This is a genomic window from Nostoc sp. T09 (assembly GCF_002154695.1).
Lineage (GTDB): Bacteria > Cyanobacteriota > Cyanobacteriia > Cyanobacteriales > Nostocaceae > Aulosira.
Genome location: NZ_MTAV01000047.1, coordinates 1 through 57,671, shown reverse-complemented (window position 1 = coordinate 57,671; position 57,671 = coordinate 1). Strand labels below are relative to the sequence as shown.

At 41.5% G+C, this 57,671-nt stretch carries 42 protein-coding genes, 3 tRNA genes and 1 pseudogene (1 of these 46 running past the window's edge); 26 read left to right on the top strand and 20 right to left on the bottom strand.

Annotated features, from left to right (window positions below; genetic code table 11):
* From BV372_RS36220 to BV372_RS12070, 5 genes are all read left to right on the top strand, one after another.
* A tRNA-OTHER gene (locus BV372_RS36220) sits at positions 1–89 on the top strand; it begins 36 nt to the left of the window's first position.
* A 29-nt stretch (positions 90–118) separates the two neighbouring features.
* A tRNA-Cys gene (locus BV372_RS36215) sits at positions 119–243 on the top strand.
* 24 nt (positions 244–267) lie between these two features.
* Positions 268–409, top strand: a tRNA-OTHER gene (locus BV372_RS36210).
* Between the two features lie 257 nt (positions 410–666).
* Positions 667–2,271 carry a TROVE domain-containing protein gene (locus BV372_RS12075; protein WP_086686749.1) on the top strand — a complete coding sequence of 535 codons (1,605 nt, stop codon included), beginning with the start codon at positions 667–669 and terminating at the stop codon, positions 2,269–2,271.
* A 156-nt stretch (positions 2,272–2,427) separates the two neighbouring features.
* Positions 2,428–2,880 carry a response regulator gene (locus BV372_RS12070; RefSeq protein WP_086686748.1) on the top strand — a complete coding sequence of 151 codons (453 nt, stop codon included), beginning with the start codon at positions 2,428–2,430 and terminating at the stop codon, positions 2,878–2,880.
* A gap of 76 nt (positions 2,881–2,956) precedes the next feature.
* On the opposite strand, the gene BV372_RS12065 is transcribed toward BV372_RS12070, so the two are convergent.
* On the bottom strand, positions 2,957–5,080 hold the full coding sequence (locus BV372_RS12065) for a PAS domain-containing hybrid sensor histidine kinase/response regulator (protein WP_086686747.1): 2,124 nt from the start codon (positions 5,078–5,080) through the stop codon (positions 2,957–2,959).
* A 427-nt stretch (positions 5,081–5,507) separates the two neighbouring features.
* Positions 5,508–7,847 (bottom strand): CHASE2 domain-containing serine/threonine-protein kinase, encoded by a 2,340-nt coding sequence (locus tag BV372_RS12060; protein WP_086686746.1) that lies wholly within the window; start codon positions 7,845–7,847, stop codon positions 5,508–5,510.
* 729 nt (positions 7,848–8,576) lie between these two features.
* On the opposite strand from BV372_RS12060, the gene BV372_RS12050 reads away from it, so the two are divergent.
* Complete coding sequence (locus BV372_RS12050; protein WP_086686744.1) at positions 8,577–9,098, top strand: NYN domain-containing protein; 522 nt, start codon at positions 8,577–8,579, stop codon at positions 9,096–9,098.
* Between the two features lie 93 nt (positions 9,099–9,191).
* On the top strand, positions 9,192–10,796 hold the full coding sequence (locus BV372_RS12045; RefSeq protein ID WP_086686743.1) for a 2-isopropylmalate synthase: 1,605 nt from the start codon (positions 9,192–9,194) through the stop codon (positions 10,794–10,796).
* A 115-nt stretch (positions 10,797–10,911) separates the two neighbouring features.
* Here the strand turns inward: BV372_RS12045 and BV372_RS12040 are convergent, their stop codons facing one another.
* Together BV372_RS12040 and BV372_RS12030 are read right to left on the bottom strand one after the other, a co-directional pair.
* Positions 10,912–11,229 carry a GNAT family N-acetyltransferase gene (locus BV372_RS12040; protein ID WP_256973170.1) on the bottom strand — a complete coding sequence of 106 codons (318 nt, stop codon included), beginning with the start codon at positions 11,227–11,229 and terminating at the stop codon, positions 10,912–10,914.
* Between the two features lie 322 nt (positions 11,230–11,551).
* Positions 11,552–11,959, bottom strand: a complete 408-nt coding sequence (locus BV372_RS12030; protein WP_086686742.1) for a hypothetical protein — start codon at positions 11,957–11,959, stop codon at positions 11,552–11,554.
* A gap of 80 nt (positions 11,960–12,039) precedes the next feature.
* Here BV372_RS12030 and BV372_RS12025 point away from each other — a divergent pair, with 80 nt between their 5' ends.
* Entirely contained in the window at positions 12,040–13,485 is a 1,446-nt protein-coding gene (locus tag BV372_RS12025; protein WP_086686741.1) for an ATP-dependent DNA helicase RecQ, read from the top strand.
* A 236-nt stretch (positions 13,486–13,721) separates the two neighbouring features.
* Here BV372_RS12025 and pheS read toward each other — a convergent pair whose 3' ends face one another.
* Positions 13,722–14,714 (bottom strand): phenylalanine--tRNA ligase subunit alpha, encoded by a 993-nt coding sequence (gene pheS, locus BV372_RS12020; RefSeq protein WP_086686740.1) that lies wholly within the window; start codon positions 14,712–14,714, stop codon positions 13,722–13,724.
* Positions 14,715–15,087: 373 nt separating this feature from the next.
* Here pheS and surE point away from each other — a divergent pair, with 373 nt between their 5' ends.
* The 9 genes from surE to BV372_RS11970 all read left to right on the top strand — a co-directional run bounded on the left by surE (position 15,088) and on the right by BV372_RS11970 (position 29,737).
* Entirely contained in the window at positions 15,088–15,885 is a 798-nt protein-coding gene (gene surE, locus BV372_RS12015; RefSeq protein WP_086686739.1) for a 5'/3'-nucleotidase SurE, read from the top strand.
* Between the two features lie 294 nt (positions 15,886–16,179).
* Entirely contained in the window at positions 16,180–17,076 is an 897-nt protein-coding gene (locus tag BV372_RS12010) for an MBL fold metallo-hydrolase (protein WP_179198061.1), read from the top strand.
* 491 nt (positions 17,077–17,567) lie between these two features.
* Positions 17,568–18,713, top strand: coding sequence for a bifunctional riboflavin kinase/FAD synthetase (locus BV372_RS12000; RefSeq protein WP_086686736.1), 1,146 nt, complete (start codon positions 17,568–17,570; stop codon positions 18,711–18,713).
* 93 nt (positions 18,714–18,806) lie between these two features.
* Positions 18,807–19,715 (top strand): MoxR family ATPase, encoded by a 909-nt coding sequence (locus BV372_RS11995; protein WP_086686735.1) that lies wholly within the window; start codon positions 18,807–18,809, stop codon positions 19,713–19,715.
* A 692-nt stretch (positions 19,716–20,407) separates the two neighbouring features.
* Positions 20,408–20,965, top strand: a complete 558-nt coding sequence (locus BV372_RS11990; protein WP_086686734.1) for a diheme cytochrome c — start codon at positions 20,408–20,410, stop codon at positions 20,963–20,965.
* A 775-nt stretch (positions 20,966–21,740) separates the two neighbouring features.
* Complete coding sequence (gene ltrA, locus BV372_RS11985; RefSeq protein WP_306298970.1) at positions 21,741–23,501, top strand: group II intron reverse transcriptase/maturase; 1,761 nt, start codon at positions 21,741–21,743, stop codon at positions 23,499–23,501.
* Positions 23,502–23,772: 271 nt separating this feature from the next.
* A complete protein-coding gene (gene secA / locus BV372_RS11980) occupies positions 23,773–26,565 on the top strand; it encodes a preprotein translocase subunit SecA (protein WP_086686733.1) in 2,793 nt (930 codons plus the stop codon).
* A gap of 764 nt (positions 26,566–27,329) precedes the next feature.
* A complete protein-coding gene (locus BV372_RS11975) occupies positions 27,330–27,830 on the top strand; it encodes a hypothetical protein (RefSeq protein ID WP_086686732.1) in 501 nt (166 codons plus the stop codon).
* A 50-nt stretch (positions 27,831–27,880) separates the two neighbouring features.
* Positions 27,881–29,737, top strand: coding sequence for an NACHT domain-containing NTPase (locus BV372_RS11970; RefSeq protein WP_086686731.1), 1,857 nt, complete (start codon positions 27,881–27,883; stop codon positions 29,735–29,737).
* On the opposite strand, the gene BV372_RS35160 is transcribed toward BV372_RS11970, so the two are convergent.
* The 4 genes from BV372_RS35160 to BV372_RS11955 form a co-directional block, all read right to left on the bottom strand.
* Positions 29,716–29,862 carry a hypothetical protein gene (locus tag BV372_RS35160; RefSeq protein ID WP_218776706.1) on the bottom strand — a complete coding sequence of 49 codons (147 nt, stop codon included), beginning with the start codon at positions 29,860–29,862 and terminating at the stop codon, positions 29,716–29,718. The two genes, BV372_RS11970 and BV372_RS35160, sit on opposite strands and share 22 nt — an antisense overlap.
* A gap of 83 nt (positions 29,863–29,945) precedes the next feature.
* A complete protein-coding gene (locus BV372_RS11965; RefSeq protein WP_086686730.1) occupies positions 29,946–30,659 on the bottom strand; it encodes a carbonic anhydrase in 714 nt (237 codons plus the stop codon).
* 16 nt (positions 30,660–30,675) lie between these two features.
* Positions 30,676–30,987 carry a P-II family nitrogen regulator gene (locus BV372_RS11960; protein WP_086686729.1) on the bottom strand — a complete coding sequence of 104 codons (312 nt, stop codon included), beginning with the start codon at positions 30,985–30,987 and terminating at the stop codon, positions 30,676–30,678.
* A gap of 4 nt (positions 30,988–30,991) precedes the next feature.
* Positions 30,992–31,960 (bottom strand): sodium-dependent bicarbonate transport family permease, encoded by a 969-nt coding sequence (locus BV372_RS11955; protein ID WP_086686728.1) that lies wholly within the window; start codon positions 31,958–31,960, stop codon positions 30,992–30,994.
* Positions 31,961–32,538: 578 nt separating this feature from the next.
* Between BV372_RS11955 and BV372_RS11950 the strand changes: the two genes are divergently transcribed.
* Together BV372_RS11950 and BV372_RS11945 are read left to right on the top strand one after the other, a co-directional pair.
* Complete coding sequence (locus BV372_RS11950; RefSeq protein ID WP_086686727.1) at positions 32,539–32,871, top strand: low molecular weight protein tyrosine phosphatase family protein; 333 nt, start codon at positions 32,539–32,541, stop codon at positions 32,869–32,871.
* Positions 32,872–32,874: 3 nt separating this feature from the next.
* Entirely contained in the window at positions 32,875–33,558 is a 684-nt protein-coding gene (locus tag BV372_RS11945; RefSeq protein ID WP_086686726.1) for a class I SAM-dependent methyltransferase, read from the top strand.
* A gap of 3 nt (positions 33,559–33,561) precedes the next feature.
* On the opposite strand, the gene BV372_RS11940 is transcribed toward BV372_RS11945, so the two are convergent.
* From BV372_RS11940 to BV372_RS11930, 3 genes are all read right to left on the bottom strand, one after another.
* Positions 33,562–33,996 carry a hypothetical protein gene (locus BV372_RS11940; protein ID WP_306298969.1) on the bottom strand — a complete coding sequence of 145 codons (435 nt, stop codon included), beginning with the start codon at positions 33,994–33,996 and terminating at the stop codon, positions 33,562–33,564.
* A 347-nt stretch (positions 33,997–34,343) separates the two neighbouring features.
* A complete protein-coding gene (locus BV372_RS11935; protein ID WP_086686724.1) occupies positions 34,344–36,899 on the bottom strand; it encodes a penicillin acylase family protein in 2,556 nt (851 codons plus the stop codon).
* A gap of 164 nt (positions 36,900–37,063) precedes the next feature.
* Complete coding sequence (locus BV372_RS11930) at positions 37,064–38,293, bottom strand: restriction endonuclease (RefSeq protein ID WP_143845074.1); 1,230 nt, start codon at positions 38,291–38,293, stop codon at positions 37,064–37,066.
* A gap of 1,008 nt (positions 38,294–39,301) precedes the next feature.
* Between BV372_RS11930 and BV372_RS11925 the strand changes: the two genes are divergently transcribed.
* The 3 genes from BV372_RS11925 to psb28 all read left to right on the top strand — a co-directional run bounded on the left by BV372_RS11925 (position 39,302) and on the right by psb28 (position 42,453).
* Positions 39,302–40,039, top strand: coding sequence for an RNA methyltransferase (locus tag BV372_RS11925; RefSeq protein WP_086686722.1), 738 nt, complete (start codon positions 39,302–39,304; stop codon positions 40,037–40,039).
* A gap of 122 nt (positions 40,040–40,161) precedes the next feature.
* Complete coding sequence (locus BV372_RS11920) at positions 40,162–41,838, top strand: serine hydrolase (RefSeq protein WP_086686721.1); 1,677 nt, start codon at positions 40,162–40,164, stop codon at positions 41,836–41,838.
* 246 nt (positions 41,839–42,084) lie between these two features.
* Complete coding sequence (gene psb28 / locus BV372_RS11915) at positions 42,085–42,453, top strand: photosystem II reaction center protein Psb28 (protein ID WP_086686720.1); 369 nt, start codon at positions 42,085–42,087, stop codon at positions 42,451–42,453.
* A 309-nt stretch (positions 42,454–42,762) separates the two neighbouring features.
* On the opposite strand, the gene BV372_RS11910 is transcribed toward psb28, so the two are convergent.
* Entirely contained in the window at positions 42,763–44,145 is a 1,383-nt protein-coding gene (locus BV372_RS11910) for a serine/threonine-protein kinase (RefSeq protein WP_086686719.1), read from the bottom strand.
* A 386-nt stretch (positions 44,146–44,531) separates the two neighbouring features.
* Positions 44,532–45,650, bottom strand: a complete 1,119-nt coding sequence (gene dprA / locus BV372_RS11905; protein ID WP_086686718.1) for a DNA-processing protein DprA — start codon at positions 45,648–45,650, stop codon at positions 44,532–44,534.
* A 161-nt stretch (positions 45,651–45,811) separates the two neighbouring features.
* Between dprA and BV372_RS11900 the strand changes: the two genes are divergently transcribed.
* Entirely contained in the window at positions 45,812–46,948 is a 1,137-nt protein-coding gene (locus BV372_RS11900) for an alpha/beta hydrolase (protein WP_086686717.1), read from the top strand.
* Between the two features lie 13 nt (positions 46,949–46,961).
* Here BV372_RS11900 and BV372_RS11895 read toward each other — a convergent pair whose 3' ends face one another.
* Together BV372_RS11895 and BV372_RS11890 are read right to left on the bottom strand one after the other, a co-directional pair.
* Positions 46,962–47,654 (bottom strand): ElyC/SanA/YdcF family protein, encoded by a 693-nt coding sequence (locus BV372_RS11895; RefSeq protein WP_086686716.1) that lies wholly within the window; start codon positions 47,652–47,654, stop codon positions 46,962–46,964.
* Positions 47,654–48,310 carry a DUF2301 domain-containing membrane protein gene (locus BV372_RS11890; protein ID WP_086686715.1) on the bottom strand — a complete coding sequence of 219 codons (657 nt, stop codon included), beginning with the start codon at positions 48,308–48,310 and terminating at the stop codon, positions 47,654–47,656. The genes BV372_RS11895 and BV372_RS11890 overlap by 1 nt, the downstream gene beginning before the upstream one ends.
* A gap of 382 nt (positions 48,311–48,692) precedes the next feature.
* Between BV372_RS11890 and BV372_RS11885 the strand changes: the two genes are divergently transcribed.
* On the top strand, positions 48,693–49,223 hold the full coding sequence (locus tag BV372_RS11885; protein WP_256973168.1) for an SH3 domain-containing protein: 531 nt from the start codon (positions 48,693–48,695) through the stop codon (positions 49,221–49,223).
* 81 nt (positions 49,224–49,304) lie between these two features.
* Here the strand turns inward: BV372_RS11885 and BV372_RS11880 are convergent, their stop codons facing one another.
* Positions 49,305–50,126 (bottom strand): S-adenosyl-l-methionine hydroxide adenosyltransferase family protein, encoded by an 822-nt coding sequence (locus BV372_RS11880; RefSeq protein WP_086686713.1) that lies wholly within the window; start codon positions 50,124–50,126, stop codon positions 49,305–49,307.
* Positions 50,127–50,250: 124 nt separating this feature from the next.
* Between BV372_RS11880 and BV372_RS36205 the strand changes: the two genes are divergently transcribed.
* Entirely contained in the window at positions 50,251–50,406 is a 156-nt protein-coding gene (locus BV372_RS36205) for a hypothetical protein (protein WP_179198059.1), read from the top strand.
* 139 nt (positions 50,407–50,545) lie between these two features.
* Here BV372_RS36205 and BV372_RS38360 read toward each other — a convergent pair.
* Positions 50,546–51,256 (bottom strand): annotated as a pseudogene (locus tag BV372_RS38360) (Uma2 family endonuclease).
* 187 nt (positions 51,257–51,443) lie between these two features.
* Here BV372_RS38360 and BV372_RS11865 point away from each other — a divergent pair.
* On the top strand, positions 51,444–51,734 hold the full coding sequence (locus tag BV372_RS11865) for a hypothetical protein (protein ID WP_143845072.1): 291 nt from the start codon (positions 51,444–51,446) through the stop codon (positions 51,732–51,734).
* A 25-nt stretch (positions 51,735–51,759) separates the two neighbouring features.
* Here BV372_RS11865 and aspS read toward each other — a convergent pair whose 3' ends face one another.
* A complete protein-coding gene (aspS, locus tag BV372_RS11860; protein ID WP_086686710.1) occupies positions 51,760–53,547 on the bottom strand; it encodes an aspartate--tRNA ligase in 1,788 nt (595 codons plus the stop codon).
* 190 nt (positions 53,548–53,737) lie between these two features.
* Positions 53,738–57,208, bottom strand: a complete 3,471-nt coding sequence (locus BV372_RS11855) for a PAS domain S-box protein (protein ID WP_086686709.1) — start codon at positions 57,206–57,208, stop codon at positions 53,738–53,740.
* Positions 57,209–57,671: the final 463 nt, after the last annotated feature.

Below are 57,671 nucleotides of genomic sequence, written 5' to 3'. Positions count from 1 at the left end.
TGTTCACCCCTTGCCTGCAAAGGCCGACGAATTAGGGTTATCGATTTGGGTTCGAGAGGTCGCGGGTTCAAATCCCGCCCCGCCACCCAAACCTAATTTTGCATTTTGAATTGTTATGTGGTGGGTAGCCAAGTGGTAAGGCGCTTAATATCCTTATTCACCTCTTGCCTGCAAAGGCCGAAGAATTGAGGGTTATCGTTTGCAAGACGAGCATCGCGGGTTCGAGTCCCGCCCCACCACCCAAAATCTAAATTGAAATTTTTATGTGGGTGGGTAGCTCAATCTGGTAGAGCAGTGAACGGGTTAATTACCCATAGTCCTTGCTTCACAACCTTGCCTGAAAAGGCCGACGAGTTGAGGGTTATCGTTAATTCAAAGGTTGCAGGTTCAATTCCTGCCCCACCCGCCAAAATTTTAATTTATTTGAGATTTAATTTCAAAATCTAAAATCCAAAATCTAAAATCCAAAATTCTTTATGTGGCAGGTAGCTCAGTGGTAGAGCGCCTAAAACATCCTTGTTCACCCCTTGTCTGTAAAGGCCCAAGAATGAGGGTTATCGCCTTCCAAGCGGGATGTCGCAGGTACCCTTCGGGAAGCCGCTTCGCGTCTACAAATCCTGCCCTGCCACCTTTCATTTTTGCCCGCAAGGGCCGGGAGATGAAGTCATGAATTACAATTTTTTTACTAAAAAGAAAGCAAATACACCGCAAACTCAGCCTATCCCCGGACGGGAAGCAGAGATGATTAAAGGACGTTCCGGCGGGTATATGTTTGATGCGGGTATTTGGAAAATGCTGCGCCGTTGTCTGTTGATTGGCACAGCAAAAAGCACTTACTACGCGGGAAAGCAAGAATTAACTGAAGATTTTGTAATGGTTGTTAAACAAGCTGTTGCAGAGAATCCGGGGCATGTTGCAGAGGAAATTCTCTATGCTAGCGATGGCCGCGCCATCAATAACAGTGCGCCTATCTTGGCATTAGTGCTGCTGTCGATGGGTGAAACACCAGAAGCCAAAAAGGCGTTTGGTGAAATCTTTGGGCAAGTTATCCGCACAGGTAGCCACTTCTACGAATGGCTGAACTATACCAAATCGCTGCGGGGATTTGGTAAGGTAGTGCGCGAAGCTGGGAAAACTTGGCTTTCGCGGGAAGATGTCAAAGGTTTGGCTTATCAACTGTTGAAATATCAACAGCGTCAAGGCTTCTCTCACCGAGATGCATTGCGGTTGTTCCATGTCAAACCACCTACAGAAACTCACCGTGAATTATTTGAGTGGGTAGTTAAAGGTTGGGAAGATTTGCCAGCAGATATCCCTTCTGAAGCATTGGCGCAGATTTGGTGGTATGAGTGGCTCAAACGGAATCCTAACGAAACCCATACAGCGATCGCTCAAGGTCGCCTAACTCATGAAATGGCTGCACCTGTGGGCAAGATGGATAAACAAGCTTGGCAGTTGCTTTTCCAAGAAATGCCAATAGGTGCAATGCTGCGTAATCTTGGTTCTTTGACAGAACTGGGTGTGTTACGAGCTGATGAAAGTGCCAATATTTTACGAGTAGAAGCAGTTCTCAACAACAAAGAACATCTGCGTAAAGGTCGCATACATCCAATTGATGTTTTGAAAGCCCTCAAAACTTATCAATCTGGTGGCAAATTAGGACGTAGCCAGAAGAATTGGGAACCAGTATCTCGGATTGTAGACATCTTAGAAAAGGCAGTGGAACTGTCTTTTGATGTCGTGCAACCTACAGGCAAAGTATTCATGCACGCTGTGGATGTTTCTGGCTCCATGTCTTGGAGTGCGGTTGATTCAGTAGGCTTAAGTTGCTGTGAAATTGCTACTGCAATGGCGCTGGTAACAGCAAAGGCAGAGAAAAACTACATGATTCGCGGCTTTGCTACCGAATTTAGGGAATTAGGTATCACTGCCAAAGATAGTTTTAGTTCTGCACTTCGCAAAGCTAGTAACCAAAACTTTGGTGGAACAGATGCTTCTGTAGCTTACGACTGGATGATTAAGAACAAGTTCAAAGCAGATGTAGTATGCTTTTGGACTGATAATGAGTCATGGGCTGGGTCTAAGCATCCAAGTCAAGCATTAGCACACTACCGTCAGAAGGTAAATCCCAATGCCAAGGCAGTGTATGTTACCCTTGCACCTTACAACATTACCTTGGTAGATCCTCAAGATCCACTTTCCTGGGATTTGGCCGGGTTCGACCCTGGAACACCGCGCATCATCCAGATGCTGGCTACAGGTGAACTGTAAAAAGGCTGAAACATGAAGGATGAAAATATTTCCCCTGGCTTAAGCCTAATGTTGTGGTAGCTTGTTGTTAGATTCCCACGAGATAGTTATGTAATAGCTGTCTCGTGGGACTTCCTCCGTAATTGATGCAGGCAACTAAGGAGGCACATATTAACCATGACAAGTAACGCTGAAGCTCCACATCTCCAAGAAGATATAAAAAACGTTCAATCTCTAGATAGCTTGCGAGTTCTATTAGTAGATGATAACGAAGATAGCTTGATCCTAATTACGTTTATCCTTGAACATAACGGCTTGCAGGTAAAAACAGCAACATCAGTCTCACAAGCTTTAGAAATAATTAAACAGTTAAAATTTGATATTTTAATTTCTGACATTGCTATGCCAGATGTCGATGGTTATTCGTTCATTCGCAAAATTAGAGAAAGCAGCATTTCTGAACAACGACAGATGCCAGCGATCGCTCTAACTGCTCTTAGTGCTGACGAAAGTCGCAGCATGGCTCTAGCATTGGGTTTTCAAAGTTACGTTAATAAACCTGTAGAACCTACCGTATTATTAGCAGAAATTCAACGTTTAATTAGTATTAATAAAATTGTTTCATCATAAAATATAAAGCGATCGCCTGCTTTATAAATAAATTAGTAAAACTTTAATTCCAAAATTAGCAATATTAGCAATTTTCTCATCGTACCCCAGCCAGTCTAACAATCGCTGCAACTAATTCTTCTGGGTTAACAGGTTTGGCTAAATGCATCTGAAACCCGGCTTGGAGTGCTTGCTGCTGATCGTATTGTCTTGCAAAGGCAGTCAGAGCGATCGCCGGAATTTGTTCTCCTTTTTCTGTACTCCAAGCTCTCACTTGGTGCATTAGAGTATAGCCATCCATATCAGGCATACTGATATCGCTGACTAATACATCTGGCTTTTTCTGTTCTATGGTTTGTAATGCTTCTAATGCCGAAGATACTGCAATTACCTCAGCCCCATCTTGCTCTAATACAAAAGCAATAAAATCTCGCGAATCTGCATCATCATCAACAACTAAAATTTGCATACCTCCCAGGGATAAAGACTTAGGTGTTAAGTCAGAGGAGTAATTGTGTTCATTCAAACTTTCGCTTTTGTCTTGCACAAGCGGTAAGTTGACCGTAAAAGTTGCCCCTAGATCTTCGCCCTGGCTGGCTGCTGTGACTGTACCGCCATGCATTTCAACGATATTATGGACAATTGCCAATCCCAGACCTAAGCCACCAAATTTTCTTGTTGAACTGCTATCTGCTTGGCGGAAGTAATCAAATGCATAAGGCAAAAACTCAGCGCTAATTCCTTTACCTGTATCGCTAATTATGATTTGAGCATAGCCATCCGCCTTGCTCAATCGTACTTCTATCTTTCCCCCATTGGGTGTAAATTTAACAGCGTTAGAAAGGAGGTTCCAAACGACTTGTTGCAAGCGAGTAGAATTACCTAAGACTATCCCGACATTGGCTTCAAATACTGTATTCACCTGTATTGACTTGGTTTGTGCAGCTAAAGCCGTTGTTTCTAGTGCAGACAAGACGATAGATTCTAAGTAAACATTCGTAACATTAAGCGTCAGTTTGCCTTGTAAAATTCTGGAGATATCTAGTAAGTCTTCAATTAGTTGAACCTGTAACTTGGCATTGCGCTCTATTGTTGCTAGCGCTTGAGATATCTTTTCTGGTTCTAATTTGCCACTTTGCAACAACTTTGACCAGCCAAGAATCGCATTCATTGGGGTACGTAGTTCGTGGGAAAGTATGGCAAGAAATTCATCTTTAATTCGATTGGCGGCTTCTGCTTTAGCTCTTGCTGCTTGTTCTAATTCTAGTAAATGGGCACGTTCTTGTTGTAGCTGTTTTTGTTCGTGTATATCAGTACAAGTTCCAAACCACTTCACCACATGACCTTGTTCATCTTTAAGCGGTAAACCTCGCCCTAACTGCCAGCGATAAGAACCATCAGCCGCCCGTTTGAATCGGTATTCTATTTCATATAAAGTGCCATTATTAACAGCATTTAACCACACCTCATGAGCAGTTTGTACGTCATCTGGATGCAATGCTGCGACCCAACCAGAACCCAAGGATTGCTCGAATGTTAGCCCCGTATAAGTACACCACTTGTGGTTGAAATAATTAGCTTCACCGTTAGTATCAGCTGTCCATACAAGTTGAGGAATTGCCTCAGCTAAATAACGGTAACGCTCTTCACTTTGCCGTAAAACTTCTAATATGCGCTGACGCTCAGTGATTTCCTGCTGTAATTGTTCGTTGGTTTTAGTAATTTCATTAGTGCGCAGAGCAACCAAATCTTCCAAGTGATTTTGGTATTTTCTTAGTTCTGCTTCTATCTTCAACCTTTCGGCTATTTGTGTTTGCAGTTGTAGGTTTGCTTGTTCTAATTGAGCCGGGCTAGGAAGTGCTAAGGCTTGTGGAACCAACGGTACAAGTTGTGCGGCTGTAAATACAGATATGGTTGCGGTGCCAGCTTTGATTAATCCTGATAGCCAATAGGTTGGATGCCAAAGCGTCCAAATCTCCATGAAGTGAGTTGTACCACAAGCTACAATAAATCCACTAAAAAGTAGAAATATCCAATGGAAGGGTAGATCCTGCCGCTTGTTAACGAAGAAGAAAAGTGTAGTTGGAATAGAATAATAAGCTAGTCCAATCAGGGCGTCAGATAAGATGTGTAGCCAAACTAAATCAGTTTTCCATAGATAGCAGTGCCCATGCGGGATAAAAGGTCCGGAACTAAAAAAAATATTCCATACATCTGACATACACGTGTTGGCTCCCTACCCCTTGAAACCTCTGTGAGCTATGAACTTTAATGGATAGTATTGATTATTAATACTCTTTCTTGTTGCGATCGCAATCCAAATCATGTCAAGTTTTAAGTCCTTGCATTACTGGAATTTAGCTCTTTATTAGCAATTAAATATGAAAAATAAACCCTACCAGAGACAGGAAGGCAGGGTTATAAGTCCAAAATTGTTAATATTCTTAAATATATTATGGATAAATTCCTAATCTGTGACGGCTTTGCCTAAACGTGCGATCGCCTCCTTTTTCGAGATCTAACCAGTTGAAAAGTACGCCTAGCCTGACCTTCGACACGCTACGCGAACAGTCCTAATGATGAGTATTTAACCAGACACCATATTATTGGTTTACACAGTTTATCAAGACTAAATTATGAGGAGTTTTTTAAGATCGTCCTTCCCAAGGTGTGGTAGGTGCATCTGGATCGTCTGAAGGTGCAGTTTTGATTGATGAGTCGTTTTCGTTTACATAGTTTCTATCTGAATAACTTACCAACTGATCAAACGCCACTAGAGCCTCTATTGCAGATTGATAGCGCTGCTTGTAGTCTTCCAAAACCATTTTACTGAGAATCTTTGCCAAGGGTTGGCTGACCATTACCCGATCTCTCCATTGCAACTCTCCATCAGCATCTCTATCGAACTCATGGGGTGCAATACCAGTCAAAGCTTTGATCCCAATCATACCGACTGCATAGATGTCGCTACTGTATTGGGGGCGTCCAAAACATTGCTCGTTGGGTGCATAACCTTTAGTGCCAATACCAATAGTAAATGGGGTCTGTTCTTGATTTTCCATTTGCGGTGCAGTGGCTTGTTTGACTGCGCCAAAGTCAATCAATACTAGCTTCCAGTCTGAATGTCGCCGGATAATATTGCTCGGTTTGATATCGCGGTGAATCACACTGTTTTGATGCACAAATGCCAATGTTTGCAATAAATCTCGTAAAATCTCGATAACTGTAGTTTCTACAAGGAGTTGACCTGATGGCAATTCCTGACTGAGAGGATGGCCAATTATATATTCTTGAACTAAATAAAATTCTTCGTCTTGTTCAAAATAAGCCAATAACTGAGGAATTTGGGGATGTTTTCCCAATCTTTCCAAGGTTTCTGCTTCGGAGTTAAATAAACGTCTAGCAAGTTGTAATCCCGTCGATTTAGTGTTAGCTGGTTTTAGCTGTTTAACTACACATCGAGGGTTGCCTGGACGTTGGATATCTTCTGCAATATAGGTTTCGCTAAATCCACCAGAACCGAGAACTTTGACAATTTTGTAGCGTCCACCAAGTATTTTCCCGGCGACGGCTAAATCTCGTTGCTGAAGTAGATCTTGCAAGTCATCTTGTTGACTGATAATTTCTTGGACAACCGGAGAAGATTTATATTTCTGAAATATATCTACTAATTGCCGCTTTTTAATGCTTTCTCTGGCTACTTCGGTTCCGAGGTAGGACAATCCACTTAAGGCGATCGCTACCATTGGTATAGTTGTGGGGAAAATTAGCTGCTCATGTACGAATAATACATAGCTTATCCCTCCCCAAATACTGGCTAGGAAAATACTAGATATAAATCTATTTACGCCTCGCTTGCTTCTAGTACAGAGGAACACTGCACCTCCGACTATGGCCAGCACAAATAAACCTCGCATGGGTGGACTGACAATTCCTTGAGCGATCGCTTTATTTTCCATCAAAGTTGCGATCGCATTCGCATGAATTTCTACTCCTGACATGCGTTCAGGATAAAACCCATTGTTGCCAGCCACTACTGGATGATAATCATTGCCTAACTGTGCTGTGGCTCCAATCACCACGATTTTATCTTTGAAAACCTTTCCCTGCTGTAAATAGCTTTTCCAGTTTTGCGGGTCGAGTACGTACCAAAAGGGAATTGGCTCAAATGTCCCGGCTGGTCCCCAAAAATTAATGCGATCGCCTCTTGGTCGAGAATAATTAATTTTAGCTGCCCTTAATACTGCTTCATCAAAGGACGGCACTTTATCTATTAAGACATCTTGTTGATCTAATGACTTATTAAACTCGCTTGCTAATCGATGAATCTTTCCATCTACCTCTAGAGGGAAATTAACTGTACCGATAGATACAGCCCCTACACGAAACATTGGCTGAGGTAGCGTTAGTTGATTCCAAGTTCCTTGATGTGACTCGGAATTTTCATATAGCGCTGCTAAGGTAACTTTACTGCCATATTTTCGCAAGACTGCTTGGAATTGGCGATCGTCTGCAACCCCATAACTACTTGGTGTATCAAAAACTACATCCAATGCAACAGCTTTAACATCAGCCTGCATCAATTTTTCTATGACTTGGGCGTATGCAGCACGTTTAAATGGAAAAGATTTCAGTGGTTCCAGGTAAGCATACTGTTGTGAATTTGTTTTATAGTACTGTTCAGGGACTGATACAGACTGATTATCAATTGCTAAAATCACGATGTCTTCTGGAGGCACAACCAACCCGCGCAGTTGAAAAAAAGTGGAAACCGCCTGACTTTCCATCAATTGCACCATGCCCATCCCAGAAGTACTCAGCAGTGCTGCTCCTATTACTGAAGCACTAGCCAGCAGATGACCAAACCAAGTCATCAGATGGGAATGGTAGGTTGATGTGGTCGAAGTTGCTTTTGTCGGTTTGCCTGACCGACTATTGGCAGCAGAGACATATTTTTTAGTTAGCCTAGATGTAGGTTCTTCTGCCATATCGTGTTATTGATTAATTTAGGTACAACAGTTTTATTTATTCAGACCCTGTTTTAGTGCAACCACATTGAAATAAGACTTAAATGAAAAACTTATACATTTGTAAACTATCCATTATTCCTCTACAAATTTGTATTGTTATGGCGTCTGTGCAGGAGTCTCCCCATTTAAACACTGCCGACCTGATTCTCTGAAACAGGTGCAATCTGTGATTGTTCCACAGACCTAAATTCAGAGATGCTTTGTTTGCGCACTTGGTTGATGTGAAGAGCTACCCAACTCAACAGGTATGCCCCTAGTAGAGCATTTACCAGAAGTTTCTCTTGGACAACTTCTGCCACTGCTGTAACGGCGATTTTTTCCAAAAAGTGTGTGCTGTTGTTGATGGCAAAACCTAGAGATCGGCATTAGCCTACATTCTACCTTGGAACCTCTACCATACCTCTTTAGGAGTAAACTTGACTGTTATACAGTTAAGAATGCTGTTACTAAGTCAATTTTATTGGTAGATTTTGATCACAGGGTAAGTCTTGCAGCGTCTGGAATGAAAAAGTTTCAGCGTCCAGGATCTGCTCTCATGTTTCCACCATTTTTATGAATTAAAAGAGGTTAAGATAAAAGCTATACATGAAGTTATACTTTATAGATATTAGCAAATTGAGCGTTTGATAATTGCTATAATCTATTGTTCAATCTAAAATTCTTTTCTATTATTAGGTGTAATTTTCTATGGGTTCTCCAATGAATCGTCTGTCTATTTTTGTAGACGGAAACAATATGTTCTATGCTCAACAAAAAAATGGCTGGTTTTTCGACCCACGGCGAGTATTAGAATACTTTAAAAACGAACAATCAGAAACAACATTAATTAATGCATTCTGGTACACTGGCTTAAAAGACCCACAGGATCAACGAGGTTTCAGAGATGCTCTAATTAGTTTAGGATATACAGTCCGAACGAAAATTCTCAAAGAATATTATGATGATTCATCCGGGCGGTACTCGCAAAAAGCTAATTTAGATATTGAAATTGTTGTAGATATGTTTAATACAGTAGATCAGTACGATAGAGTAGTTTTATTCAGTGGTGACGGAGATTTTGAAAGAGCAATTGAATTATTACGCTCAAAAAATACACACATTACAGTAGTTTCGACAGAGGGAATGATAGCTAGGGAATTACGTAATGCTACTGATAGATATATAGATTTGAATGATATTAGAGACAGAATAGAAAAAACTGAAGGTTAATATACTTAACAATTATTTACAAATGTAAAAATAAAAAAATTAAAATCCCAGTTATTTATAGCGAAAAGTCCACCCTAAACTAAATAACAAAAAATGAGCACCCAACCAGAACGAATCATAATTTTTGATACTACATTACGAGATGGAGAGCAGTGTCCAGGAGCAACCCTAAATATAGACGAAAAGCTAGTTATCGCCAAGCAGCTGGCGCGTCTGGGCGTAGATGTAATTGAGGCAGGGTTTGCCTTTGCCAGTCCTGGAGATTTTGAAGCAGTCAGCAAAATTGCCCAAATTGTTGGCACAGAAAATGGCCCTGTGATTTGTAGTTTGGCAAGAGCCAGGCAAGATGATATCAAAGCAGCAGCAGCAGCGATCAAACCAGCTGCTAAAGGCAGAATTCATACCTTTATTGCCACATCTAATATTCACCTTGAGTACAAGCTGAAAAAGACAAAATCAGAAGTTTTAGCGATCGCCGAAGAAATGGTTGCTTATGCTAAAACTTTCACTGATGATGTCGAATTTTCTCCCGAAGATGCAGGACGCTCTGATCCAGAATTTTTGTATCAAGTATTAGAGCGAGCGATCGCAGCCGGGGCCACAACAGTTAATATTCCTGATACTGTTGGCTATACAACCCCCAGCGAATTTGGGTCAATAATTAAGGGGATAAAAGAAAATGTCCCAAATATTGACAAAGCAATTATTTCAGTTCACGGACATAATGACTTAGGTTTAGCAGTTGCTAATTTCTTAGAAGCCGTCAAGAATGGTGCCAGACAATTAGAATGCACTATCAATGGTATTGGTGAACGAGCAGGAAATGCAGCCTTAGAAGAATTAGTAATGGCTTTGCACGTCCGGCGACAATATTTCAATCCCTTCTTAGGACGCTCAGCAGATTCAGAACAACCACTCACAAATATCGACACTCGCGAGATTTACAGATCCTCACGCCTGGTTTCCAATTTAACAGGGATGCTAGTGCAGCCAAATAAAGCGATCGTCGGAGCAAATGCCTTTGCTCACGAATCTGGCATTCACCAAGATGGTGTATTAAAAAACAAGCTCACCTATGAAATTATGGATGCCCAATTGATTGGCTTGACAGACAATCAAATAGTTTTGGGCAAACATTCTGGCAGAAATGCCTTCCGCACCCGCTTGAAAGAATTGGGCTTTGAACTATCAGAAACCGAATTAAATAAAGCGTTTATTCGATTCAAAGAAGTTGCTGATAAAAAGAAAGAAATCTCTGATTGGGATTTAGAAGCGATTGTCAATGATGAAATCCAACAAGCACCAGATTTGTTTAGGGTAGAGTTAGTGCAAGTTTCCTGCGGTAGCAATGCCAAACCTACCGCCACAGTTACTCTGCGCACTCCAGAAGGCGAAGAATTAACCGACGCAGCAATTGGTACTGGGCCTGTAGATGCTGTTTACAAAGCAATTAACCGAGTAGTAAACGTACCCAACCAGTTAATTGAGTTCTCTGTACAGTCAGTAACAGCAGGTATTGATGCGATCGGGGAAGTGACTATCCGATTAAGACATGAATCACGAATCTTTTCCGGTCATGCAGCCAACACAGATATCATCGTTGCATCAGCTCAAGCCTACGTTAATGCACTGAATCGGCTGTACGCATCTTTGCAATCAAAAGAGAAGACAGAAAAAGGAACTCCGCAGAAAGTCTAAATACATTTAAGTCTGTAACCCTTGCACATTCTCCGCCTGTGGAGAGTTGCAAGGATTTTTTTTGAGGAATTACACGCATACTGAAGCTTTAAACGTCTTTTAGCAAAAATAAACCTTAATTTTCATAACCATTGAGATGTATACGCATCATCATTTTTTCGGATTCTGTCAAATTTTTCAAACCGTAGCGTCGATACAGTCCATTCGCATCTTTTGTTCCTAACAACCACCTTTGGACATCTTGGAGTTCTGCTGCTTCCAAAATATATTGCACAAACCATTTTCTTAATCGTTGCCCTCGATAAGGCTCCACAATAAATAGATCTTTCAACAAAGTAGAATTAGCACAATCAGTAATTACTCTAGCAAAACCAACTTGCTGATACCATTTCACCTTAATAATGATACAAATACGCGAGTAAGGGTTTAGCATTGCTAAACCCCTACGAAAAATTTATGTGCATCAAGATTTTCGTGAATTGGTATGAGTATTTTCGGAAAGTCCAAAGCACAGAGAAATTTAAATTGCCTTCTTCAATATGGCTAAGGAAATATTTTCTGCCTAACAAGAACTGCGCAGAAAATTATGAATCATGTTGATATCGAGTTTTGATTTATCTGTGCTGATGTAAAATCTATATTTTAATTCTTCGTTCATTGTGGCTCAATATATTTGATACTAAACTCAATTAAATTATCTATAAAGTATGGGCTTTATAGATTTGAATGTACTCTCCTAACAGTTTCATTTCTCCTTAGGGGAAAGCTCTTCCCCATTTTTGTTCAAAATTGCTATCAGTTTCCAGATGACGCAAAGCTCGCCAGAATGATAAGGCTATAAATATAGGTGAGCTATTTATTCTAAAAACTAGTTCATTTGCTAAACTATTAATCTGGCAATCTGTAAGCTTTACAATATCTAACATTGCCTGCTGATCATTATTATAGAAGTGAAAGTCATATTCAATTAGTTCAGTATTCCATCTCACAACTGTGCGATCGCTTCTCTTCAGAAAAATTAGCAGTGCATCTATGAGTTCAATAAATGAATTGTAAGGTGTATAAGAAGCAATGAAGGATAGTTGCTGTTCTTGACTTAAAACTTTAACAAATATCCAATCATGTGCTGGGCATTCAAAACAAAATTGAAATCTTTGCAGCATAAGATGATGAAATTACTGAAACGTTATCTGAATGAGAGAGGCTATATTCAGCAAGGATAGGGGTACATCTACTATTAATTATGAATCAACCAATAACAACATCTTGGAATTTAGTTCTTGCTACCTTTAAAAAAATTTGGGGTTACGACGATTTTCGTTCGCCACAGGGAGAAATTGTCAGTAGTTTATTGTCGCAAAAAGATGCACTGATTATTATGCCAACAGGTGGCGGTAAGTCGATTTGTTTTCAACTTCCCGCACTTTTACAAACAGGATTAACTTTAGTAGTTTCTCCGTTAGTGGCACTGATGGAAAACCAAGTCCAAGAACTACGTCAGTTAAACCTAAGTGCAGCACTATTACATAGCGAACTATCTGCATCCCAACGTCGCTTGACTCTGCAAGCATTGGATAGACAAAAACTCAGATTACTGTATTTATCACCAGAAACTTTACTGAGTACCCCAGTTTGGGAAAGATTGTGCGAGCCGCAATTGCAGATTAACGGCATCATTTTGGATGAAGCTCATTGTTTAGTGCAGTGGGGAGAGACATTTCGACCAGCTTATCGCAGATTAGGGGCAGTGCGCTCGGCATTACTTAAATCAAAACCACCAGGGACAAAAATTAGCGTTGCAGCCTTTACGGCGACTGCTGACCCTTTAGCTCAAAAAATCATTTCTACAGTTTTACAATTACAACAGCCCGATATTTATCGCCTCAATCCCTACCGTCCGAATCTGCATCTCAACGTCTGCATAGCTTGGACTCCAAGGGGTAGAAAGCAAAAATTAGTTAAATTTATTCAAAATAGACCGCAACAAGCTGGATTAGTATATGTACGTACTAGGCGAGATAGTGAGAAGTTAGCAGCATGGTTAGCAGAGATGGGTTATGCCACAGCTAGTTATCATGCAGGATTAGGTGCAGAAGAACGCCGTGCTGTGGAAGCAAGCTGGTTAAGTGGCAAGATGCCATTTGTCGTTTGTACCTGTGCATTTGGTATGGGGATAAATAAACCTGATGTGCGCTGGGTAATTCACTTTCACGCGCCGCTGCTGCTTTCGGAATATGTGCAAGAAATTGGACGCGCCGGCAGAGATGGTAAACCAGCCGAAGCGCTGACTTTGGTAAGTGAACCTACGGGGTGGTTAGATTCAGAGGATAAGCAAAGACAACATTTTTTTGAGGAACAAATGCGATCGCAACAGCAAATAGCACAGGAATTGGCGAAAAAACTGCCGAAACAGGGAGAAGTGAATACAGTCGCACGACAATTTCCCGAAGGCGCAATGGCACTGTCTTTACTCCACAGCAGCGGTCAGTTAAACTGGCTTGACCCTTTCCATTACATCATTAAGCAAGGAGTGGATAAGCAATCTGCAACCCAACTACAAGCTGCCAAGCAAATGAATCAGTATTTGCATACCAAACAGTGCCGCTGGCAGTTTCTGCTCAACGCCTTTGGTTTTGACAAAGAAGCTGCTAACTGGCGTTGTGGACATTGCGATCGCTGTTTGTCATAGATATGCGATCAGCAAATACGCTGACATATTCCACTTTTTTCTTGTTCACACAGCGTCTTCGACAGGAGAAGACTATCATTAGTCATTTCTAAACACTAATCTCTATTTATCCTCTGTGCGTGTTCTCTGTGCCTCTTTGATTCGTCTATTTTTAGTCAATCCTTTTATTTGCATACTGACTTTTTAGGGTCGTCCAGAGCCAAAACTTAACATCACTCTGGACTTTTAACTTTTGCCTAAAATTGCCGTAAAAACCGCAAATCGCTGGCGTACAAGCGACGAATATCATCAATTTGATGTAGAACCATCGCAAAGCGTTCGACACCAAAACCAGCAGCAAACCCAGTATAAACTTCTGGATCATAACCGACAGATTTCAGCACATTTGGATCGACCATACCGCAACCCATTACCTCCAGCCAGCGCCCATTCCACTGCAAATCGACTTCAGCTGAGGGTTCTGTAAAAGGGAAATAACTAGCACGGAAGCGAATTGGCAGATCGCCAAACATGGCTTGTAAAAATACTTTAATCGCACCCTTGAGGTCTGTAAACGTCAGTCCCTCATCAATAGCTAAAAGCTCTATTTGATGAAAAACCGCTGAATGAGTAGCATCTACGTTATCTCGACGATAAACTCGACCTGGCGCAACCACCCGGATAGGTGGTTCCTCAGTTTCCATGTAACGAATTTGCACTGAAGAAGTATGAGTACGGAGGAGATTGCCATCTGGCAGGTAGAAAGTATCCTGCATATCACGGGCTGGGTGGTCAGGCGGAGTATTCAGCGCCTCAAAATTGTAGTAATCTGTTTCCATCTCTGGCCCTTGAGCCACGGTGTAGCCCATACCGACAAAGATATCCAGTGCCCGGTCGATGATGCCATTTAGAGGGTGGATACGACCTTGGGGGCTGTAAATTCCCGGCATGGTCACATCCAAAGTTTCAGCCTCTAACTGGGCTTGAATTTGAGCCGCTTCTAGGGCAGTGCGCTGCTTATCTAAACTATTCTGTAAGGATTCTTTAACTGTATTGGCGATCGCTCCAATTTTTGGGCGTTCCTCTGCACTCATCTGCCCCATACTTCGCAACAGTGCCCCAAGTTGCCCCTTCTTACCCAGATAGCTGACTCTGAGTTCTTCAAGGCGTTCTAAGGTATCAGCGGCTGCGATCGCTTTTTCTCCTTCCTGCCGTAGTGCTAAAAGTTGAGCCTCTAAATTGCTAGTCATTAGTTATTAATCATTAGTCATTCGACATTAGACTTCTTGCAGAAGTCGGTAAAAGGGAAAGGGGAAAAGGGGAAAGGAACTCAAAACCCTTTCCCTTTAACCTTTTCCCTTTCCCCCCTCTTGCAAAAATATATTTTTGCAAGAGGTCTATTGGTCATTAGTCCCACAATTGAGAACAAATTACCAGTGACCTTAGTAATATGACCTTAACAGGTCAAAGGCAAGGGTCAAAACCAAACCTCTGTTTACCAGTTTAGAGGTGATTAGGTGTGTGAGGATGTTTTTTTTGCTTAGGCTTGTGACACCTGACATTGACAAATGACTGATAACAAATCACTAATGACTAATGACCCATGACTAATAACCAATAACGATGAAATTACTCATTAGCAATGATGACGGAGTTTCTGCCTTGGGTATTCGTACCTTAGCCAACAGCTTGGCAGAGGCAGGTCATGATGTGACTGTAGTTTGCCCAGATCGAGAGCGATCGGCGACTGGACATGGATTAACTTTACACCAACCAATTCGTGCGGAAATTGTAGAGTCCATTTTTCATCCCGCAGTCAAAGCTTGGGCTTGCGACGGCACTCCCTCAGACTGTGTGAAATTGGCAATTTGGGCTTTATTGGAATCACCCCCCGACTTGGTGCTCTCTGGCATTAATCAAGGTGCCAATTTGGGAACTGAAATTCTTTATTCCGGAACTGTGTCTGCTGCTATGGAAGGTATAATTGAAGGTCTTCCTAGCGTCGCCTTGAGTCTTGCCAGTCATACATCTAAAGACTTTCAAGCTGCTGCTCGCTTTGCCCAAATTTTAGTAGCACAACTGGCAGCAAAACCCCTGCCAGAGTTGATGTTGCTCAATGTCAATATTCCCCCAGTACAGTGGGAAGAAATTGCTGGAGTTACAATCACTCGTCAGGGAGTGCGGCGCTACGTTGATGTTTTTGACAAGCGAGTTGATCCTCGTGGTAAAACCTACTACTGGTTAACTGGTGAAGTTTTGGAGGATGTAGAAGCGCCCGAAGGCTTAAATTTACCTCAAAACATACCTATAGACGTGCATGTTATCCGTAAAAACTACATTAGCATAACGCCATTACAATACAATCTCACCTACGCAAGTGGAATTACTCAATTGTCGGAGTGGGAATTTAAATTTCCGTGAAAACTTTGTTATCTAAAGAAAACTTTGAAACTCTGGAGGTAGTTAAATACATGATCGCCAAATTTAGGCTATAAAGTAGAAACGCTCTTGATCCCACTGCTAAACTTAAGCCCAAACAACTTAAGGCTTGTGCTTAGTAATATCTCACTCAGGTTTACAAAACTAGCCTTAAAAAGGGTATGCTGTTTTACCAAGAAATTCTCTTCTACCAAAATGGTGAGACCGCATAAACTGAATAAAAATAAGTAACAATTTGTTTTATTGATCGCCCGCTCAGTCCAGCAAGCAACACCCATGTCTAGGTTAGATAACCAATTTACCGTGCAATTTTGGGGCGTTCGCGGCAGCATCCCCAGTCCAGGACCACACACCGTGCGTTATGGCGGTAATACCCCTTGCATTGCAATGCAAGTGGGCGGTAAACGCTTAATTTTCGATGGTGGAACCGGGCTACATGTTTTGGGGCAATCTTTATTGCACCAAATGCCGATAGAAGGTCATATATTCTTCACCCACTCCCACTGGGACCACATGCAAGGATTTCCGTTCTTTGCTCCGGGGTTTATCAAGGGGAACAATTTTAAGATTTACGGCGCAATTGCTCCTGATGGTTCCACAATCGAACAGCGTCTCAATGACCAAATGCTTCACCCAAATTTTCCTGTGCCTTTGCAAATTATGCAGGCAAACTTGAATTTTTGTGACATCACCGCAGGGCAGGCAATACACATAAATGACATTATCGTAGAAACAGCACCACTCAACCATCCAGGTGAAGCTGTAGGATATCGAATTAACTGGCGTGATGGTGCTGCTGCCTATATTACCGATACTGAACATTTTCCTGATCGCTTGGATGAAAATGTCCTCTGGCTAGCTCGTAATGCTGACATCCTGATCTACGATTCTACCTATACTAATGACGAGTATCATTCTCCAACAACGCCCAGAATTGGTTGGGGACATTCTACTTGGCAAGAAGCTGTTAAGGTAGCTATAGCCGCTAAAGTCAAGACTCTGGTAATTTTTCACCATGACCCCGCACACAATGATGATTTTTTGGATGGTATAGGTAAACAAGCGGTTGAGCAATTTCCGAATGCAATCATGGCCAGGGAAGGAATGGTACTCAATATTCCTGTTTCTGTTTCTTTTTCAGAATCTTGTCCTGTGAGCAACTTTTCAGTGTAAACGTTGCAGTCGAAGCGATGGTAGATTTTAGATTAGATTGGTGATCAGAAGCTCTCAGCGGGAGAGGTTACCTTTGGGGTAAACTGCGAAAACTGGAGGACACGCTTTGCGAGTTCGCCAGGGTAGCGTAAATGCCCGGAGACTGCCTCTATTGGGGCCGAGCGGGTAAAATACCGCAAAACCCAAAATTTACAGCTAGAGCCTTTTTGGCTTTGGTGTGGGGTTCTCTGGACTCAGCAACGAGCAGTCAAGCGACAGCACAAGACGCCCTCGCTTGCGACTTCCCGTGGGGTATGCTTTGGCTAATAGCTAAAGGGGTAGTGTAAACACCTCGGCTGATGGCACAAAATGTTAGGGTCAGAGCCGAAAAGGCTCCAGCTTCATGATCAGTGAAGTCGTAGCCCGTTCGTCAGGCGTGTCCTCCTCTAGGCGGTTACCCATAGGGTAGCTTGAGGCTGATAGCTAAATAAACCTAAAATCCCAGAATCCACGTGCTAAATTTGTCTCCAAATGGGTGTTCTGTGTGGGTTGCTTCTTCGACAGAAGGGCTGCTAACGCCAACTGCTGTTGCTCTTGGCAAATTTGATGGTGTGCATCTTGGTCATCAAAGAGTAATTCAACCGGTTTTACAGCAGGCAAAAAGACAAGTCCCAGAGACTGCTTTGGGCGAGCAAAAGTTGGTTGCAGATGAGAAGAATTTACTAGAACTCTCACCCTCTGACTCCACTACTCCAACACCCCAACAAGGAAACCCCACAACATCAACACACGAGCATACATACTCAACTGTTGTCACTTTTCATCCCCATCCACAGGAGTTTTTTTCGGGACAACCCCGTGCTTTGTTAACTCCACTTGATGAAAAAGTTGAAAAATTGCGATCGCTGGGAATAGAACAGCTGGTACTATTGCCCTTTGATAAGGAATTATCTGCTTTATCACCAGAAGAGTTCGTTGAAAAGATTCTCGTGCAGCAACTGCGATGTCAGCAACTTAGTGTTGGGCAAGATTTTTGTTTTGGCAAACAGCGCACTGGTACAGCAAAGGATTTACAATTACTCGCCGCAAAGTATCATATCCCTGTAACAATCGTTGCCTTAGAAACCTATACAGGTAGTGGTAACTTGCCAGCAGACAGTAATTGTCTCAACATTCCACCAACTCAAGAGCCACCAATTAGCACTTCACTGATCCGCCAAACACTAGAAAATGGGGATATCAAAAGCGCAAATCTTCTCCTAGGACGCCCTTATACTCTCTTTGGTGTTGTGGTTCAAGGTAAACAACTTGGCAGAACTATTGGCTTTCCCACGGCCAACATCCAACTACCAAAAGATAAGTTTTTGCCGCGCTTAGGTGTTTATGCTGTCCGTGTTTTTATTCTCGATGAAACACCAGATGTTGCTCACCCCCAATTGGGAGTGATGAATATAGGTAACCGTCCCACAGTCGATGGTACTGATACATCTGTGGAAGTCCATCTGTTCGATTGGTCTGGAGATTTGTATGGCAAAAAGCTGGCTGTGCAGATAGTACAATTTTTACGACCCGAACAAAAATTTTCTTCTCTAGAAGCTCTGAAAACGCAAATTCAACTTGATTGTACTGTCGCTAAAGAAGTTTTGCTTTCTGAGTGATGAGTTCTGAGCAGTGATTGGGAACACTAAAGGGGACTAGGGACTAGGAAATTGTCCCTAACCCCTAACCCCAATTCCCCAATCCCACGGTGCATGAGAGAAAAAATTGACGCTCTAACACAAAACCTGTCTCGTACCATCGTTGGTAAAACCGAAGCAATACGTTTGGTGCTAGTCGCTCTTTTAGGCGGTGGTCATGCTTTACTAGAAGATGTTCCTGGTGTGGGTAAAACCCTCCTCGCTAAGTCCTTAGCTCGTTCAGTTGATGGTAAGTTCCAACGGCTACAATGTACCCCTGACTTACTGCCTACTGATATTACTGGTACTAACATTTGGAACCCAAAAAGCGGCGAATTTAGCTTTCTCCCTGGTCCAATATTTGCCAATGTGCTGCTAGCTGACGAAATCAATCGCGCTACACCCCGTACTCAGTCAGCTTTGCTAGAAGTGATGGAAGAACATCAGGTAACAGTTGATGGCGTCTCTCGTGCTGTTCCCACGCCTTTCTTTGTGATTGCTACCCAGAACCCGATTGAGTATCAAGGCACTTTTCCTCTACCAGAAGCGCAGATGGATCGGTTTATGCTGTCCTTGAGTTTGGGCTATCCTTCGGAGACAGACGAACTGCAAATGCTGCAAAACCTGGCACATGGTATCAAAGTTGATGAGTTGCACCCTTGCATTACTTTGGCAGAAGTAGCTCAATTGCGCCAACTCTGCTCTCAGGTAAGAGTAGAAACTTCTTTGCAACAGTACATTTTAGAATTGGTACGGGCTACAAGGCAGGATGAAGAAATTTCTCTTGGTGTTAGTCCTCGCGGTACAGTATCCTTACAAAAAGCTACCCAAGCACTAGCTTTTATTTTAGGGCGTGATTACGCCATTCCCGATGATGTGAAGTTTCTCGTCCCTCACGTTCTTTGCCATCGCCTCATCGCTAGGGGCGGTCGTAGTGCTAGAAGTGTTGTAGAGCGATTATTGCGATCGGTTCCCATTCCCTAAGTTTGTCATGAGGACTACAGTCCTCACTACGAAAAGTTTTTGATTTAAGTTAAATTACACTCATTGCCAATCAAAATGAACGATGCCCAATAATCATGGATGGGTATAGTCAGTAAGTTTCCTTTTTGGTGTTGTAGCTGCGCCTGGTAATGGTTTAACATTAATTCCACCTCTATCAACATTTACGGTTAAGGAATTGTTGCTATGCAGCAAACTTAGTTACGCTTGACGCAGGGCTTGAGCTTTTCTTGGTTGAGAAAATAAAAGCTAAAACACGGTAATTTCTATACCGTCTTTTGCAGTTTGACCGAGTACTGTGTCACAAGCAGATAGCATTACTAAATGTAGATCTCTTAAGTCTTCTAAATTATCAATTTTAGGAATTAGTAACTTTTCACCAGTATTGAATATTAAATAAGAATCATTCTAGCGTCCTGGTACAAATACGGTATGAGTAGCGATGTGCAAAATCTTAGAGGACAAATTAAAGAAAATATTAAAGTAAACAGGGTGAAGGATTTAAGATGATATTGCATGGCTATTTTTCTAATAGCAGTAACTCAGATTGCTCAATCATCTATATCTCTCATACAGAGAGAACATAAGCAAAAATTTGAGCGTCGCACAATAATTACTGATAATTCAATGTCAGTGATGTCAGTGCTAGATCTAAGAATTTGGGAATGTGAGGAATGTCAAATCTTGTGAAGCGTAGATCTCGCCCTAAAAGCGATAGCAAATTCAAACGCCAACCTTTCGGTTTGCTGTTGATAATTTTGGTGTGGAGTCTGGCTATGGGTTGGCTTTTAGCCCTAGCTAGCAACGCCCAAGGTGCTATCTCTAACGCGGAAATTGGCACCGTTGATGTAGTGCCTGCCCAATATAAACTGGGGCAGGAATTATATTTGGAAAACTGCTCAACTTGTCATATAGCTTTACCGCCAGCAGTTTTACCTACCCAAACTTGGAAAAATCTCTTGGAAGACACGCAGCACTACGGCGCACAGCTACAGCCTCTAGTTGATCCACCGCGCATCTTGGTTTGGAAGTATATCCAAACTTTCTCCCGTTCCCAACGAAAAGACGAAGAAACACCCTATCGCATCAACAACTCGCGTTATTTCAAAGCTTTGCATCCAAAAGTTAAGCTACCACGCCCTGTTCAGATAAGTAGTTGTGTTAGCTGTCATCCCAGCGCAAGTGACTACAATTTTCGTCGCTTGAGTCCAGAATCGGAGAACTCGCCGTGAAGGGATGAGGGCAGTAAGACAAGGAAGAATATACTTGCTTGTATTGCTCTGCCTCCCTTGCTCCCTAAATGGCGGAAATTGCTACTTGAGCATGGTCGGCGTTCTCTGCCCCAGCTGGGGGTGAAATGATACTATGAATAAAGTCCAGTGCGATTCGATGTCGCACGTAATGAGTTAAATATCTCTACTGGATAAGGTTTTAAATAAAGCATGATTAATGCACCGATTCCGAAGGATATTTACAAGCGAGTGTCCAACGCTTGTCCTCATCTCAAAGGGGTTAGGTAAGTAATTACCTTATCTCAAAGCTAAAGAGAAAAGCCCAACCGTTCCTGATAACCACATTCGGGAGGAGGCAAGAGGAAGATTGGTAAGGTAAATGAAAATGAACTCTCATTGAGGTTCCGTTATATTCAGGCTGTTGTAAGTGGCTAGAACCAATCAATTGGTACAACGACAGTGATGGGAAAAGACCTAGGAAACGCTTATTTGCTAGGCAAAAGGCAATGACCCCTGGACTGGTCAATGCTAGGACACCAAATTCCCCGGAATATAGAGAGTACCTAATCCAATCGCATCTCATACGTGTGGAACGAAGTAAGCCCAATGGGATCTAGAGCCTAGACCTATGGCACTAGTAAGCAAAGGAGTAATCCAACCCGAATTTCCCAGTGGGAAAAGGATGCCATAAAAAGCGAATGCTGTCATCCGAAAGGCAACGGGAATAAATAACCGGACAGATAGGGTAATACCCAACCCGAAAGGGTGCTGACGTATGGCAGGTGAGTCTCTTGAATACCGATGTAAAATTACCGAACTCAAAAGGAAAAGTTGGATGCAGTCCGTAAGGAATGCGAACGTAACTGAGAGAACTACCCAATGGAATTGTGTCAATTGGCGCAAAGTCAATAAAGTAGTCAGGCGATTGAGACTAAGAATATTCAAGGCTACAAGGTCTGGGAAGTTGAAACTGGTTCGCAATCTGCAAAGGTTGTTAATGCGAAGCTACTCAAACATCCTTATCTCGGTAAGAAGAGTGACGCAAATCAACCAGGGCAAAAACACTCCAGGTGTGGATAAATTGGTGATAAAAACACCAGCAGCCAGAGGATTATTAGTAGATATACTAACAAAATTCATCCCCTGGAAACCCTACCCTACCCGGAGGGTGTATATCCCCAAGGCTAATGGCAAGAAACGACCCCTTGGAATACCAAGCATAATAGACCGATGCCTACAGGCGATTGTAAAAAACGCATTGGAACCCTACTGGGAATCCAAATTTGAAGGCAGTAGCTACGGTTTTCGACCCGGTAGAAGTGCCCACGACGCAATAGGAAAAATATACAACATTGCGCGTCCCAATAAGACGAAAAAGTGGGTAGTTGATGCGGATATAAAGGGTTGTTTTGATAACATTGCCCATGAACCCCTAATTAAAATCATAGGTAATTTCCCAGCAAGGAAATTAATCAACTTATGGTTAAAGGCGGGATACGTGGATAAAGGGACTTTTTATGAAACCGAAACTGGAACTCCCCAAGGCGGAATCATCAGTCCACTTTTAGCCAATATAGCCCTGCATGGACTGGAAAAAGCTCTAGGCATAAAACACAATAATAGAGGCGAACTAACAGGTAAACGCGCTATTGTCCGATATGCTGATGACTTTGTAGTATTCTGCGAAACTAAAGAAGATGCAGAAAAGTCAGTAACCATCCTAAATAAATGGATGAAAGACAGAGGTCTTGCCCTCTCTGATGAGAAAACAAAAATCGTCCACCTTACACAAGGCTTCGATTTTCTTGGTTTTAACGTCAGACAATACCCCGTATCCAACACCCTGACAGGATTTAAGTTACTGATAAAACCCAGTAAACAAACCATGCAGAATGTGCGGAACAAAATCAGGTATGTATGGCTGGAAAATAAAAGCCAGAGCGTTGATTACCTGGTAGACAAACTAAACCCCATTATCAGGGGAATAGCTAATTATCTCCGCATAGGGGTGTCCACAGAAGCATTCAGTAGTCTTGACCACTGGATGTATATCAGGGAAAGAAGATACACCAAAAGAATGCACCCAAATAAATCAGACAAGTGGCGGGAGAAAAGATACTGGGGAAGATTGAACCTAGACAGGATGGACAATTGGGTATTTGGTGACAAAGCATCCAATAAACACCTGTTGAAATTTAATTGGTTCAATATTAAAAGACACACCCTAGTAAAAGGTACATCCTCACCCGATGACCCGGAACTAAGGCAATACTGGGTTGAAAGAGAGAAGAGTAAATCCCAAACTCTAGAACCCAGCAACCAAAAGATAGCAAAAAAACAAGACTATCTCTGCCCAGTGTGTCATGAATCCCTATTTAATGGTGAAACTCTTCACCGACACCACATCACCCCCCGACACCAGAACGGCAAAAATAATCTTGCCAATCTACAATTGGTGCATTACTACTGCCATCAACAAATCCATTCCAACCATACGAAACACTCCTCCCAATCAGAGGAAGTATTAATATGGTAGCTATTGACTTGCTTGAGCCGTGTACTTGGAAACTTGTAAGCACGGTTCTTAGGGGGGAAAGGGGCAGAAATGCCCCTGCCTTACCCGACAACATAAGATATGAAATAAAACCAATCATTTAGTAAACTGATTGGCCAGCCTTTTTGCTGTTTGTGAGTTAATTTTCATTTCATACCCATCAACAACCAAGAGGGCTGGGTTGGGTTAAATTTTTATAATCTATGCCGAAACTTTAATTTCCATCCCCCTTTATTTAGTGCCATAACCTGCCATGCTAAAGAACTTGTTGGGCGATCCCAACGCTCGTAAACTTAAAAAATACCAACCTTACACTACGGAAATTAACCTCTTAGAGGACGAAATTAAAGCTCTTTCCGATGAGGAGTTAAAAGGCAAAACAGGAGAGTTTAAACAGCGGCTTGCCAAAGGTGAAACCTTAGATGATATCCTGCCGGAAGCTTTTGCAGTAGTTCGGGAAGCAGGAAGGCGAGTCTTAGGCTTGCGGCACTTTGATGTACAGATGTTGGGTGGTATTATTCTGCACACTGGGCAAATCGCTGAAATGAAGACAGGGGAAGGTAAAACCCTAGTTGCGACATTGCCGAGTTATCTAAATGCCTTGACTGGTAAAGGTGTACACGTTGTTACCGTAAACGATTACCTGGCTCGTCGGGACGCGGAATGGATGGGACAGGTGCATCGTTTCTTGGGATTGAGCGTGGGGCTAATTCAGGCGAGCATGATTCCCAGTGAACGCCAGAAAAATTACGACTGTGATATTACTTATGTTACTAATAGCGAGGTCGGTTTTGATTACCTGCGGGATAATATGGCCACATCAATGGCAGATGTGGTGCAACGCCCATTTAATTACTGCGTCATAGACGAAGTAGACTCAATTTTAGTTGATGAGGCGCGGACACCGCTAATTATTTCAGGACAGGTAGAAAGACCGACAGAAAAATATCTGCAAGCTGCCGAAATCGCATTCACTTTGAAAAAAGATGAGCATTACGAGGTGGATGAAAAAGCTCGTAACGTACTGTTAACAGATGAAGGCTTTGCAGAAGCGGAAGAGCTTTTGGGTGTAACAGATTTATTTGACCCAGAAGATCCTTGGGCGCATTTTGTGTTCAATGCGATTAAAGCTAAAGAACTCTTCCTCAAGGACGTAAACTACATCGTCCGCAACGGAGAAGTGGTGATTGTAGATGAATTTACTGGTCGAGTGCTCCCAGGAAGACGTTGGAGTGATGGGCTACACCAGGCAATTGAAGCCAAAGAACACGTAGAAATTCAGCCAGAAACTCAAACTCTCGCGACGATTACCTATCAAAACTTGTTCTTGCTCTATCCCAAATTGGGTGGGATGACGGGAACAGCAAAAACAGAAGAAGCAGAGTTTGAAAAAATTTACAAACTTGAAGTAACGATAATTCCCACCAACCAAATCAGAAGACGCCAAGACCTGTCTGATATGGTCTTTAAGACAGAACCAGGCAAATGGAAGGCGATCGCGCGCGAATGTGCAGAAATGCATGAACTGGGCAGACCTGTGCTGGTGGGCACCACAAGTGTGGAAAAATCTGAGTATCTGAGCGAGTTGCTCAAGGAGATGGAGATTCCCCACGAGTTGCTCAACGCCCGACCAGAAAACGTAGAACGTGAGGCAGAGATTGTCGCTCAAGCAGGACGCAGAGGCGCTGTAACCATCGCCACGAACATGGCTGGTAGAGGTACTGATATCATCCTCGGTGGTAACTCAGAATACATGGCCCGTCTAAAATTGCGGGAATATTTTATGCCTCGGATTGTCCAGCCAGAAGATGAGGATACTTTTGGTATCCAAAGAGCTGCTGGCCTGCCAACTGGAACTAGTGGTGGTCAAGGCTTTGTCCCTGGCAAAAAAGTGAAAACTTGGAAAGCTTCGCCAGAAATTTTCCCCACTCAGTTGACCAAACAGACAGAGCAACAATTGAAAGAAGCAGTGGAATTGGCGGTGCGTGAGTATGGCGAACGTAGTTTACCCGAATTAGAAGCAGAAGAAAAAATAGCTGTAGCAGCCGAAAAAGGCCCCATTGATGACCCTGTAATTCAAAGATTGCGGGCAGCTTATAAACAGATCAAGCAGGAATACGAACAATTCACCACTCGCGAACACGAAGAAGTAGTAGAATTAGGCGGTTTGCACGTTATTGGTACAGAACGCCACGAATCGCGACGGATTGACAACCAATTACGCGGACGGGCTGGACGACAAGGCGACCCTGGTTCAACGAGATTCTTCCTAAGTTTAGAGGATAACTTACTACGGATTTTTGGTGGCGATCGCGTTGCTGGGTTAATGAATGCCTTCAACGTTGAAGAAGATATGCCCATCGAATCGGGGATGCTTACCCGCAGTTTGGAAGGCGCACAGAAAAAAGTTGAAACCTACTACTACGACATCCGTAAGCAGGTGTTTGAGTACGACGAAGTGATGAACAATCAGCGTCGCGCTATCTACGCCGAACGCCGCCGGGTGCTAGAAGGTCAGGACTTGAAAGAGCAGGTAATTACCTACGCCGAAAAAACGATGGATGAGATCGTTGACTACTACATCAACGTAGATCTACCCTCAGAAGAGTGGGAACTAGAAAAGTTGGTGGATAAAGTCAAAGAATTTGTCTATCTGTTGGGAGACATGCAGGCAAATCAGTTAGAAGATATGGCAGTAGCCGAGATTAAAGCCTTCCTTCATGAACAGGTAAGAATTGCCTATGACATCAAGGAAGCCCAGATCGATCAAATTCAGCCTGGATTAATGCGGCAAGCCGAACGCTTCTTTATCTTGCAACGGATTGATACTTTGTGGCGGGAACACCTGCAACAAATGGATGCCTTGCGTGAATCAGTAGGATTGCGTGGTTACGGTCAAAAAGACCCGCTGATTGAGTACAAGAGCGAAGGTTACGAACTCTTCTTGGATATGATGGTCAACATCCGCCGAGATGTAGTTTACTCCCTGTTCATGTTCCAGCCGCAGCCGCAGCCAGTAGTGCAAACATCATCAGAAATGGTTTGACACTGAAGCAGCAGATGTTGAATATCTGATGTAACCAGCCTGTAAAATAGCGGATACATATAGAAAAAGCAGTCAAGAAGTCTAACTTTTTCAGACTTCTTGACTGCTTTTTGCTTTTAAAGGATATACCTAAATTAAACAGGTAAAAACTACTAATATTAACGGGACTTAAACATTTTTGAGAAAGAAATAAGTCTCAAGCCCTCGCGGGGTCAGGGAAATATACCAAATGTCTAAAAACCTCTGAAATCCAGATATACCAACAAACCAATCAAAACGATGTCAAAGCCAATTGAAATATATGTTTGAGGCTATTTGATTGGTGTTTTTTGCCTAAGTCCCGTTAATTCAAAAAAATAATGTGATAGTCGCTACATCTGTAGTGATCATTCTTCAAATTAGTATCAGAAGCTGTTGAGGGTGTTACTTGAGAGCCATGAAACAACAGCATTGTAGAAGCTATTAGCGAGAAACTTTCTTGCTAAGTCGGCTCTGGCTGTCAAAACAAAGCTAAAATCAGCCTTTTAAAAAGTCCCCTACTCTCTTTATTTGTTACAAAAAACGAAACCAAAACAGATTTAAGTGATATTACCGATAAAATAACAATAAAGTTTTCACTTTGGGGTAAATGAGCGCAAACAATAGCGATTTACCGAATGATTGGTCAGTAAGAGTTTTACCCTTAGCGTAAATTACTGTAAAACTGCTATTTACCCCTACTTTTAAAAACGATAATAATTTAATTTTGTAGGAGTTAGGTGCGAATGTCTCCAAGCAGCAGATTGACTCAATTAGAAAAAATCTTACAGTTGCGATATGAGACACTTGGTGAAGCGGAAATGGATCTCGCCATGACGACAAACACCTTTGACAAAACTGCAATCAAACAACGTATTCGGGAACAGATTTTACCAGAACTCCGTAAGTATGAGGTTGAGTACTGGAATCTCCTGGCTCAAGAGGCACAATTGTGTAGTGTGGAAGAAGTAGATGCACGTAATAGTATTGTTCAAGTTGTGCGGGAAGTTGAACTGATTAAGAAAAAGCTGAATGTGAACTATCCTGATGACTTCATGGAGTTACTACTGGAAATTCGAGATAAACTAAACCAACCAGGAACACCTGCTATGGCTAAAGCGAAGTTAGCTTTGCCTCTCATACCTGGAATTTTGTCTTACGAGTTAGAACTGGATACAGAAAGTTCATTAAGAAGAGCATTTCAGCCTATCAAAACACTATTTAAAGGTGCGCTAAAAAAAAACTAATTAGCCCAAAAACAAATCAAGAAGGTAAGCGGAGTGAAGTATTAAAACAGATGACTGCAAAAGTCGCACGTCATAAGATCAATTTGTTATATAATAATGAGTCAATAAATTTGCCAATGGAAGAACAACCAGACCAGGTTCGACCACTTGGAGATGAGGATTATAAAGGAAGCTATAGGCACAAGCGTAAGCTGCCTGAAGACGTGAATATTGTAACAGTTTTTGATCGGGCAGATATTGCAGGTTGGTTGTTAATTTTGGGTGAGCCAGGATCTGGAAAAACCACAACTTTAATGCAATTGGCTAGTGAACTAATTATTCGTGCTAAAGGTGATTCTAGTTATCCTATACCAGCTTATTTTGAACTGTCATCTTGGAAAGGAAGTAAAGAAAGAAAAGCCGATAAACAATATGAAAAAAGCTTCCTTAAATGGCTGCTAAATGAACTAAATAGGATTTATGGCGTTGCTGTAGAAACTGGATTACAGTGGATTAAAAATCAAAAACTGTTGCTTTTACTTGATGGTCTAGATGAAATGCAACCACTAAATCAGCAACGCTGTGTAAAGGCAATCAATATTTTTATTCAAGGAGAATATAAACCAAAGCACTTAGTTGTATGCAGCCGTAGACTGGCATATGAAAAAATAGATTTTTCTTCAAAGCTTCATCTCAATGGTGCAGTCTATTTACAACCTTTGCAGCAAATACAAATTGAAAAATATTTGATAAAAGTAGGATGCCAAGAAATAGTAGATATTATTGGACAAAGCACTCAATTATTAAATTTGATAAAAAACTCACCTTTGATGTTGAGTTTTTTAATTTCGATATATATAGTTCAGGAAATAGCAATTACTAAATATAAAAATTTTAATTCAGAACTAGAAATAAGTAGAGCATTGTTTAGGGACTATGTCAGCCAGAAATTAAAATTTCTAGTAGAAGAAATAAATTCAGAATCTCCAGGTCAGCAACTAACTGAAGAAAAAGCTAAATATATGTTAATCTGGTTGGCTAAAAGATTAACTCAAGATTCTAATATTTATTTTTCGATTGAAGATATGCAGCCTACTTGGTTGCAAGATAGATCTGAAAGATTAAAATATGGTATTGCAGTAGGATTAATGGTTGGGCTAATTATTGGACTGCTCAGTGGTTTAGTTCAGGGACTGAGAAGTATATTGCATCACAGTGTATTAGGTATAGTATTTGGTGCTTTGATAGGTGCGCTAATTATTAGTTTTAGAGAAATTAGTCCAGTTGAGGTTTTTAAATGGCCTACTATGAAATCTAGAGAGCAAAGCTGGAAAGATGGGTTACGATGTGTCGGTCTAAGTGAAGGTATAATTTTTGGGACAATCTCTAACGTCACAAATATTGATACTAGAAATAATTATCAAATGAATTTATTGTTTAAATTAGAACACTTTAAAGCCCTATTAATGAATGGATTAGTTGGGGGATTAGTTGGAATACCACTTGGAGCTTTTGTAAGGCAATTAGGAGGCTCAGATAATATAGATAATAAGTTATCTATAAATGAAGGTATTAAAAGATCAGCAAAATTCGCTATAATTTTTGCTATAGTATTTGGTTTATTTTTGGGTCTAACTGGCTGGTTGATCGGTTTAATTATCAAGCCTAGTCTATGCTTGAAATTTGCAAAATTTTTTGGATTAGCAGGTGTACTTATTGGTGGTTTTGTTCCAGGTATTGCTTGCATTCAACATTTTGTATTACGCATTATTCTTTTTCATGATGAATATATTCCTTGGAATTATGGTTATTTTCTTGAACATACTAGGCAAAAGCAGCTGATGGAAAGAGTAGGTGGATCTTATCGTTTTATTTACCCACTACTCCAAAAGTATTTTGCTGAACTTCAATTAATTAAGAGATGGTGATAAATATGCTGATGCTGTTTTGGGTGTAATTCTTGCTCAAAGTCTTTGACTAAAAACTGATAAGTCTGCCAGCTAATATTATTGAGTAAAACCCGATCGGGACTTTGAATTAATGTTGCCGTCATGGGTAAAGAGAGGTAACAAGTGAACAATGTTGTTCTATTAATTCTAATGCTTCAACACTTTACCAGACGGCTAGTTTAGGTTTCTAAGTGATAATACCAACCTTTCCTGTATCTAAGTCGTAACGACCTCCGACGATTTTTAGTTGACCGGACTTTAGGCGTTCAGTTAAGAGACGCGATCGCTTTAACTGTTCAATTTGATATTGCACATTTGCCACCACAGCATTTTCAACTGCATCACCTGGCTGATTCTTCACCTTGTCTACAGCTGGCTTAATTGCTTTGACAAAGGTACTAATATCACCCAGCAGCTCTTCTTTTTGCACTGCGGCGGTGACTGCTCCGCATCGCTCGTGACCCAGCACCATCAGCAGTGGTGAGTTTAACAGGGTAACTGCATATTCAATACTGCCAAGCGCTTCTGGTGTAGCAATATTGCCGGCAATCCGCACATCAAATATATCTCCGATGCCTTGATCAAAAACAATTTCTGCGGGTACCCTTGAGTCTGCACAACTGAGGATGGTTGCAAATGGATGTTGAGCTTGTGCAACTTCCTGCAACCGCGCTGCCGATTGATCTGGGTATTGGGGTTGATGTTGGATAAAGCGCTGATTTCCCTCTATTAGCTTTTGTAGTGCGGCATCAGGGGTGAGGGATTGGGGGGTATCTGAAGGCAATGCTGCGGCTTTAGCCTGTTTAACTCGCCAGAGTAAATCGCTGGCAGTTACCATCAGTCCAAATCCCCCTGTGATGCCCAACTTCAAAAAGTCACGACGCTCGATAGAATGCTTCATGAGATTTATGCGACTCTTACAACGACGCTACACATTTCATAGAGCGAATCTCCATTACATCAGAGATGTAACAGGTTCCTCCAAATTTGTTGAGCAGTGGTCTAATGTTTTCGACAACAGGCTTAATTTCCTCTGGCATACAAAACGCGATGATGTATACATTATCGAGCATTGTCATGTCTAAATCTTCTGCCATACCTCGTAATCCTTTACCAGCAACACCTCGGATTACAGCATGACCATGTACACCTGACTTGTCCAAAGTATCTAAAATTTTGGCAAGTTCAAACGAGTTGGCAATAATTTCTATCTTTTTAACTAAATGCATATTATTACCTCCAAAATAGGTTGATTCCGTACAGATATAACGGAATTCCTACAATAATATTGAACGGGAATGTCACTGCCAGGGCGGTAGAAACGTACAAGCTAGGGTTTGCTTCTGGAACAGTCATCCGCATAGCTGCGGGGACAGCGATGTAAGAGGCACTGGCACATAGTACAGCGAACAAAAGCGAATCTCCCTTAGGCACACCAATAAATTTAGCAAGCAGCAACCCCAGAACTGCATTGACTATTGGAATTAGTATGGCAAATGAGATCAGGAAAACTCCGGTTTTTTGCAAGTCTTTAATTCTTCTGGCAGCGACCAGTCCCATATCGAGTAAAAAGAAGGTGAGAACGCCATAAAATAACCCCTGAGTAAAGGGTTCTAAAACTTGCCAACCATGTTCTCCTGTTACAAAGCCAATCACGAGGCTACCAACTAGAAGAAAGACGGAACTATTGAGAAATGCTTCTTTTAACACTTCCGCCCAAGAAAAATCCCGCTTCTCATCTACCGTAAATATATTCACCAGGATTAGACCAACAATGATGGCTGGAGATTCCATCAAGGCAAGGGCTGCTACCATGTAGCCATCAAAAGGAATACCAATCTCAGTTAAAAAGGCACTAGCGGTGATGAAGGTGACAGCACTGATAGAACCGTAAGTTGCGGCGATCGCGGCAGCATCATAAGTATCAAGCTTGAGTTTCAGGATGAAAAAGGTGTAAATTGGGACAAAACAAGCCATCAACATCGCTGCCAAGAGCGTCAGAACAACTTCTTGAGTAATGCCACTTTTAATCAATTCTACCCCGCCTTTAAAGCCAATCGCAAACAGCAGATAAAGCGAGAAAAGTTTGGGTACAGGGGCAGGTATTTCTAAATCGGACTTGACAAAAACAGCAGTCATCCCAAGAAAGAAAAACAGGACTGGCGGATTTAGGAAGTTGGATACGATTAAACTACTATCCATATACATCCCTCCTTATGCTGATGAAACTGGCAATTAAAGAAATTTGGCATCTTAAACAATTTAACGATTGACTCATGATGTATCGTGTATTGCTACCCCATGTCAATTGGTTGTAAACATGGAGCGAGCTAAGATAACCGTATAAACTTCAGACTGACATTGCGAATGGATACTATCAGTTGGTCTAAAACCAAGAAACAAATCGCAAAGTAAGCTTTTAAGCAACCATACAAACCTGAGTGTGATGCTTTAATTCAACAAATACCCAAAAAAGGCAATAAAATTGTGGAGCCTGATGTGCTATAGCAGTTGCATCATTTCTTGGGAAAACAAAGAAAAAAGACTATTCATAAATACGATTACAAATGTTCAGTTCTAATATTTATTTTTTAGAGTTTAATTAGAGAAGGATGATTAAGTATGGAGAATACCCGGGTTTAAAATGAGTTAATTTATCTAAAATATCTGGTTGTAATATATATATTAACTATGGTAAATAAAATGTATATTGCAGTGTAGAAATAAGTGCGATCGCTCAAGTTCAGAAACTTCAATTTTGTGGTTTCAAATGCTAATTAATGAAGAAAATTTTATTTGTATGTAGCCAAAATAGACTGCGAAGCCCTACCGCTGAGGTTGTATTTTCTGAATATGAAGGGCTGGAAACAGATTCAGCAGGTTTGGATCGCTATGCGGAAGTACCAGTTTCAACAGAAGCAATTGCATGGGCTGATGTAATTTTTGTGATGGAAAAGTCCCATAAACAGAAGCTAGCAAAAAATTTTCAGCCCTTTCTCAAAGATAAGCGAGTTATATGTTTGAATATTCCAGATGAATATGAGTATATGGAGCCAGCTTTAATTAAATTGTTAAAGCAGAAGGTGCTACCTTTATTACAGATTAAAAATTAAACGATGGATATTCAAGAAGCTTTTAATACTGCTGCGGCAGATTACGATCGCTTACGCCGCATCCTGATTCCTTGTTTTGATGATTTTTATAAAACAGCAGTTGAAATCATACCAGAATCTTACACTGCACCATTGAAAGTTTTGGATTTGGGTGCTGGAACTGGACTTTATGCAGGTATGGTTCAAGCAGTCTTTCCTAATGCAGAATTCACTTTGCTGGACTTAGCAGCTGAGATGTTAGAAAAAGCCAAGTCTCGATTTAGCAAAATGGGTAAATCACCCAGAATTCTCATAGGTGACTACGTTGAGACTGATATAGCTGGTCCCTACGATCTGGTGATTTCTGCTTTATCAATTCACCATCTATCTAATGCTGACAAGGAACGTCTTTATCAGCAAATTTACAAAGTTCTGAATCCTGGAGGAATGTTTGTTAACGCCGATCAAGTTTTAGGAAAAACTCCTGATTTAGAAAAACTCTATCGCCAACAGTGGTTGAATTCTGTTTATGCTCAAGGTATTTCTAATGAGGAGTTAAAAGCTGCACAAAAACGTATGGAATATGACCGCATGGCAACTCTTGATATTCAAATTAATTGGCTAGAAGCAGCAGGGTTTCAAGACATTGATTGCTGGTACAAAAATTTTAGTTTTGCAGTATTTGGTGGGCGACGAGCGACTATTTAACTATCATTTCCCAGAGCAGTAACTATTAATTTCATTGACTAGTTTAGTTTCTTCACTACTATTTTTTTTCAGAGATGCCAAAGCGCCATTTGCAGATTTTAAATTCTTTTTATCTATGGCTGTAGCTGTATCTTTCAACCCCTTGCTAGTACTTTGATAGAGGGTGAGAAAGCGCCCTTGATAGCCCTGTAATTTTTCATCTTTGACTTCTATCCCTTTCATGTCTGCCGTAATTGTGTCTATTTTCGCCGCTACTTCAGTCAAAGCTTTAGAACCTTTTTGAGGATTAGGATTTTTGCCAAAATCTTGACCTACTGTAACTGCCTGATTTGCTACCTTAACTATTTTGTTACATTGAGCAACCTTACTCTCTCCACAACCTGCAAATAGTAATGCGATCGCAGCAGTTCCGGAAATTATAATACTTTGTTTAATCATACGTTGCATTTTTTATTGTCTCGACTATATTCTGCAAAATCCAGAGTTAGGATTGGTCATGATACGTTATACTCCATACTCTTCATAAAGAGTATTAAGTTATACTAATTTATTCCCGTCTAAATTTACATAAGTTTTGAATATATAGCAGTCCTATTTTATTTGTGAAAAAAAAGTACATTTGTAGATCCTTCTTTCCTGCTTCCTGACTCAACGAGTAATTTCACAACTCATTTAAAATTGCTATAGCAGTTTAAAACTGTATGCTACAAATCAAAAAAATTAAGACAATTAAATATACATAGAAACGAACAATCTTGGATTGATTTTCAGTTTTGAACTGTCCATTAAGTACCTAATTTGGGAATTAACTTTAGTGAAGCAGCAGTGTTACTATTCACAGTCTGCTTTTCCCAAAGCATGGGGTGATATTCAATTTTGCGCCAAGGGTCAATCATATCTGTGTAGTGAACATGGAAGGCATGACCTGATTGGCCAGGTGTATGAATTGCTACTGAATTATCAAGATTTTTTAAATCTACAATCATCCGCAGGGAAGGAATATCAGTTACCTCGAAAGATTTGTTTGCTTGCCAACGATTAGCGTTCACGGTTTCGCCATTACCAGCAGTGGGAAAGGCACCACGATTAAATAAAGCTTCAATTGCTGCCACCCCAGATTTACCTAAAGTACCATTGCGAAATGTAATGGTATGTAACTTACCCCAGTTCCAGGATTTCGGGTTTTTGCCTTGAATCCGTTCGAGTTCATCAACGGCTTCTGTAAAAGCTTGTCGCAGGATTTGGTTGCGGTTCTCAACATTGGGGGTTTTGTGGTTATCCCACCAGCTACTATTTGGCTGTTTGACGAGATTTTTTACTACCTCATACCAGCGATCGCCACCATCGGGAAAGTACTCTCTAGGTAACTGATCGTGAAAAGTATCTGCTAGCAAATGTTTCCAGAATACTTCAAATAGGGCAGCCGCAGGCGATCGCATTCCTAGCTGCAAATTCCAATTTAGTAGTAATTTTTTAGCTGCTTGCAAACGTAGGCTATCCAGAGAGATAGTTTCAAATAGTGGTAAAAGGGTTTGAGCATTCAAATTCCGGTTATCCCCCTGCATCGACTGCACATCTACCAAAGATAGAGGTTGATTTGGCTGTGAAATCATCTCGACAATGCGCTGTGCGCGGTAGCCATAAACCCAGTCTGTAGTAATCAAATAAGGATATCGATTTTGTACTAAATTATTAGCGGTAGCAATGTAACCTTGAGGTGGATTAAAACTTTTGGGTAACTGCTCAAAGTCAATATAGCCTTGCCACTCGTATTCATCCGTCCAACCGGGAACAGGATAACGCCCATTCCCTTGAGAGCGAATTGGTAATTTACCAGGCATCTGGTAGCCAATGTTGCCATCAATGTCAGCATAAACTAAGTTCTGGGCAGGAACATCAAAGTTCTTCGCCGCCATGCGGAACTCTTGCCAGTTTTGGGCACGATTCAGTAAGGGAATAGCATATCCCAAGGTTGCAGGTTCTAAGGCTGTCCAACGCAAGGCAACAGCGTATTTCGGTGGGATTTCTAGCCCGTGATTTACTGGGAACTGCTGTAACTTGGGTGAGACATCAGAAAGAATGGGGCCGTGTCTGGTGTAACGCACTGTTTGGATAATTGGCTGACTCCCAACAACTTGAATCGTCTCTTTCACAAGTTGCATATCCACCCATTTACCATTGACCTCATACTGGTTGGGGTTATCTGGGTTGATTTTCTCAATGTATAAATCCATGACATCTGGTTCAACATTGGTTACACCCCAAGCAATGCGATCGCTATGACCGATAATTACTCCCAGCATTCCAGCAAAGGAAAAACCTGTCACATTGTAGGGACATTCCTCATTCTTGGGTGTACAGTACAGACCAACCTCATACCAAATAGAAGGCATTTGTACAGCTAGGTGCGGATCGTTGGCTAATATTGGCTTACCTGTAGTCGTGCGTTTTCCAGAGATTACCCAGTTATTCGAGCCAATACCAATTCCCCTAGAACCGATTAATTCTTGCAATGCCAGCATTGGTTTGGTAATTGATTCCAAGGCTGGGGTAATTGCCGCGTTTGCTTCCTGAATACTAGAGGCAATCAATTCTGTTTCGTCAAAATTCTTCTGCTCTCCTGTTTTCCTTGTTTGCAGGTCGGGTAAAATCACTGGTAAGTCTTGGGGATATGGTGGAAAAAGTTCCTCCACCTGAGCCAGGTTTAGGGTTTTGAGCAGAATGGTACGTTCAATTTCGCGCTCGAAGTTTCTGCTCAAGTCGTAAGCCATGACCTTACCCCAAGTTAGGGAGTGCAGCATTTGCCAAGGTTCTGGTTTATACCTAGGATTGAGCAATTTTAATACAGCATATTCCAGACTTAAGGCGCTGCCTTGATGCCCTGCCAGATAAGCATTTACTCCTTCAGCATAGGCTTCCAGATATGCCTTCATCTCTGCATTAACTTGTGTGATTTCTTGCTGCGCTACCCTTGCCCAACCCATTGTCCGCAAATACTTGTCAGTTGCTAGTTGGGAAGAACCAAACATTTCTGAGAGCCGCCCAGAACCGATGTGTCGCCAAAAATCCATTTGCCAAAAGCGATCTTGGGCGTGGATATAGCCTTGCGCCATGAACAGATCGTGGGAGTTAGCTGCGTAAATGTGGGGAACTCCCCAGCGATCGCGCTGGACGTTTACCTCAGCCTTCAATCCAGAAAGAGCGATCGCCCCATTTTCTACAGGAAAGGATTGCCGCACAGTATAGGTGCCAAATCCCGCTAGTGATAAACCCAACACTAGTATGACAATGACGAGATTTTTTAGTGCCTTGGGCAACCAAACTTTCCGGGATCTTCTCATTTACGTAGGTTGTGGCATTGTAAATCAAACCACCGGACATTGTACTGCTTGGAGTACGCTTGTGAAGCTCTCTAATTTTTACAAATGTAGGTTTTTGATCAAAGGGTGAGTGAGGACTGTGGTTTGTTTTTTCATTATTTTGCGTAAGTCCTAGCCTACACTAGTCAAGATGACTCCCGTGCTAAATGAATGTTTTCCTGTGGTGCGGATTTCACGTCCATCATCTTAAAATCAAGAATTGGTTGCACAGGTTGCATTGCAGTCAGATAAGATGACATCTGTGCCCCCAAATTTCGCAGGCAAGTTAGTTTATCAATATTACTGAAATTAATACTGCTAAAACTATCCTTTGTAGCTCGGATGGATATTAAGTAGGTTCGAATATGCTTTCCTGTAGTGGAATCAACTGTTTGAACAAACCCATTAAATACAACTATATCTAGGTGTTGAGCTAGATCGGCTGCGAAAACTTCGCTAATCGTTCGCAAAGTGATAGCAGCTACTATATCTTGATATAACTCCTCGATTTCGATTGGCTTTCTACTTATGCCGTGAATCTCATCTTTATTATGGTCGTATTTGACCTCTGCTATTGTTGGAATAATTTTAGCAGCAGGCAGTTCATACTCAATAACTAATTGTTTAGATTTAGGTACATAGGCTACTTGGAATTCTTGGGGAAATACTACCTTGTCTTGATTTGTATAGGAGATGTATTGGTACTCATCCAAGGATGGGTATTCTGAGCGTTCTAATACCATCTCGTTATAGATTGCTACAGCAGATTCTTCCGCCTCTTCGTAAGCTGTTTCTAACTCATCTACCTCAGCGTTACGCTTTTTAATATCTAAAATAAAACTATGTTTTTTCCATTCATAATTTGCTTTAAGATGCTCTAGGGCTACTTGACGGCTATTTTCTGCTTCTTCATCTTTTTTCTTGGCAATTTGATAATCTAATTCTGCTTTTTTTAGCTTATTTATATATTGCTCTTCTAAAAAAGGCAGCAGTCGGATGAGCCACTGAGGAGGAGATTTCGGCTTGTAAAATTGTGTCAGTTTTGATGCTGTTAATAACTCCTGCGGTACTTCTATTGCAGGAAATGTCTCCCGAATCCGCAAGTCTTCAAATGAGATTGTATCTTCCACCTTGAGACTATGCGCTAAGAGCGTTTGCAACTCATGTATCCATTCTGCTAGTTCCCCATTAATATCATCGACATCAGCCCAACGTTGATCTAAGTAATTATGCTTAGTCTGCTTTTGCCTTTGCTGTAAAGCTTTTTCGTTTTCAGGGGTAGCAAGTTTCATTTGAATTGAAGCCTGCCTTTGCGCACGAGCAACTTTTTTAGCAGTATCTTTCATCAAACCAGATGGTCTGCTTCTACGTGACATTTTGAATAACTCCCAATATTTTATACAAAAGCTTTACAACTAAAAGTTAAAATTCCTTTGATTATCAAGCTACCTAAACTAATTCCCTGTGTTCTGCTTGTAGATAGCAATACTAGCTTATATACTAAATCACTCAGTATGTTACTGGTATTAAAAGCTCAGTACTTTCAGTAATAATTTCTGAGACATAACTGAGCAACCATGTTGCAATAAAAATTTAGATGCTTGTACCCCCATAATAAATGCTGATAGTGATCGCCACCAGTATTTCAAAATCTTTTAACCGTAAAAACAAGATAGCTTTATGTAAATTTTCTAACTCCATAAATATTAAAAATTCAATAGTTCAAAAAGGAGTTTACACCTTCGGGTGAGATGTTAGTGCATTAGAAGCTACTTTTAAACAAATGTAAAGATTGAAAAAAGAGGATATAGTTTTGTATCCATTTTGGAAAAAACTATATATTAATCGATTTGCTCAGAAACGTGGAGTAAATAAAATGCAAAACTTGAGATAGTTAGGTGGCGAAGTATGGTGGCGTAACCACAATCCCAGATTTCCGCTGCGTTAGAAGCGTAACGCACTCTAGAAGAATTGTAGGTATTTTAATCCACATTCCTAAGTAGTAACTCATCAAAGAACTTGCCAATCAATCAAGAGAATTGCAGCCTTGATGTTTACCTGCCTATTTTCCAGCTATACCGACTTAATTAAACCTCAAATGCCTTGGTTGAAAAAATTTTCTGCCTAACAAACAGAAGTTTGACATTTTTTTAGAGTCAACCTATTTACTAGCCCTGTCAATGGTAAAACTAAAATCCAAAGAAAATATGAGAAATTCAAAAATAAGGGCGCGAGTAATTATTGCCTGAGTTTGCTTGCTTGGCATTTTTTGAGAAACAATTTTTAACACAGCTACAATAATTTCCAGGAAGCTCTCTAGCAAAAGCTATAATACCGAGAATTGTTCTGCAAGTCTTTTCGGGTCGAATGGAGGAAGGCAAGAAATGGGATTAGCTGGGTTAAGAATTGTGTTGATGGAGCCAGCTGGTCCAATGAATGTGGGGTCGATCGCTAGGGCAATGAAAAATTTTGGGCTAAATCATCTGGTAATTGTCAATCCCCAATGCGATCCGCTGTCAATGGAAGCTATGAAAATGGCGGTTCATGCCAAAGAGATTTTAGAATCTGCCGTATTAGTTGCAACGTTACCCGAAGCTTTGCAGGGATGTGTAAGAGTGGTAGCCACTACTGGCAGGGTTCGCAGTCAAGAAACATCTTTAGAAAACCCCCGCACGGCACTACCTTGGTTATTGGAAGAAATAGAAAAACCCGTAGCGCTAATTTTTGGTAGAGAAGACCGGGGATTAAGCAATGAAGAATTAAACTATGCTCAGCGGTTTGTGATGATTCCCACACATGAGAGTTATCAATCTCTCAATCTGGCTACGGCTGTGGCCATCTGCTGTTATGAACTGGCACAATTTACAGAATTATCTGCAACTGAGTCACCATCAATAGAACTCGCACCTTGGGATGTGGTGGAAGCTTATTACCAACAATTAGAATCTTTACTGCTGAAGATAGGTTATCTTTATCCCCATACCGCAGCTAGCCGAATGGAAAAATTTAGGCAACTATATAATCGTACACACCTGCAAACGACTGAAGTAGCTATGTTGCGAGGGATTTTGCGGCAAGTAGAATGGGCACTGAAAAACCATAGCGATCGTGAAATCTTGTAATTCATCGATTAATATGTACGCATTCATCCCCCCAAAATAGATAATATGGCCTAAACTAAACACAAAAATGCTACTTAGTGGCAAAAAGTGATTTCAGTATTAGATTGCTTGAGGAGTGAGTTTTGGGCCGGGAGTCAGCAGGAAAAAAATCGATTGGGTCACAAGGAGTAGCGGTGTCAGAATCGAGTGAAAAACTTAGAGCTTTCTCGCGGCGTCAACCCGTAAACCGCCGCCAGCGTCCACCCAAAGTGCAAAAAGTGGAACCCAAAAAAGTGAAAGTTCCCAACCAAAAGCGTGCTGTCGCTAAAGAAGCCACGCTTACACGGGTAACCAAGAGTGCTAATAACTCTCCAATGGCGGCTGGGGTATCAAGGTCAAGACCAGGGCTGGTAATGCCAGCAGCGGTGAAACCAATCCCCAGAACGAAGGTAACGGCTCCTCAAGTACAACCCAGTACTGTAAAGTTGAAGACAGTACGGGTCGATCGGCATGGGTCGCCTAAAACAGCCATGCGATCGCGTAAGACACGTTTAAAACCAATGGCAAGAACACTGCTGTATACCATGCGGCTGTTGATTGTGGGAGTTGGTATCGGCGCGATTATGGGCACGGTTTTATCTGTATTAGACCCAGCTACTCGGATGACACCAACTTCTTCAACATCTAATACTAATGTTGGGCAATCCCAATCCCAACCTACCCCAACTGCTCAAACGCCTTCTGGCTTATATTTATCTCAGGAAATTACCTCGTTGAAAACTGCCGTGCAAAACCTGGCGGCGGCAAATCCAAATCTGACACCGGGAGTTTTATTAGTAGATTTGGATACAGGTGCTTATGTAGATGTGAATAGCGCTACTAGTTTTCCAGCGGCCAGTACGATTAAAATACCAATTTTGGTCGCCTTCTTCCAAGATTTAGATGCAGGGAAAATCCGCCTGGATGAAATGCTGACCATGCAGCAACAGATGATTGCTGGTGGCTCCGGAAATATGCAATACAAGCCGGCGGGTACTCAGTACACGGCTTTAGAAGTCGCCACTAAAATGATTACCATCAGCGACAATACAGCAACAAATATGCTGATTGCTCGACTGGGAGGGATAGAAGCGTTGAACCAGCGTTTCCGCAGTTGGGGTTTGACAACTACAGCAATTCGCAATCAACTTCCAGATTTACAAGGGACAAATACCACCAGTCCCAAGGAATTAGCTACCTTGATGGCGATGGTAAATCAGGGGAATTTGGTAAATATGCGATCGCGCGATCGGCTGCTTGATATCATGCGCCAAACTCAAAAAGACACTTTGCTGCCATCTGGTTTAGGAGCAGGCGCTAGTATTGCCCACAAAACAGGCGATATCGGCACAATGCTGGCAGATGCAGGTTTAGTTGATATCCCCACTGGTAAGCGCTACATAGCCGCAGTTATGGTACAGCGTCCCAATAACGACCTCCGCGCTGAAAAACTCATTAGCGCCATTTCTCGTGCCGCTTACCAACAATTTAGCCAAAATGCGGTTATGCCCAGTGGCACTACAACCACTATGCCCAGTGGCACTACAACCACTATGCCTGCAACTGGTTATCAGTCGCCAGTAATGGCTCCTCCTGTACCCATGCCCAACAGTACATTCAATACTGTACCCATGCCCAACAATACAGGCAGTACTGTACCCATGAATGGTTATCAACCCCCAATCATGGCTCCTTATCCCAACGGCATGGTAAACCCTATGCCTAATACTGGTTATCCATCATCTCCAGTCATGAATCCCCAGTATTACCCACCTAGATAAGTGCAGGGCAGTTGGGGACTTCCAGCTATGAATGCAAGGGAGCAGGGAGAGAAGGAGGACAGGGAGGACAAGGGAGAAGTAATTAATAAGACTTGCCCAATGCTCACCGGACTACTTACAAGTTAACAAAAACATAATGAAGTATGAAAAAAAGGTGAAGTATTTAGCCTAAAGGTTGAAAATAAAAATGGAATGGTTCATTTCAAATTTCATCATTAATACTTTACATTTGATACTTCATTTAATATGGAATCAACTACACCTTCAATCGAATTTTTTGCTGGACTTTTTGAAGATCTGAGTAATGTAAGTTTGCGACGCGAAGTCCGTACTGGTAAACGCATAGTTGTGATGTTTTTCGAGAAATTGCAAGCTTTGGAAGGGTTTAATAGCTTTACCAAACCATCTTTGAATTCCTTGCGTTTAACAGATGAAGAAGGTGAAATTAATTTTACTCCTGCTTCTACTCGATTCATTTTTGGCGGTGATGAAGGGGATGAATTACAGCGAGTCGAGTGTAAATTGGAAATTGAGCAGGATGACCGTTGGGACAGATTCATGCGATTTATGCATCGCTATGCTGAGGCTAATGGCATGGAATATGGGGAACGTTAGATGTTGCTTGCGATCGCTGCTCGGAATTTTAGGTGATTTTGGCCATATTAACAGCCCCACTGTCGCAAGATATAATAGCGGCGGTTGCGTCATTATGTTATGTAGCAACCACCTTTGTATTTTGCATTTTTTAGCAACTATAGCAGTCCTATTTCATTTGTGAAAAAACAAAGTACATTTGTAGATCCTTCTTTCCTATTCCCTGGCTCAATGAGTAATTTCACAACTCATTTAGGATTGCTATATAATAATTAATGCTAATATACGGATTAAGTGACAAACCTGCAATCTGCTGTACTTGTAATGTTTTTATGGGTGAGGGCGGGTGCAATATAATGAATTAGGATCGTTATAGTCGTGATGGCTAGCCTTTGTTTTGTCATCTGGGTATTTGATTTCACAATACTTATCCAAGTTTATGCCAATTGGTATGGGTTCCCCAATAACAAAAGAATTATTCTTACCTTTTTTGATAGGTTTATATAAACAAACCCAACGAAAGATAGGCCAAACATTCTTGTATTGATTTTTGTAATCTATTCCTAATTTTTGAATAGGGATATTGTTTTTCACTTCATCAGTCTCTTCATATATAAAGTCTTTTGTACATACATCATTCAAATCAATTTTGGCTTCATAAGATTGGTATCTTGATGCCAAATTTTTTCTTTGTATAATTTGGAAAATGTTAAAACCAGAAATAACTAACAATAAAAATAAAACAATAAAAAAAGGATAATCAGCCGGATTTATAGATAACTTAAGTACTGAATTTTGATGCAACCTTTGTGGGTTTACTAGTGGTAATTTATTGCTAACTAAATTTTGATTAAGCTCAGGTTGTAGTTGTAATGTAGTTTCCGTTGCTTCCCTAAGTGCATTTAATGCTTCTGTAGCTGACTGATAGCGTAACTCAAAATTTTGGCACACCATTCTGTCTAGAACGTGAGCAAGAGCTTTGCTTACCTTGGGTGCATGTTTGTGCCAGACAAAATCTCCAGAGTTTGCTTTTTTTAAATTACAAGGGTGCAAGCTAGTTAAGGCTTGAATGGCGATCATTCCTACAGCGTAGATGTCACTGCTTGGCTGGGGGTTACCGTTTTCTTGTTCGGTGGGCATATAACCAAAGGTTCCTACTTTATAGGTTATGCTGGGTTGCCCATTTAAATCAACTTCTAGAGTACTGATTTCTTTGACAGCTCCAAAGTCAATCATGACAATTTTGCCATCAGAGCTTCGCCGGATTAAATTCGATGGTTTGATGTCTCTATGGATCACACTTTGCTGATGGACAAATTCTAAGATTTTGAGAATATCCTCTAATAAAGTAATTACCTTATTCTCACTTAGATGATTACCTGGAGTGATTTCATGGCTCAGATCATAGCCATCAATCAATTCCTGAACTAGATAAAATTCTTCATTTTCCTCCTCAAAGTAGCCTAATAGTTTAGGAATTTGATCATGCTTCTCTCCTAATCGCTCTAAGACTTTGGCTTCATTGGCAAACATTTTTCGAGCTTTCAATAAAATAATAGGGTTATTGCTTTGTAGGCTGAGTTGTTTAACTACACATTTAGGAGAGCTTGGTAGATGCATATCAACAGCCAGGTAAGTGATACCATATCCTCCTTGTTTCAGCCTTTTTTCAATTCGGTAACGTTCTCCGATTATTGTTCCGCTTTGCTTCATATGAGGCCATCCATTTACTAGTATATTGTTGTCAATTCATACAGTAGATTAGGGAACGGATTACCTATCGTTTAACTTTCAGGGCTTGATTGTGACGAAATTTTATATGCGATAACTAATAGTCAAAAAACCGCTAAGCTCATTATCTTAGGCAGTTACAGCATTGTCTTTGATGAAAACTATTTTTTATCAGTACTATGTTAACTTCAAAGCCTACTGAAGCTTTTCCAAAAATTTGATAACAATATTTATATATAATTTTGCATTTAAACTAATATTATTTTTACTAGTCATAAATAGTGCCACCCTGGTGCTATGAGCTTGTTGTGTATAAAATTTTATATTAGCAAAACACCTAGGGGTTGACGCTATATGTCTGATAAAGATTATATTTTCTGATATCGCATTCCTGGTAGTTGCGAAACCAAACCCATAAGTTCTAACTGCAACAAAGCGCTGGAAACTGAGCCAGCAGCCAAGCCTGTTTTTTGGACAATAAAATCGAATGGTAAGGCATCAACACCAAAAGTACTTATTACCTGTTGCAATTCTGGTGGTAAATCTGGCAAAGTCAACTGCTGCGGTGCTGAAGATTCTGCAACTACATCCAGTTTTGGTATTGCGCCCAGCATTTTTAAAAGTTCGTCTAGTTCTTTAAGAATTATAGAAGCTCCTTGACTAATTAATTTTAAACACCCTTGGGATGGATGGTCGTCTACCCTACCAGGTAATGCATAGACATCTCTGCCGAAATCATTGGCGTATGTGGCGGTAATTAAAGCACCAGATTTTAATGGTGCTTCTATAACTAAGATGGCACGGCTTAAACCTGCAATAATGCGATTGCGGCGTGGAAAGTGGCTGCGATCTGGTGGCGTTTTGGCAGGATATTCACTTACAACTAATCCCGCGCTCAAAATCTGTTTGTACAAATCCCGGTTTTTGGGTGGATAGATGACATCTACACCTGTACCTAAAACTGCGATCGTCCGTCCACCTGCTTTCATCGTTGCTATGTGGCTTTCGGTATCAATTCCCTCAGCCATCCCAGAAACAACTGTAAAGCCGTTTTTCGCCAAAGCTGTACTAATCTGGCGAGTCCAACGAATGCCGTAATCTGAGGGTTGACGAGTCCCGACAATGCCAACTAGAGGTTTGTTTCCGAGATTTTCTTGCAGTTCCACTTCACCGCGATAGTACAAACTGGGGGGTGGACTGGGAGTTTCTAATAGCAAGCGAGGATAATCTGCATCTGCTGGTGTCCAAAAATGGGGATTTTCCTGTTCGTGCTTGAGGAGTAGTTGTTCTGGATGCAAACGCGATCGCTGTTTTACTACTTTTTCCAATGTCTGAAAACCAAAACCCTCTACCTGTGCCAATTCAGCCGCAGTCGCTTTCCAAGCTATTGCCAGCGTGCCAAAATGCTGTTGCAAGCGTCGTAGCAATACTGGTCCAATCCCAGAAATTTGTGACCAAGCTAACCAATATGCGCGTTCTTCTGCCACTTATCCATCCTCACACCAACTGGATTGAGTATTCCCAAATTCGGTTGATTGATTATTGCTGGGAATAAATTAACCAGAACAGCACTAAATTATTGATAAATCTTGACTAATGGCACATGAGCATTGAGTATTAACTATTGGTTTTCTTATTCTCCTGAGCCATGAAATTTTTCCGACGATTGCTGTTATCCCTATCTGGGTGTTTAATATTTTTGATTCTTGATGCTCTGACAGTTTCATTGCCAAGTTTGGCATCTGAAAAACTTATTGTTAGATATGGTTTGTTTGAGCAATCCCTACCTATAGCAGACATTCGTAAGTACGCTGAAAACCAACAAGTTTCTTCAGATCTTCAATCTTTTCTGCGTTATCTTAGCCCTGAACAACAGCAACAGTTACAGGCAGCTTTGCAAATAAAAATGTCTCTTGATATTTCTGCTGTAGATAAACTAGCAGATACCATAGTTGGTAAGCAAATTTTATATTTTGCATCTCAAGCAATTGACCGCCGCGATCAAGCTGGTGTCTCAGCATTAAGATCTGCAATTATTTTAGGTGCTAAATCTCCAGAAGGTCTGGGTGTAGTCAGCTTTTTAGAAGCTTACCCCAGTAGCAGATTAGTTGTTGACTTACCAAAAGCTTTCAAGTTAGTTAGTATGTCAAACTTATTTTCTAGTGATTCTAATGAAAAACCAAAGGATAATTTAGATTCTTCAGTTTTAAGTAAACTTGCATTTCAATATCAAATATTTGCCACCCAGGGTAAGCAATATTCAGGCTGTTTGTTTGGTGATTCTATTTCGGCTGGATTGGGTAATACATTAGGTAATCAGAATTTTAATTTTGGCTTTAATGGTCTTAGCTCTATTTCATTGATTCCCCAACTTCAAAGTTTAAATGATAATAAGGTGAAATGCCAAAAAGCGATTATTGCTATTGGAGCAAATGATGCTTTGTATGGAATTAATGATGAATTATTTAGCAAAAATCTGCAAGAGGCGATCGCGCTTGTCCGCAAACTGGAATCGCAGGAGGTTTTTCTGATTCCAGCCTTTTACTCAACGGTTGCAGCTAGCTCAAATCCCAATTTAGCAGCACCACTTTCTAAGGTTGAACAAATTAATGCTTTAATTACTCAAGTTGCAGCTAGAGAAAAAGTATCAGTTGTAGAAGCAGGTGTGGCACCATTGTATGAAAATAAAGTTCTGAAACAGAATTTAACAACTGATGGTGTCCATCTCAATGCAGAAGGACTCAAGATTTACCAAGGAGCATTATTGCAAATCCTTGGTAAATAATCTCAGTTAATTTTTACGCTTTCCAATTAAAAAAATGTGCATAAATATAAGCGATCGCTTCATCAATCACTGTACGTACACCTTGGCTATAACGCCACCATTTTTTAGGATCGTAATCTTGTGTTTTGGCTGCGATCGCACCTACGTTAATCTGAGGAGCCAGTACTTTTTGAAATAGCAGCCAACTCCTGCGAGTATGAGCATCCCAGGAGAAAAGATTAATTGATTTAGGTTGTAAATTGGACTTAGATAGCCAGCGGCCAAATTCGGCAGCAGATGTATAGCTACGATCTTTAATTACGTAGGGTGCAGGTACAGCTACCACCTTCTCTGGTTCCAAACCCAGTTTTTTTAAGGTGGCTGCTGCTACATCTGCAAACGTGTTGTATGCCGTTAAATAATTTCCTCGCTCTAAAGTGCCTCCTGTAGTAATTATTTGGCGATAATTACCACTTTTAAATTCAATTACAGCTTGTTGTATTGCATAGTCTGGTAGCCATCCTTCCACAACTAATAATTCTGCTGATTTGATGGGAGAAGTAACCGCCAGAAATGGGTGGATATGAGTAATCGTGAAAATTATTAAAGCAGTAAGTAATGCGATCGCAATTATCCAACCCTGAACCGTCAATATCCACATTTCTTGGCGTTTGATTAATCTGAATTTGGGAATTTTTAGCCGCTGGCGATTTTTTTTGTTCTGCATTAAACCTGTTGTGAACGCTGTTGTTTCAAATAAGTAAACACAGATTTATCTCCAATATCCGCAGGAATTGCTTGTACTGTCTTACGCAAGGCAAATACTAAAAACAAGACTGCCCAAATTCCCAATAAAACTTGTTCTAATTGAATTGGTAAAATCCCCAGCAAATGACCTAATAACAACAGCGGTACTGTAAAAGTTAAGACTTTAGTTTCTAGGCGATTAAAGCAAAAAGCCTCTTTGAAATAAATACCAGTCAAGGCTACAAAGGTAAATCCTACTCCGAATAAGGTAAAAGGATGATTGTAAATGGTAACAGCTAAAGGTTCACTATTAGAAAACGCCAATCCCACTGATGCAATGCTACCAATCGCCCAAAAAACCTGTAAAAATCGGTGCAGTATTGCCATGTATATGTGGATGGTTAACAAACTAACACCAAGAGCAAGAGTAAAACAGGCAAATAGCGGAGTTAGTACCGCAAAATTTGTTGGGTGATTGTTGAACAATACTAAAGCGCTACCTATAGCAAAGCTGAGTGCAGCTATCATTAATCCAGCGCGATAGATAATTACACCAGTGCGATCGCTCTGAGTAATTGTAAATTCTCCAAACTGACCTTGATAAACTTCTGGGGCTGATAATGTTTGCGTAGTCATAATAAATCAGTTATGAGACTGAATTGATAATTAGTCCCTTCTAGTCTAATAACAAATGACTAATGACTAATAGCCAAGAAGACGCAAAGCGTACACTTCTCAAAATTGAAGCACTTAGTCATTTGCTCCCGACTACCCTACAGGAAGCAAGCTACAGCCGTGGAGACGAAAAAATCTATTGCTGATTTGAATCCTTAAGCTTGACATTTGGCTTGTTTCCGTGTCCCTGTGTCCTCTTCAATTCAGGGTAAATGCATTTTAAAGAAAACTCACTTTTTCGGAAAATCTCTGATTGGTTCTGTATTTATATGTAGTTAAAGTTGCTTGCGAGTTTAATTTTATACTTTTTTATCAACTATCTTCTGGAGAATTTATGAGTTTAATGACAAAGTTGACAGCAGGATTGTTGACTTTTGCAACATTGATGGCTGGAGTATTGCCTGCAATGGCTCGTCCGGCGACCTTGACGAGTAGAAGTAATCTGCGAACAGGTGCATCTTTGACAGCAACCGTAGAAGAAATCTTACCATCGGGCAGTAATGTGGAGGTTTTGAATATTACAGGGGGAGATGATGGCGACTACTGGTACTTTGTGCAACCAACGGTGGAAGGAACAGCAAGCGGTTGGATACGAAGCGATTTAGTTAGCTTTAAGCCGAGCAACAAGCGTTATGCTACCATAGCGGGCAATCGCGGCTATAAAATTAACGTGCGTTTCTCTCCCAACTTAAGAAGCAAGGTTCTGTACAACGCGCTGTCAGGTGATTTGGTGACGGTTGAAGATTCGTATCAACAGGCGGGTCAATATCGTTGGTATCGCATCAAGTTCCCAAATAATGTTACTGGTTGGGTGCGAGAAGATCTGCTATCGATATGGCCGCAAGGATGTATTATTACTTGTCCTGCAAATTAGGCGATGCCTGCGGCGGGCTACGCCTACGCAGAGCGGCAAAAAAGCTAAATCCAAAATGGTATTATGTGCTTTTTTGCCAGCTTAAAGTGTGTTTGCGCTGCTAATAACTTCTAGACTATCTTGCAAGTTGATCTGCAATCGGGAATGTGCATTACCGCTATTGATGGCAATTTCTACCCAACCGTGACTTCCAACTAAAGCGATCGCCTCTCCAACCTGAACATCGCTGTAAGTTGCACACCCCGGTATAGTCAACCCACGAACTTGCACGCACCAGGTTTTACCTTGCACATAACTCCCAGGAATATTGCTGACTAAGTTGCCAAAGTGGTCAATATATTGAATACAACCCATTACACCAGTGCTTGTCTCTTTGCATTCACCGATATTTAGCTGTACCAAAGTTGCTGGATCGATTTCTTGCCCTAGTTCTTGGATGGGTACACCACTAGCAAGATTAGCTCCCACTGGTGCAAAGATATCTCTACCGTGGAATGTGGTACTGGGTTGAGGAGTTCGCCAATAGTTAAAATTTGTTAATTCAACTGCTGCGATCGCTGATTTTTGACTGAGTACTCCACTAAAGATGCCATTATCTGGCCCTACTAGAAATCCTTGGACAAATTCTACTGCGATCGCCCTTCGCCTGCTTCCCACCCCCGGATCTACCACAGCTACATGTACTGTCCCCATTGAGAAATAAGGATAAGCATTCATTAAGCAGAACCTAGCGGCGGCGATACTTTGCGGCGGAATCTGGTGAGTTAAGTCTACTACCGTCAGCTTGGGGTTGATTTGAGCAATTACTCCCTTCATTACACCCACATAGACATCGCGATCGCCAAAATCGCTCAACAATGTCAGGATACTTGTTTTGGCATCAAGGATTTGTGATTGCCCCATTGATATACACGATGTGTATCTATAAATATATAATAAAGCAGATTTTTCTGTAACAAAGACTACGAAATTTGTGCTATATTAAGAAGACGAGACAAAGATGATGACAGATGACCAGGTAATCATTATGAATACAACTAGACTACAAGCCGCTAATACAGCTAAAGAAGCTCACAGACAAAATATTCAAAGAGATATCGAACGTCGTTTGCAAGTAGCCAGAGCCAAGGGCGACGACAAGCTAATTCGCCAATTGGAAGACGAAATGAGATACTGTGCTTAAATCAAGTCTTCAAATTTATAGTTTTGTTGTGTGTAAACCCGCTGTAGCGGGTTTTTGTTTGTCATTAGTCATTGGGCATTGGGCAAGGGTCAACAGTCACAAGTTTTTTCTTCCTTCCCCCGCTCCTTGCGCCCCTTTCCTACTCCTCAGGGTCAAATCCCAATGCTCGTAATTGTGCTGCCAAACGTTCAGCGCGTTGCATAGCGGCTTCTTTAGCCTGTTGCTCTTGTTCAGCACGTTCTGCACCTGTAGAAATCACATTACCAGTAGCATCACACCACCTCAGCCAAACATCTCGCTTGCCTTCATATACACCTGACCACAAGCATAAACCTAACTCAACTTCAGTTAGCCATTGGTCGCTCATGGGCACATATTGTCGCCCGTGTAACTCATACATTTGTAAAACTTCACCGCCAAGTTGCTGAGTTGGGTCAAAGATAATGTATTATATGACCCGCATCCTGGCATAGTCTAATAATTTTCGCCCGGTTTCATTACCTTCTCGATAAGAGACAATTTCTATCACCACTTCTGGTGGTTTACCAAACTCCCAAAAAAAATAAGAGCGATGTCTTTTTTCCCACCAGTTTTCGGCTACCTGTACATCTAGGCTTAAAAACACATCGGGGACAATTGGCGGTTGCTTGCTACTGGGATACAATCCCACATTAGCAGCAACGATAAACCCTTGGGCATTACTTGCTCCATTCCAAGAACTATAAAGGGTTTCTGTCAGTAGCCGTTGTTATTTTTCTGATGGTAAATTATCCAAGGGTTCGTCATCCTCTGTTACCAGAAGACTAACATCTGGCAACAAATCTTCTGTTGAGGTGATAGCTTCACTCATAGGGAATCTGGAAATAGCGGCTTGATTCTATTGTGACAGCATCGCTCATTCCCTTGAATATTAGTAAAATTTTAGTTTGTAAGTTTCAGCAACTTGCAATTTTTTTGCTTGTTAAACAATATATTTTTTGTACATGGACAAAATTCACACTGAATTCAATAAGCATTTCTCCAAATGGGAAATTACCTTGCCAGAAGATAATTTAAAACAGCGTCATCAAGGTTCAATTTTGCAAGCTGGCTGGAAGATAAATTTTAGTTTCGGAATTAAAGAAGATATTGAGTATCTTGAGTATTATGCCATGCACAGAATGACTAATGATCGTCACATGAGAATTTATGAGAATGGTGAAAAAGAACACTTAGAATGTTTAGAACCGCCTTTAGAATACAGTCCAGCCATTGATGAAAGGCAAAGGGAGCATAATCAACATAACAGAAGAGTTAGAGAAGAACTTAGCTATAAAGGCTTACTCTAACTCTCAATACTGTCTATCAGCCGTCTTAAGTTTTTGGCTTGTAAGTCGAAGTAACGTGCAATTCTTTCAACTGCTTGGCATCTACTCCAGAAGGCGCATCAGTCAATACACAACGGGCTTGTTGTGTCTTCGGAAAAGCGATGACATCGCGGATAGAATCTTCTCCAGCTAGCAACATTACCAAACGATCTAAACCGTAGGCAATGCCACCATGAGGCGGGGTACCATATTCAAACGCCTCTAAGAGAAAGCCAAATTTATTTTGTGCTTCTTCGGGAGACAAACCTATGGCTTCAAACACCTGTTCTTGAATGTCTCGCTGATAAATCCGCCGACTACCGCCACCAACTTCAAAGCCGTTGAATACTAAATCGTAAGCTTGGGCGCGGGCGGTTTTTAAATCATGCAAATCATCAGGATGGGGTGCAGTAAATGGGTGGTGCAGCGCTTCTAGACGTTTTTCATCAGCATTCCACTCGAACATGGGAAAATCGGTAATCCAAAGCAAGTTGATTTTCTCTGGATCAATTAACCCAAACTCTTTAGCCACAAACTGCCGTAATCTATCTAAAGTTTTATTAACTGTAGCGGCATCACCAGCCCCAAATAGGAGCAAATGACCGGCTTTTGCACCTGTACGCTGTAAAATCTCTGCTTTTTGTTCAACGCTGAGGTTGTCTTTAATCGCGCCAATGGTGTCAATTTCACCATCTTCCCTAACGCGGATGTAAGCTAAACCTTTAGCACCCGCTTCACTGGCTTCTTTGAAAATATCGCCGCCTGGTTTGATGCGGACATTAGAAATTGCATCATTACCATTGGGAATTGGCAAGATTTTCACTTCGCCACCGTTGGCTACAGCGTCCCGAAAAACTTTGAAACCAGAATCTTTTAAGACATCAGAAACATTAATTAATTCCAAACCATAACGAGTATCTGGTTTATCACTACCGTAGCGTTCCATCGCTTCGGCATAGGTAAGACGCGGGAAAGGATGGTGTAACTCAATTCCTTTAACGGTTTTGAAAATATAAGAAACTAACTTCTCATTGAGTTCGATAATTTCTTCTTGAGACATGAAACTCATTTCCATGTCCAACTGGGTAAATTCTGGTTGTCTATCCGCTCGTAAGTCTTCATCGCGGAAGCAACGGGCAATCTGATAATATCTGTCCAGACCGGATACCATCAGCAATTGTTTAAATAATTGTGGTGATTGTGGTAACGCAAACCACTCACCAGGGTTGACGCGACTGGGGAGGATATAATCCCGCGCTCCTTCTGGGGTAGAACGAGTAAGTATCGGGGTTTCAATTTCAATAAAACCTTCTACGTCTTCCAAGTAGCGGCGCATGGCTTTGACAACTTGATGACGCAATTGCATATTCCGCGCCATACGTTCGCGTCGCAAATCCAAGTAACGATACTTCAGCCGCAAATCTTCCCGCACTGTCTCAGTGTCAGCTGTGGAAACTTGGAAAGGTAACTGTTTGCGGACAGCGTTGAGTAATTCAATTTTATCCGCGTAGATTTCCACTTCACCTGTAGGTATGCGAGGATTTAGAGATTCGTCAGGACGTTGCGTCACCCTACCAGTGATTTCGACAACGTATTCATTCCGCAGAGCATTTGCTGGCTCATAGGAATCTGGGGTGCGTTGGGGATCGCTAACAATTTGGACAATGCCAGAGCGATCGCGCAAATCTAAAAATATCACGCCCCCATGATCGCGGCGACGGTCTACCCATCCGTACAAGGTAACAGTTTCTCCAATATGTTCTTTTCGGAGTGCGCCGCAATAGTGAGTTCGCATAGTAGTTAATTCTGTTCTTCCGCTCTAGATGGGCAAGTAAATGTCAAAGCTTTCCCATTATCTAGCATCAATAGTATCTAATTGAAGACAAGATGGCATAATCTCCGGACAAAGAACTGAGGAGATTGGTCAAACTTGTGTTGATAAGTAATTGGACAAAATTAAATTCATTGCTGGAGGTAGGAAATCATTAAGAATAGTTTGCATAAACCAAACTCGCGATCGCTTGTACAAGTTGATCTGCTTCTACTGGCTTGGCTAGGTGCTTTTGAAAACCTGCTGCCAAGGCTTGTTGTTGGTTGAATTCACCTGCGAATGCAGTCAAGGCGATCGCGGGAATTTGTTTGCTTTGCTCTGATGGACAGGCTCTCACTTGGCGTATCAGTGTATATCCATCTATTTCTGGCATGGCAATGTCACAAACAAGGACATTTGGCTGAAACTGTTTTAACTCCTTGAATGCCTCTCTTGCTGAGGATGCCGCGGTTACCTCAGCACCATATTGTTGGATGATGAACACCAATAGCTCACGTGTATCAGTTTCATCATCAACTACCAGTACGCGGACTCTACTCAAATCTAATCTATTTTCTCGTTGGGGTTCCTGCGGCTGTTCTTTTGCTGTTGCCAACATTAGCGGTAATTTGACTGTAAACGTTGCTCCCTGTCCTTCCCCAGGGCTGTCTGCGCAGACTCTACCACCATGCATTTCCACGATGTGACGCACGATCGCCAATCCCAATCCTAATCCGCCAAACTGACGCGTAGTGGCACTATCTGCTTGCCGAAATGTCTCAAATACATAAGGCAGAAACTCTGGACTGATTCCCTTACCTGAATCGCTGACTTGAATTTGAGCATCAGTGCCAACAGATTCCAGCTTAATTTTTACTTGTCCGCCAATAGGAGTGAACTTGACTGCATTCGAGAGCAAATTCCACACCACCTGTTGCAGGCGGCTAGCATCACCCATGAAAGGCTTGACAGTAGAAACAATCTCAGTCTGAATTTGAATTGACTTAGCTTCAGCTGCCAAACGTACAGTTTCCTTGGCTGCTTCAATAGTTGCAGCTAAATCAACCGGACAAATGTTGAGTGTCAATTTTCCTTGCAGAATCCGGGAAATATCTAATAAATCTCCAATTAGTTGAGTTTGCAACTTAGCATTGCGCTCTATTGTCTCCAATGCGATCGCTTTTTTTGCCTCATCTAATTTGCCTGCCCGCAGCAGTTGTGTCCAGCCAAGAATGGGATTGAGAGGAGTTCGCAATTCATGGGATAAGACGGCGAGAAACTCATCTTTAATTCGGTTTGCTGCTTCTGCGGCTTCCCTTGCAGCCTGCTCCCGAATTAGTAGTTGTTCGCGCTCTGCTTCTGAACGCTTGCGATCGCTGATATCGATATTGACTCCCAAAAACCGCTCGACTTGCCCATCTACACCACGGGTAATCCGCCCCTTGGATGACAGCCAGACGACGGTGCCATCATTGCGGATAATCCGGAATTCATCGTAGTATTCTTCACCTTGAGCAAATAAATTTTCAACAGTTTGCAATGTCCGTTGGCGATCGTCAGGATGAATAAAGTCTACCCAAGCCTTCGCACTGGGGTCTTCAATACTTCGCTCCAGCCCCAAAATGTCCCAGATCCCTTCTGACCAAGACACCTCTCCAGTTTTCAAATTCCATTCCCAAGTACCAATTTTGGCCGCCCGTTGTGCCAACCGTAGCCGTTGCTCACTATCTCTAAGCGCTTGCTCTGTCCGCTTGCGGTCAGTAATATCACGAGATACGGCAATTACACCTTCAATTGTTTGATTTGAACTTTGTAGAGGAGCAAGAATGTATTCATAGTAGTGTACTCCGTCTGCTGCTAGATAGTCAGCCTCAGCCGTGAGCGGTTGCCCATTTGCCATCACTGCTTCTCGCTGAGCATCCAACCGATTCATAGTTTCTATAACTTCTGGGGCTAAGCCGAGTTCTCGCCAAGTCTTACCCACAAAATCCTCAGGTTTCATGCCCATGACTGTAGCACCGCCATCGCTAACGTATTGATAGCGGCCTAGCCGATCAAAGATATAAATGTGATCGACAGAAGCACAGAGAATCGCGTGTAATACATTCGCCTGGTTTTGGATTTGAGTCATTAACTGACGTGTGCGTTCCTCTATCTGCTTGCGATCGCTAATATTTAAAAACGCTGCTACTGAACCTCTGGCTTTACCCTGCTCATCAAGTAAGGGAGCAGCATAACCAAATAAGTTGAATACAGTGCCATCTCCTCGGACGATATCAACCTCTGTGCCTTTGATTTCAACTTTATGAATGGCAGCATAGCGCAGCGGAAATTCATTCGGAGTAAGTTCCTTACCATCCCGTAAGATTTTGTAGGATGGACGAGGTGCATCAACTGGAGTATAAGAGATGTTGTCTTCAGATGAGATACCCAAAATCTGCGCAAATGCTGGGTTTGCTTTCACCTGCCTAAATTCGGGGTCTTGAGCGACGAGAATGCCAATAGGAATTAGCTCAAACAAAGTTTTCAAGTCTCGGTTAAGAGAAGCGATCGCCACTTCCCGCACTTCCAGCGCTTCTGCCATCTCGTCAATAGCACGAGCAAGTTGACCGATTTCCCCCAATTTATTAGAGAGTCCGGTGCGTGTATTCAGTTCGCCATTGCCCAGTTTCTGAGCTGTTTGCACCAGCAAATTCACCTGCCGGATCAGAAAGATGTCTCCACCTACCCACGCCGCAATTAATGCCAAGATAGTAACAGCACCCAACCCAATCAGATTGCGAACTAATAGCCTGTCTTCCTTTGCAAGTACAGAAGACAGAGGAATGCCAACCCTAATGTAAGCATCAGGGTTGAGGGGATCATCACCTACTGCGGCAAAAGCAAACAGACGAGGGATACCATCCAAGCTATTCGCTTCGTATGTGCCCTCACCTTGAGCGAGTTTCATTTGATAGAAGGCTGCTTCTGGTATAGATTTTCCTACCCACTTCTGCGGCTCGGGATAGCGAACTAATAGCCTGCCTTGGTGATCGACTACACTCAGCACTGCTCCTTGGGATAACCTTACTTGAGCCGCTAACTTGTTCAATTCGGCTAAATCAAGGGCAGCGATCACCACAACTTGAACTCGCCCCAGCTTGTCTAAAATCGGGTAAGCAAAGTTAACCGTTGCTTTTTTGGTAAAACGATCAATCTGATACTCACCAATTGCAAATTTGCTGCTTTGCAAAGCACGCTGGAAATAAGGGCGGTCTGCTAAATTAATTGAGACACTATTAAAAAGACCACTGCAAATTGTGTTTCCTCGCCTATCAAGCACGGCAAAGTTGGCATAGCTAGGATACTGTTTAAGGAGATCGGCAAGCAAGCGATCGCACTCTGCGGAGTTGCCCTTACGAATTACTGGAAGCTGCGCCAAGATTGTGAGAATCTGGCGGGTTGCGTCAACCACCTGTCTCTGGTTATTAGCTGCTAATCTCACCAACCGTAGTGTGTTTTGCTGCGTCTCCAGCGTTGCGCTATGTCTTTGTTCGGAAGCAGTGTAGAGAATTAGCCCCAATGCCGGAACGACGGCTAGGAGAACGAGAAGTACCAGACGAGTACGAAGGCTAGATAATAGTATGCTATTTACCCAGGAACGCATTGTTATTTAGTCTAACCTCCAGTAGACACTAGGTAATTCTCTTCTTGCCTCAAGAAATCGTCCTTATTGAGGGTTGGAATTAACCTCAAAACCTAAAGCCTATAACAGCTATTTTAGATTGATACTACTTTTAGACTAACACTCAAAACTTATACAAACTAAAGGGGTGACTGGAGAGTAATAGACATTGTTGATTAAAAAGATGGAATTTGATAATTATTACACCCAAAGTTATCAAAGTTTGGCGCTAAACGAGTTTACTTTAAATTACTGTCCTTACCCTATTCATAGCTTTAATATTTTTAATAATTAATTTTGTTATTGTTATAAAATTGTTTAATTAAACATAAAACAAATATTACTTTTAAATAGACAATCTTAATATATAACGCTATATATACTTTAGCAATCCGGAATGATTCATGAGAAAATACTGAGAGGAACTGAAGGTAGCGTTTGCAAC

Excerpts from the sequence above, each read along its gene's own strand:
- ltrA (WP_306298970.1), top strand. The coding sequence starts at position 21,741 with ATGGCAGGTGAGTCTCTTGAATACCGATGTAAAATTACCGAACTCAAA.
- BV372_RS11965 (WP_086686730.1), bottom strand. The coding sequence starts at position 30,659 with ATGAAGCATTCTATCGAGCGTCGTGACTTTTTGAAGTTGGGCATCACA.
- BV372_RS11960 (WP_086686729.1), bottom strand. The coding sequence starts at position 30,987 with ATGCATTTAGTTAAAAAGATAGAAATTATTGCCAACTCGTTTGAACTT.
- BV372_RS11940 (WP_306298969.1), bottom strand. The coding sequence starts at position 33,996 with ATGATTAAACAAAGTATTATAATTTCCGGAACTGCTGCGATCGCATTA.
- pheS (WP_086686740.1), bottom strand. The coding sequence starts at position 14,714 with ATGACTAGCAATTTAGAGGCTCAACTTTTAGCACTACGGCAGGAAGGA.
- BV372_RS12010 (WP_179198061.1), top strand. The coding sequence starts at position 16,180 with ATGTCTAGGTTAGATAACCAATTTACCGTGCAATTTTGGGGCGTTCGC.
- BV372_RS12060 (WP_086686746.1), bottom strand. The coding sequence starts at position 7,847 with ATGGCAGAAGAACCTACATCTAGGCTAACTAAAAAATATGTCTCTGCT.
- BV372_RS12065 (WP_086686747.1), bottom strand. The coding sequence starts at position 5,080 with ATGTCAGATGTATGGAATATTTTTTTTAGTTCCGGACCTTTTATCCCG.
- BV372_RS11895 (WP_086686716.1), bottom strand. The coding sequence starts at position 47,654 with ATGCAGAACAAAAAAAATCGCCAGCGGCTAAAAATTCCCAAATTCAGA.
- surE (WP_086686739.1), top strand. The coding sequence starts at position 15,088 with ATGAAATTACTCATTAGCAATGATGACGGAGTTTCTGCCTTGGGTATT.
- BV372_RS12045 (WP_086686743.1), top strand. The coding sequence starts at position 9,192 with ATGAGCACCCAACCAGAACGAATCATAATTTTTGATACTACATTACGA.
- BV372_RS12040 (WP_256973170.1), bottom strand. The coding sequence starts at position 11,229 with ATGCTAAACCCTTACTCGCGTATTTGTATCATTATTAAGGTGAAATGG.
- BV372_RS11925 (WP_086686722.1), top strand. The coding sequence starts at position 39,302 with ATGGGATTAGCTGGGTTAAGAATTGTGTTGATGGAGCCAGCTGGTCCA.
- BV372_RS12025 (WP_086686741.1), top strand. The coding sequence starts at position 12,040 with ATGAATCAACCAATAACAACATCTTGGAATTTAGTTCTTGCTACCTTT.
- BV372_RS11935 (WP_086686724.1), bottom strand. The coding sequence starts at position 36,899 with ATGAGAAGATCCCGGAAAGTTTGGTTGCCCAAGGCACTAAAAAATCTC.
- aspS (WP_086686710.1), bottom strand. The coding sequence starts at position 53,547 with ATGCGAACTCACTATTGCGGCGCACTCCGAAAAGAACATATTGGAGAA.
- BV372_RS11910 (WP_086686719.1), bottom strand. The coding sequence starts at position 44,145 with ATGAAGCAAAGCGGAACAATAATCGGAGAACGTTACCGAATTGAAAAA.
- BV372_RS11990 (WP_086686734.1), top strand. The coding sequence starts at position 20,408 with ATGTCAAATCTTGTGAAGCGTAGATCTCGCCCTAAAAGCGATAGCAAA.
- BV372_RS12050 (WP_086686744.1), top strand. The coding sequence starts at position 8,577 with ATGGGTTCTCCAATGAATCGTCTGTCTATTTTTGTAGACGGAAACAAT.
- BV372_RS11955 (WP_086686728.1), bottom strand. The coding sequence starts at position 31,960 with ATGGATAGTAGTTTAATCGTATCCAACTTCCTAAATCCGCCAGTCCTG.
- BV372_RS11900 (WP_086686717.1), top strand. The coding sequence starts at position 45,812 with ATGAAATTTTTCCGACGATTGCTGTTATCCCTATCTGGGTGTTTAATA.
- BV372_RS11880 (WP_086686713.1), bottom strand. The coding sequence starts at position 50,126 with ATGGGGCAATCACAAATCCTTGATGCCAAAACAAGTATCCTGACATTG.
- BV372_RS11855 (WP_086686709.1), bottom strand. The coding sequence starts at position 57,208 with ATGCGTTCCTGGGTAAATAGCATACTATTATCTAGCCTTCGTACTCGT.
- BV372_RS11950 (WP_086686727.1), top strand. The coding sequence starts at position 32,539 with ATGAAGAAAATTTTATTTGTATGTAGCCAAAATAGACTGCGAAGCCCT.
- BV372_RS35160 (WP_218776706.1), bottom strand. The coding sequence starts at position 29,862 with ATGACGGCAACATTAATTCAAAGTCCCGATCGGGTTTTACTCAATAAT.
- BV372_RS11945 (WP_086686726.1), top strand. The coding sequence starts at position 32,875 with ATGGATATTCAAGAAGCTTTTAATACTGCTGCGGCAGATTACGATCGC.
- BV372_RS11970 (WP_086686731.1), top strand. The coding sequence starts at position 27,881 with ATGACTGCAAAAGTCGCACGTCATAAGATCAATTTGTTATATAATAAT.
- secA (WP_086686733.1), top strand. The coding sequence starts at position 23,773 with ATGCTAAAGAACTTGTTGGGCGATCCCAACGCTCGTAAACTTAAAAAA.
- BV372_RS11995 (WP_086686735.1), top strand. The coding sequence starts at position 18,807 with ATGAGAGAAAAAATTGACGCTCTAACACAAAACCTGTCTCGTACCATC.
- BV372_RS12030 (WP_086686742.1), bottom strand. The coding sequence starts at position 11,959 with ATGCTGCAAAGATTTCAATTTTGTTTTGAATGCCCAGCACATGATTGG.
- psb28 (WP_086686720.1), top strand. The coding sequence starts at position 42,085 with ATGGAATCAACTACACCTTCAATCGAATTTTTTGCTGGACTTTTTGAA.
- BV372_RS12070 (WP_086686748.1), top strand. The coding sequence starts at position 2,428 with ATGACAAGTAACGCTGAAGCTCCACATCTCCAAGAAGATATAAAAAAC.
- BV372_RS11885 (WP_256973168.1), top strand. The coding sequence starts at position 48,693 with ATGACAAAGTTGACAGCAGGATTGTTGACTTTTGCAACATTGATGGCT.
- BV372_RS36205 (WP_179198059.1), top strand. The coding sequence starts at position 50,251 with ATGAATACAACTAGACTACAAGCCGCTAATACAGCTAAAGAAGCTCAC.
- BV372_RS11930 (WP_143845074.1), bottom strand. The coding sequence starts at position 38,293 with ATGTCACGTAGAAGCAGACCATCTGGTTTGATGAAAGATACTGCTAAA.
- BV372_RS11975 (WP_086686732.1), top strand. The coding sequence starts at position 27,330 with ATGTCTCCAAGCAGCAGATTGACTCAATTAGAAAAAATCTTACAGTTG.
- BV372_RS11890 (WP_086686715.1), bottom strand. The coding sequence starts at position 48,310 with ATGACTACGCAAACATTATCAGCCCCAGAAGTTTATCAAGGTCAGTTT.
- BV372_RS12075 (WP_086686749.1), top strand. The coding sequence starts at position 667 with ATGAATTACAATTTTTTTACTAAAAAGAAAGCAAATACACCGCAAACT.